The organism is Haloprofundus sp. MHR1 (assembly GCF_005155585.1).
GTDB classification, from domain to species: Archaea; Halobacteriota; Halobacteria; order Halobacteriales; family Haloferacaceae; genus Haloprofundus; species Haloprofundus halophilus.
This window is the reverse complement of sequence record NZ_CP039833.1, coordinates 1,057,045-1,112,984: the sequence shown is the minus strand read 5'-3', so window position 1 is coordinate 1,112,984 and position 55,940 is coordinate 1,057,045. Positions and strand designations below refer to the sequence as shown.

General features: G+C 66.2%; 55 protein-coding genes, 1 tRNA gene and 1 pseudogene (2 of these 57 only partly in view). 32 read left to right on the top strand and 25 right to left on the bottom strand.

The genetic code is table 11. The features are described from left to right. Positions 1 to 73, bottom strand: the start of a protein-coding gene (locus FCF25_RS05625; protein WP_137047600.1) for a trans-aconitate 2-methyltransferase. The gene continues 1,037 nt to the left of window position 1, outside the view; only the first 73 of its 1,110 coding nucleotides appear in the window; its start codon is at positions 71 to 73; its stop codon lies off the left edge, out of view. A gap of 140 nt (positions 74 to 213) precedes the next feature. On the opposite strand from FCF25_RS05625, the gene FCF25_RS05620 reads away from it, so the two are divergent. Then, positions 214 to 1,074, top strand: coding sequence for a winged helix-turn-helix domain-containing protein (locus tag FCF25_RS05620; protein WP_137047598.1), 861 nt, complete (start codon positions 214 to 216; stop codon positions 1,072 to 1,074). 112 nt (positions 1,075 to 1,186) lie between these two features. Here FCF25_RS05620 and FCF25_RS05615 read toward each other — a convergent pair whose 3' ends face one another. From FCF25_RS05615 to FCF25_RS05605, 3 genes are all read right to left on the bottom strand, one after another. Further along, positions 1,187 to 3,322, bottom strand: a complete 2,136-nt coding sequence (locus FCF25_RS05615; protein ID WP_137047596.1) for a DHH family phosphoesterase — start codon at positions 3,320 to 3,322, stop codon at positions 1,187 to 1,189. A gap of 214 nt (positions 3,323 to 3,536) precedes the next feature. Next, a complete protein-coding gene (locus FCF25_RS05610; RefSeq protein ID WP_137047595.1) occupies positions 3,537 to 4,169 on the bottom strand; it encodes a YIP1 family protein in 633 nt (210 codons plus the stop codon). A 7-nt stretch (positions 4,170 to 4,176) separates the two neighbouring features. After that, positions 4,177 to 4,764: a thymidine kinase gene (locus FCF25_RS05605; RefSeq protein ID WP_117595175.1), complete on the bottom strand. Its 588-nt coding sequence runs from the start codon at positions 4,762 to 4,764 to the stop codon at positions 4,177 to 4,179. 106 nt (positions 4,765 to 4,870) lie between these two features. On the opposite strand from FCF25_RS05605, the gene FCF25_RS05600 reads away from it, so the two are divergent. Next, a complete protein-coding gene (locus FCF25_RS05600) occupies positions 4,871 to 6,037 on the top strand; it encodes a glycoside hydrolase family 5 protein (protein WP_137047593.1) in 1,167 nt (388 codons plus the stop codon). A 233-nt stretch (positions 6,038 to 6,270) separates the two neighbouring features. On the opposite strand, the pseudogene FCF25_RS16015 reads toward FCF25_RS05600, so the two are convergent. Continuing rightward, positions 6,271 to 6,639 (bottom strand): annotated as a pseudogene (locus FCF25_RS16015) (NADPH-dependent FMN reductase); the annotation flags it as partial. Between the two features lie 160 nt (positions 6,640 to 6,799). Then, the gene (locus FCF25_RS05590) at positions 6,800 to 7,768 is read right to left on the bottom strand and encodes an A/G-specific adenine glycosylase (protein WP_137047591.1); all 969 of its coding nucleotides are present in this window, start codon (positions 7,766 to 7,768) and stop codon (positions 6,800 to 6,802) included. 143 nt (positions 7,769 to 7,911) lie between these two features. On the opposite strand from FCF25_RS05590, the gene FCF25_RS05585 reads away from it, so the two are divergent. Both FCF25_RS05585 and FCF25_RS05580 read left to right on the top strand, forming a co-directional pair. After that, on the top strand, positions 7,912 to 8,169 hold the full coding sequence (locus FCF25_RS05585; RefSeq protein WP_117595155.1) for a hypothetical protein: 258 nt from the start codon (positions 7,912 to 7,914) through the stop codon (positions 8,167 to 8,169). Positions 8,170 to 8,229: 60 nt separating this feature from the next. After that, on the top strand, positions 8,230 to 8,550 hold the full coding sequence (locus tag FCF25_RS05580; protein ID WP_117595154.1) for a hypothetical protein: 321 nt from the start codon (positions 8,230 to 8,232) through the stop codon (positions 8,548 to 8,550). Between the two features lie 423 nt (positions 8,551 to 8,973). On the opposite strand, the gene FCF25_RS05575 is transcribed toward FCF25_RS05580, so the two are convergent. Then, on the bottom strand, positions 8,974 to 11,049 hold the full coding sequence (locus tag FCF25_RS05575; RefSeq protein ID WP_137049362.1) for a copper-translocating P-type ATPase: 2,076 nt from the start codon (positions 11,047 to 11,049) through the stop codon (positions 8,974 to 8,976). 687 nt (positions 11,050 to 11,736) lie between these two features. On the opposite strand from FCF25_RS05575, the gene FCF25_RS05570 reads away from it, so the two are divergent. Beyond that, complete coding sequence (locus FCF25_RS05570) at positions 11,737 to 12,123, top strand: DUF302 domain-containing protein (protein ID WP_117595153.1); 387 nt, start codon at positions 11,737 to 11,739, stop codon at positions 12,121 to 12,123. Next, the gene (locus tag FCF25_RS05565; protein WP_254425891.1) at positions 12,120 to 13,634 is read left to right on the top strand and encodes a multicopper oxidase family protein; all 1,515 of its coding nucleotides are present in this window, start codon (positions 12,120 to 12,122) and stop codon (positions 13,632 to 13,634) included. The genes FCF25_RS05570 and FCF25_RS05565 overlap by 4 nt, the downstream gene beginning before the upstream one ends. A 139-nt stretch (positions 13,635 to 13,773) precedes the next feature. On the opposite strand, the gene FCF25_RS05560 is transcribed toward FCF25_RS05565, so the two are convergent. From FCF25_RS05560 to FCF25_RS05550, 3 genes are all read right to left on the bottom strand, one after another. Further along, on the bottom strand, positions 13,774 to 14,766 hold the full coding sequence (locus tag FCF25_RS05560) for a hypothetical protein (RefSeq protein ID WP_137047589.1): 993 nt from the start codon (positions 14,764 to 14,766) through the stop codon (positions 13,774 to 13,776). A 93-nt stretch (positions 14,767 to 14,859) separates the two neighbouring features. Next, positions 14,860 to 16,203: an aspartate aminotransferase family protein gene (locus tag FCF25_RS05555; RefSeq protein ID WP_117595151.1), complete on the bottom strand. Its 1,344-nt coding sequence runs from the start codon at positions 16,201 to 16,203 to the stop codon at positions 14,860 to 14,862. Between the two features lie 83 nt (positions 16,204 to 16,286). After that, a complete protein-coding gene (locus FCF25_RS05550; protein ID WP_117595150.1) occupies positions 16,287 to 17,585 on the bottom strand; it encodes an MgtC/SapB family protein in 1,299 nt (432 codons plus the stop codon). 78 nt (positions 17,586 to 17,663) lie between these two features. On the opposite strand from FCF25_RS05550, the gene FCF25_RS05545 reads away from it, so the two are divergent. Continuing rightward, the gene (locus tag FCF25_RS05545; protein ID WP_137047587.1) at positions 17,664 to 19,091 is read left to right on the top strand and encodes an AI-2E family transporter; all 1,428 of its coding nucleotides are present in this window, start codon (positions 17,664 to 17,666) and stop codon (positions 19,089 to 19,091) included. 14 nt (positions 19,092 to 19,105) lie between these two features. Here FCF25_RS05545 and FCF25_RS05540 read toward each other — a convergent pair whose 3' ends face one another. After that, positions 19,106 to 19,417: a PadR family transcriptional regulator gene (locus tag FCF25_RS05540; protein WP_117595148.1), complete on the bottom strand. Its 312-nt coding sequence runs from the start codon at positions 19,415 to 19,417 to the stop codon at positions 19,106 to 19,108. Positions 19,418 to 19,700: 283 nt separating this feature from the next. Here FCF25_RS05540 and FCF25_RS05535 point away from each other — a divergent pair, with 283 nt between their 5' ends. Beyond that, a complete protein-coding gene (locus tag FCF25_RS05535; protein WP_117595147.1) occupies positions 19,701 to 19,991 on the top strand; it encodes an amphi-Trp domain-containing protein in 291 nt (96 codons plus the stop codon). A gap of 231 nt (positions 19,992 to 20,222) precedes the next feature. Here FCF25_RS05535 and FCF25_RS15520 read toward each other — a convergent pair whose 3' ends face one another. Together FCF25_RS15520 and FCF25_RS05530 are read right to left on the bottom strand one after the other, a co-directional pair. After that, positions 20,223 to 20,369 carry a hypothetical protein gene (locus tag FCF25_RS15520; protein ID WP_168191209.1) on the bottom strand — a complete coding sequence of 49 codons (147 nt, stop codon included), beginning with the start codon at positions 20,367 to 20,369 and terminating at the stop codon, positions 20,223 to 20,225. A 181-nt stretch (positions 20,370 to 20,550) separates the two neighbouring features. Further along, positions 20,551 to 20,832, bottom strand: coding sequence for a PadR family transcriptional regulator (locus tag FCF25_RS05530; protein WP_117595340.1), 282 nt, complete (start codon positions 20,830 to 20,832; stop codon positions 20,551 to 20,553). Between the two features lie 185 nt (positions 20,833 to 21,017). Between FCF25_RS05530 and FCF25_RS05525 the strand changes: the two genes are divergently transcribed. Continuing rightward, on the top strand, positions 21,018 to 21,728 hold the full coding sequence (locus FCF25_RS05525) for a hypothetical protein (protein WP_137047585.1): 711 nt from the start codon (positions 21,018 to 21,020) through the stop codon (positions 21,726 to 21,728). A gap of 68 nt (positions 21,729 to 21,796) precedes the next feature. Here FCF25_RS05525 and FCF25_RS05520 read toward each other — a convergent pair whose 3' ends face one another. Continuing rightward, positions 21,797 to 22,735 carry a bifunctional methylenetetrahydrofolate dehydrogenase/methenyltetrahydrofolate cyclohydrolase gene (locus tag FCF25_RS05520; protein ID WP_137047583.1) on the bottom strand — a complete coding sequence of 313 codons (939 nt, stop codon included), beginning with the start codon at positions 22,733 to 22,735 and terminating at the stop codon, positions 21,797 to 21,799. Between the two features lie 239 nt (positions 22,736 to 22,974). Here FCF25_RS05520 and FCF25_RS05515 point away from each other — a divergent pair, with 239 nt between their 5' ends. After that, complete coding sequence (locus FCF25_RS05515; RefSeq protein ID WP_117595144.1) at positions 22,975 to 23,400, top strand: universal stress protein; 426 nt, start codon at positions 22,975 to 22,977, stop codon at positions 23,398 to 23,400. 23 nt (positions 23,401 to 23,423) lie between these two features. On the opposite strand, the gene glyA is transcribed toward FCF25_RS05515, so the two are convergent. Then, positions 23,424 to 24,671: a serine hydroxymethyltransferase gene (glyA, locus tag FCF25_RS05510; protein WP_137047581.1), complete on the bottom strand. Its 1,248-nt coding sequence runs from the start codon at positions 24,669 to 24,671 to the stop codon at positions 23,424 to 23,426. Between the two features lie 354 nt (positions 24,672 to 25,025). Between glyA and FCF25_RS05505 the strand changes: the two genes are divergently transcribed. Continuing rightward, on the top strand, positions 25,026 to 27,089 hold the full coding sequence (locus FCF25_RS05505; protein ID WP_137047579.1) for a hypothetical protein: 2,064 nt from the start codon (positions 25,026 to 25,028) through the stop codon (positions 27,087 to 27,089). A 15-nt stretch (positions 27,090 to 27,104) separates the two neighbouring features. Here the strand turns inward: FCF25_RS05505 and FCF25_RS05500 are convergent, their stop codons facing one another. Continuing rightward, positions 27,105 to 27,287: a hypothetical protein gene (locus tag FCF25_RS05500; RefSeq protein ID WP_137047577.1), complete on the bottom strand. Its 183-nt coding sequence runs from the start codon at positions 27,285 to 27,287 to the stop codon at positions 27,105 to 27,107. Positions 27,288 to 27,446: 159 nt separating this feature from the next. Between FCF25_RS05500 and tbsP the strand changes: the two genes are divergently transcribed. Further along, the gene (gene tbsP, locus FCF25_RS05495; RefSeq protein WP_117595140.1) at positions 27,447 to 28,265 is read left to right on the top strand and encodes a transcriptional regulator TbsP; all 819 of its coding nucleotides are present in this window, start codon (positions 27,447 to 27,449) and stop codon (positions 28,263 to 28,265) included. 234 nt (positions 28,266 to 28,499) lie between these two features. Beyond that, the gene (locus FCF25_RS05490) at positions 28,500 to 30,236 is read left to right on the top strand and encodes a YcaO-like family protein (RefSeq protein WP_137047575.1); all 1,737 of its coding nucleotides are present in this window, start codon (positions 28,500 to 28,502) and stop codon (positions 30,234 to 30,236) included. Positions 30,237 to 30,252: 16 nt separating this feature from the next. Here FCF25_RS05490 and FCF25_RS05485 read toward each other — a convergent pair whose 3' ends face one another. Then, on the bottom strand, positions 30,253 to 31,305 hold the full coding sequence (locus FCF25_RS05485; RefSeq protein WP_137047573.1) for a mechanosensitive ion channel family protein: 1,053 nt from the start codon (positions 31,303 to 31,305) through the stop codon (positions 30,253 to 30,255). Between the two features lie 153 nt (positions 31,306 to 31,458). Between FCF25_RS05485 and FCF25_RS05480 the strand changes: the two genes are divergently transcribed. Further along, a complete protein-coding gene (locus tag FCF25_RS05480; protein ID WP_117595138.1) occupies positions 31,459 to 32,208 on the top strand; it encodes a proteasome assembly chaperone family protein in 750 nt (249 codons plus the stop codon). Positions 32,209 to 32,351: 143 nt separating this feature from the next. Continuing rightward, complete coding sequence (gene trmB, locus FCF25_RS05475; protein WP_117595137.1) at positions 32,352 to 33,443, top strand: HTH-type sugar sensing transcriptional regulator TrmB; 1,092 nt, start codon at positions 32,352 to 32,354, stop codon at positions 33,441 to 33,443. A gap of 10 nt (positions 33,444 to 33,453) precedes the next feature. Here trmB and FCF25_RS05470 read toward each other — a convergent pair whose 3' ends face one another. Beyond that, the gene (locus FCF25_RS05470; protein WP_137047571.1) at positions 33,454 to 34,449 is read right to left on the bottom strand and encodes a hypothetical protein; all 996 of its coding nucleotides are present in this window, start codon (positions 34,447 to 34,449) and stop codon (positions 33,454 to 33,456) included. A 109-nt stretch (positions 34,450 to 34,558) separates the two neighbouring features. Between FCF25_RS05470 and FCF25_RS05465 the strand changes: the two genes are divergently transcribed. From FCF25_RS05465 to FCF25_RS05430, 8 genes are all read left to right on the top strand, one after another. Further along, on the top strand, positions 34,559 to 35,545 hold the full coding sequence (locus FCF25_RS05465; RefSeq protein ID WP_117595135.1) for an aldo/keto reductase: 987 nt from the start codon (positions 34,559 to 34,561) through the stop codon (positions 35,543 to 35,545). Between the two features lie 243 nt (positions 35,546 to 35,788). Next, positions 35,789 to 37,258, top strand: coding sequence for an extracellular solute-binding protein (locus FCF25_RS05460; RefSeq protein ID WP_254425902.1), 1,470 nt, complete (start codon positions 35,789 to 35,791; stop codon positions 37,256 to 37,258). Positions 37,259 to 37,369: 111 nt separating this feature from the next. Then, positions 37,370 to 38,314 (top strand): carbohydrate ABC transporter permease, encoded by a 945-nt coding sequence (locus FCF25_RS05455; protein WP_198665724.1) that lies wholly within the window; start codon positions 37,370 to 37,372, stop codon positions 38,312 to 38,314. 1 nt (position 38,315) lies between these two features. After that, positions 38,316 to 39,299, top strand: a complete 984-nt coding sequence (locus tag FCF25_RS05450; RefSeq protein WP_117595132.1) for a carbohydrate ABC transporter permease — start codon at positions 38,316 to 38,318, stop codon at positions 39,297 to 39,299. 4 nt (positions 39,300 to 39,303) lie between these two features. After that, positions 39,304 to 40,488 carry an ABC transporter ATP-binding protein gene (locus FCF25_RS05445; protein ID WP_117595131.1) on the top strand — a complete coding sequence of 395 codons (1,185 nt, stop codon included), beginning with the start codon at positions 39,304 to 39,306 and terminating at the stop codon, positions 40,486 to 40,488. A gap of 19 nt (positions 40,489 to 40,507) precedes the next feature. After that, on the top strand, positions 40,508 to 40,711 hold the full coding sequence (locus FCF25_RS05440; RefSeq protein ID WP_137047567.1) for a hypothetical protein: 204 nt from the start codon (positions 40,508 to 40,510) through the stop codon (positions 40,709 to 40,711). A gap of 53 nt (positions 40,712 to 40,764) precedes the next feature. After that, positions 40,765 to 41,859: a Gfo/Idh/MocA family protein gene (locus FCF25_RS05435; protein ID WP_117595129.1), complete on the top strand. Its 1,095-nt coding sequence runs from the start codon at positions 40,765 to 40,767 to the stop codon at positions 41,857 to 41,859. A 107-nt stretch (positions 41,860 to 41,966) separates the two neighbouring features. Then, positions 41,967 to 42,935 (top strand): sugar phosphate isomerase/epimerase, encoded by a 969-nt coding sequence (locus tag FCF25_RS05430; RefSeq protein ID WP_137047565.1) that lies wholly within the window; start codon positions 41,967 to 41,969, stop codon positions 42,933 to 42,935. Between the two features lie 21 nt (positions 42,936 to 42,956). Here the strand turns inward: FCF25_RS05430 and FCF25_RS05425 are convergent, their stop codons facing one another. Continuing rightward, positions 42,957 to 43,430: an NUDIX hydrolase gene (locus FCF25_RS05425; RefSeq protein WP_137047563.1), complete on the bottom strand. Its 474-nt coding sequence runs from the start codon at positions 43,428 to 43,430 to the stop codon at positions 42,957 to 42,959. Between the two features lie 76 nt (positions 43,431 to 43,506). Here FCF25_RS05425 and FCF25_RS05420 point away from each other — a divergent pair, with 76 nt between their 5' ends. Further along, entirely contained in the window at positions 43,507 to 44,619 is a 1,113-nt protein-coding gene (locus tag FCF25_RS05420) for a Gfo/Idh/MocA family protein (RefSeq protein ID WP_137047561.1), read from the top strand. Between the two features lie 14 nt (positions 44,620 to 44,633). On the opposite strand, the gene FCF25_RS05415 is transcribed toward FCF25_RS05420, so the two are convergent. Further along, entirely contained in the window at positions 44,634 to 45,482 is an 849-nt protein-coding gene (locus tag FCF25_RS05415) for a translation initiation factor eIF-2B (protein WP_117595125.1), read from the bottom strand. A gap of 108 nt (positions 45,483 to 45,590) precedes the next feature. Between FCF25_RS05415 and FCF25_RS05410 the strand changes: the two genes are divergently transcribed. Next, entirely contained in the window at positions 45,591 to 46,103 is a 513-nt protein-coding gene (locus FCF25_RS05410; protein WP_137047560.1) for a hypothetical protein, read from the top strand. 40 nt (positions 46,104 to 46,143) lie between these two features. Further along, positions 46,144 to 46,395, top strand: coding sequence for a hypothetical protein (locus FCF25_RS05405; protein WP_137047559.1), 252 nt, complete (start codon positions 46,144 to 46,146; stop codon positions 46,393 to 46,395). Between the two features lie 198 nt (positions 46,396 to 46,593). Here FCF25_RS05405 and FCF25_RS05400 read toward each other — a convergent pair whose 3' ends face one another. From FCF25_RS05400 to FCF25_RS05385, 4 genes are all read right to left on the bottom strand, one after another. Further along, positions 46,594 to 48,054, bottom strand: coding sequence for an RtcB family protein (locus tag FCF25_RS05400; protein WP_137047558.1), 1,461 nt, complete (start codon positions 48,052 to 48,054; stop codon positions 46,594 to 46,596). A gap of 141 nt (positions 48,055 to 48,195) precedes the next feature. Next, complete coding sequence (locus FCF25_RS05395; protein ID WP_137047557.1) at positions 48,196 to 49,278, bottom strand: DoxX family protein; 1,083 nt, start codon at positions 49,276 to 49,278, stop codon at positions 48,196 to 48,198. 141 nt (positions 49,279 to 49,419) lie between these two features. After that, positions 49,420 to 49,830, bottom strand: coding sequence for an archease (locus tag FCF25_RS05390; RefSeq protein ID WP_137047556.1), 411 nt, complete (start codon positions 49,828 to 49,830; stop codon positions 49,420 to 49,422). Between the two features lie 25 nt (positions 49,831 to 49,855). Beyond that, positions 49,856 to 50,737: a DUF502 domain-containing protein gene (locus tag FCF25_RS05385; RefSeq protein WP_117595120.1), complete on the bottom strand. Its 882-nt coding sequence runs from the start codon at positions 50,735 to 50,737 to the stop codon at positions 49,856 to 49,858. Between the two features lie 113 nt (positions 50,738 to 50,850). Between FCF25_RS05385 and FCF25_RS05380 the strand changes: the two genes are divergently transcribed. The 4 genes from FCF25_RS05380 (at position 50,851) to purF (ending at position 53,636) form a co-directional block, all read left to right on the top strand. Next, entirely contained in the window at positions 50,851 to 51,327 is a 477-nt protein-coding gene (locus FCF25_RS05380; protein WP_117595119.1) for an N-acetyltransferase, read from the top strand. Positions 51,328 to 51,450: 123 nt separating this feature from the next. Beyond that, complete coding sequence (locus FCF25_RS05375) at positions 51,451 to 51,687, top strand: LSM domain-containing protein (RefSeq protein WP_117595118.1); 237 nt, start codon at positions 51,451 to 51,453, stop codon at positions 51,685 to 51,687. Continuing rightward, a complete protein-coding gene (locus FCF25_RS05370) occupies positions 51,684 to 51,857 on the top strand; it encodes a 50S ribosomal protein L37e (protein WP_117595117.1) in 174 nt (57 codons plus the stop codon). The genes FCF25_RS05375 and FCF25_RS05370 overlap by 4 nt, the downstream gene beginning before the upstream one ends. Before the next feature lie 270 nt (positions 51,858 to 52,127). Beyond that, positions 52,128 to 53,636 carry an amidophosphoribosyltransferase gene (gene purF / locus FCF25_RS05365; RefSeq protein WP_117595116.1) on the top strand — a complete coding sequence of 503 codons (1,509 nt, stop codon included), beginning with the start codon at positions 52,128 to 52,130 and terminating at the stop codon, positions 53,634 to 53,636. 72 nt (positions 53,637 to 53,708) lie between these two features. On the opposite strand, the gene FCF25_RS05360 is transcribed toward purF, so the two are convergent. After that, on the bottom strand, positions 53,709 to 54,269 hold the full coding sequence (locus FCF25_RS05360; protein ID WP_137047555.1) for a DUF420 domain-containing protein: 561 nt from the start codon (positions 54,267 to 54,269) through the stop codon (positions 53,709 to 53,711). 190 nt (positions 54,270 to 54,459) lie between these two features. On the opposite strand from FCF25_RS05360, the gene FCF25_RS05355 reads away from it, so the two are divergent. Both FCF25_RS05355 and FCF25_RS05350 read left to right on the top strand, forming a co-directional pair. Next, positions 54,460 to 54,544 (top strand) — tRNA-Leu (locus FCF25_RS05355). A 483-nt stretch (positions 54,545 to 55,027) separates the two neighbouring features. Continuing rightward, positions 55,028 to 55,940, top strand: partial view of a hypothetical protein gene (locus FCF25_RS05350; RefSeq protein WP_137047554.1) — the 5' portion only. It continues 35 nt past the right edge of the window; only the first 913 of its 948 coding nucleotides appear in the window; its start codon is at positions 55,028 to 55,030; its stop codon lies off the right edge, out of view.

Below are 55,940 nucleotides of genomic sequence, written 5' to 3'. Positions count from 1 at the left end.
CGAACAGTTCCTCGGCGAGCGCTTCGGTCCGGTCGGTCGGGGTCGGTGTCGTCGTGTCGGCTGTCTCTGCCATAGAGAATCGGAGGCGACCGACCCTGCTATAGTTAATTTCTGAGAGTAATACTCCGAGAAGCGACGTGTCTCGACCCCTGAGACAAGGGTTATGGCGTGACACGGCCTCCGATTCTGTGAGGGCACCTCACGGGGGAGACAATGAACGGAACATCGCTATTCGAGGAGCTACTCCAGCAGTCGTACGCGCTCCGGCGGGACTCGCTGGAGCGAGAGACCGGACGCCGACGACTGGAGACGGACGAGCTGCTGGACGTGCTCCGACACCGGGAACTTCTGGAACTGCTCATCGAGGGGCCGTCGGACAGGCGGGACATCCAGACGCAGTTGGGCGTCTCGCGCGCGACCAGCCACCGATTCACGCGTTGGCTCGAACAACAGGGGTTGGCCGAGCGTCGCGACGGTCTTTGGGGTCTCACCGGGCACGGGGAGACGGTCGCCGAGGAGGTGCTTCGCTTCGAGCGGAACCTCCGCGCGGCGGCCCGACTCGAACCGCTCTTGGAGTGTATCTGCCCCGACCACAAGGAGTTCATCATCGAACCGTTCGCCGACGCCGTCGTGACGACGCCGACGCCCGAGGACCCCTACAAACCCGTCGAACGGTTCCTCTCACTCCTGGAGAACAGCGACACCTTCCGCGGGTTCAACACGACGCACATGGTCCCGCCGGGCGTCGGGCGATTCTACGCCTCGCTGTTCGACGACACCGAGACCGAGCTAATCTACCTCCCCGTCGTCGTCGAGACGCTCCGCTCGACGCACCCCGAGCAGGTCGCCGACGCCATCGGACACGGACACCTCGCGTTGCGGACCCGCGAGGCGCTCCCGTACGGCCTCGCCATCTTCGACGGCCGCGTCGGTATCGGCGGTTACGACGACGAGACCGGGACGATGCGCGTCTTCGTCGACACCGACGACGGTATCGCCCGCGAGTGGGCGCGCCGCGTCTTCGAGGCGTACCGCCGCGACTCGGTACCGCTGGAATCGACGGTCGAGACGTGACGGCGCGACCGCTGTCGAACGCGGCTGGTGCGGCGAGAAAGGAGCGGTGAGAAGAGAGACGGAGACGAGAGGGGGAGAGACAGAGACGAGAGAAGGTGCGTTTCGAACCCGTCTACGCCAGTTGCTCGGCGACGGCTTCGACGACGGCTTCCTTCACCTGTTCGCGGCGACCCGAGAGGAACTCGATGCGGCCCTCGCGGATGCCGACGGCCGTGATTCCGGCCTCGGGGGCGCGTTCGCGCGCGGCCTCGGCGACCGCTCGGAGGTCCACGTCGGCGGTGCTGCGGAGGTAGAGTTCGTCCATGGCGACGCCGACGGTGACGAATTTCTCGCCCTCGCGCTCGCGGCGGTGGAGTTCGTCGAGAAGCAGCGCCGTCGGCGGGAAGTCGAAGCGGTGGGTGTACGCGTCCGTGTCGAGGACGGCGAACTGCACGCCCTCGGCCTCGCGGGATTCGAGGTTCGCCTTCGCCGTCTCGACTTCCGCGTCGAGTTTCAGGCGGAACTGCTCGGAGACGTGGCTGGCGAGGTTACCCGCGTTCTCGCCCTCGCCATTGGGCGTGACGCCGTTGTCGAACAGCAGGTCCGTGATGAGTTCGCGCTTGTCCTCGTAGGACTGGTAGTACGCCTCCAGCGCGACGGCCTCGCGGAGTTCGCGGACGTACGTCTCGTCGTAGCCCGCGTCCGTCGCGGCGTCGAGGTACGCCTGCGGGGCGTCCTCCCAGTAGCTCACCGCGGGGAGGTGGCGCAGGTCGTCGCGCACGTCGTCGTTGACGGCGGCGGCGAGGTTGGCGACGAGCGCGCCCGTCGAGAGGTCCGACGCGTCGGCGTCGGCGAGCACCGGCGAGACGAGCACGTCGGTGGACTCCTCTATCTCGGCGTCGACGGCGGCGGCGTCGGCGACGACGCGCTTGGCGCCGTAGATGCTCAGCAGGTCGAGTCCGTCGCTGGATTCGACCGTCGAACCCGTGCCGACGAGGAGGACGAGCGGCAGTTTCTCGCCGTGTCGGTCGCGGTCCTGCAGCATCCGCGTCACGTCGTTGGTCGCGGCGTCCATGCCGTAGACGGCCTCTTCGAGCGGGCGTCGGTCGAAGTAGTGGTACTCGGCGTCGGATTTGGCGTGCTCCTCGCGGATGAGCGGGAGCACGGCGCGCTCGACGGCCGCGCCGGCGACGTAGCCGTCGGCGGTGGCGGTGTGGCGGACGATGACGGGGCGGGACTCGAAGACGGCGCGGCGAATCTCCTCGGCGGCGTCCTGCAACTGGGTGCCGACCGCGGCGATGGCGTCGTGGTCGGCGAGCGGCGTCACGTCGTCGGGGCGCGCGCGGCCGCGGAGCGCGTCGTCGAGGCGGGACTGGACCGTCTCGGCGTCGTCGCCTTCGAGGGAGACGAGTGCCTCGGTTTCGACCTGAATCTCGTTGTGGCGGAGTTCGACCTCGCCGTCGAGGCGAACGACCGACCCGACGTCGACCTCGGGGTAGGCGCGGACGCCCGCCTCGACGAACGCGGCGGCGTCGACGACGCCCGTCTCGTCGCGGACCTCGAAGACGGTCGGCCCGCCGGTCTGCTGGGCGCTGACGACCTCGCCCTCGATGCGGACGGTCTGGCCGACGCGGTCACTCAGCGTGCCGATTTCGACCCGTTCGTAGTCGGCGGTGGGTTCGGACTCGGCCCCACGTGCGCCGTCGGTTCGGTCGTCGCCCTCGCGTGCGTCGCCGGTTCGGTCGTCGGCCCCGCTGCTCTCGCTGCTCTTGCTGCTCTCGTCGCTTTCGTCACTTTCGTCGCTTTCGCTGCTCTCGTCGCGGGAAGCGCTGCCGTGTCGGACCGTCGGCGGCTCGACTTCGTCCTCCGTGTCGCCGCTCTCGTCGCTCTCCGCTGCGTCGTGGTCACCGTCTGCGTCCTGGACGAGCGCACCGCGGAAGTCGCGCTCGGACTGGCGAATCGACCAACCGAGGTCGATGTTGCCGTTGTCGCGGACGTTCTTGACCTGCACGAAGACGGTGTCTCCGGGCTCCCAGTCGAGACTCTCCAATCGACGGTCCAGCTCGCTGCGGTGGAGCAGACCGGTGACGCCCGACGCGAGGTCGACGAACACGCCGAAGTCGGCGTAGCCGTCGACGACGCCGCTGTAGAAGCGGCCGGGGGTTAGTTGTGAAGCTTCGTTACCACGGAACTCGAACACGACGTCCTCCTGGTGGCTGTCGCAAATTCGGCCCTCGACGGGCGTGCCGCAAATGATACACGTACCCATTTGCTCGGAGAAAATGGCCCCGCCCTAAAACGGTTGTCGAAAGTCCTCTGCGAGCGAGCGGCGAGACGAACCGCGACGACGCGCCGCGTTCGAGCGAACGCTCGCCCACGCGGGTCGGCGCTGACCCCGACGGAGTCTGTCGATTCCCGGACTAATTCTCAGATTCCGCGTCGCCCTCGCGGTGCGCCGACGGTCGCCGTACCGGCCGAGACGCTCAGATGAGCGTCAGCGAGTGGAGCAGTTCCTCGGCGAGCGCCACGAGCGGACCGAGCCCACGGAAGGCGAAGCCGAAGACGAACGCCGACGGAATCGCCGAGACGAGCGCCGCCCGAAACAGCGACGTCCGGTGTATCTCGCTGATACCGATGGTCAGGAGTCCGGCCCCGTAGAGCGCGCAGACGACCCGGAGTTCCGGTATCGGGACGCCGGCGAACACGCACGGCGCGGTCGCGTACGCGATGGTCTGGACCGTCTCGCTGACGCCCGCGCGGTCCCGAACCGCGAGGACGAGAAGCACCGTCTGCAGCGCCGCCGTCAGGTGAAGCGTCGCGGGCGCGACGAACAGCGCGACGACCAACAGTACGAGGAGGCTCGTCACCGCTCGGCTGTCGGCGACGAGGGGGACGAGTTCCGTACCCAGCACCGTCTCGCTGGAGAACGCGAGCATCCCGCCGACGAAGCAGAGCGCGACCAGCACGCCGAACACCAGTCCCGGTGCCTGGTCGCCGGGGGCGACGCCGTTGCGGAAGAAGCGCCGCGGGCGAATCAGCACCTCGACCCACGCGCGGGCGAGGCCGCGCGGGCCGCGGTCGCGACCGTTCCGGGGATTCTCCACCCACGTAGTCACGGTCGACCTAGTCGCTCCGGAGGGTATGACAGTTCCGACAACGCGCCTCGTACGACTCCTCGGCGCCGACCATGATGGTGGGGTCGTCGACGTGGGCGGGTTCGCCGTCGATGAGCCGCTGGTTCCGCGTCGCCGGTTCGCCGCAGACCGTACAGATCGCCTGTAGCTTGTCGACGTACTCGGCCAGCGCCATCAACTGCGGAACCGGGTCGAACGGTTCGCCGCGGAACGTCTGGTCGGTGCCCGAGACGATGACGCGGCGGCCGTCGGCGGCGAGCGCCTCGCACACCTCGACCAGCGTCTCCGAGAAGAAGTTCGCCTCGTCGACGGCGACGACCTGCTCGCCGTTGAGGTCGTCGAGCATCTGCCAGACGCCCTCGCCCTCGTTGTCGACGACGGCCGCCTCCCACTGCCGACCGTTGTGCGACCCGATGGTCGTCTCGCCGTAGCGGTCGTCGATGGCCGGTTTGAACACCGCCACCTCCTGTCCCGCGATCTCGGCGCGACGGAGGCGTCGCAGCAGTTCCTCGGTCTTTCCGGAGAACATGGAGCCGGTGATGAGTTCGACCCATCCGCTCCGGGTGATGGCGTGCATGAGGTGTCCTCGGTGCGAGCGAGACCAAAACGATTGTCTTCTTCGTCGGACTGTCGTCGCGCCGCACCGAACCGATAACCGACTCCGAGTGGCACCCGTCAACACCATGACGACCGCCAGCGACCGAGCTCTCTCGGACGTTCGGGGCGCGGTGTACGTCCCCGCGCGGGCGTTCAACGCCTACCAGTTCTGGGAGGCGTACGACCCCGACGAGACCGAGCGCGACTTTCGCCTCGCCAAGCGACTGAACCGCGACGCACTCCGCCTCTTTCTCAGCTACGAGTACTGGTTCGACGCCCCCGAGGCGATGGAGCGACGCGTCGACAACCTGCTGTCGACCGCCGAGGAGGAGGGACTTCGAATCGTCCCGATTCTCTTCGAGAGCGCGGGCGAGGAGCCGACGCGCGAACGCCGTCGCGACCGCGACCCGCACACCGCCTGCGCCGTCCGGTCGCCGTCGCATGACGTCATCAACGACGAGAGTCGGTGGAGCGGTCGAGACGACGGCCGCGGAAGCGGGGACGGCGACGACCGAGACGGCGGCGTCCTCTCGGAGGCGAAGCGGGCGCTCGGCCTCGGCGACGACGCGACACACGCCGAGGAAGGACGCGACGGCGACGACCGATTCGGTCGGCGAGCGGGCGGTCCGCGCGAGTACGTCGAGTGGTTCGTCGACCGCTACGGCGACGACGACGCGCTGCTCGCGCTCGAAATCATGAACGAACCCGGCGACTGGGACCGACGCCTGAAGTTCGCGCGTCGGATGCTCCGCGTCGCCGACGACAACCGAGCGGACGTGCCGCTGACGATGGGCTGTAAGGGACTTAGATACAACGCGCTGTACGACGACCCCGAACTCGACGTGTTCCAGTTCCACCTCAACCTACCGCCGACGGCGAAAAAGATGGAGGAGCGGATGCAGAACGCCCGCGAGTTCGCCGACGACCACGGCAGACCGGTGTGGCTCACCGAGTGGCAGCGTACGCGCAAAGAGCCGCCGAACAAGTTCCTCCCGAACTACGCGTCGCTCGCCGGGACCATCCGCGATGGCCCCGTCGACGGCGACTTCTTCTGGTCGCTCATGCTGAAACCGGCGTACCTCCCCGACCAGCGCGAGAAGGGCCGAATCAACGGCGTCTTTCACCGAGACGGCAGCGTCTACTCGGGGGTCGACGCGCGAGCGCTCGCGGGCGACGATTCGGCGGAGTTCGAGGAGCGACGCCGACAACCGTCGTGGTTGCCGGCGGACCTCACCCGCGCCGAGACGGACTGAGTTCTCTGCCCGAGTCACTCCGCGGAGCGTTCGCCCGCGCCGACGTTCTGGTCGCTCTCGAACGTCGGCGGGTCGGGTTCGATGGTCGCGTACTCGACGACGCGCCGTCCGAGCGTGGCGACGCGCGAGTCGAGTCGCTCGTCGACGAACTCCCCGTCCTCGAACGCGCCACTGGCGCGCGGGACGGCGACCTGGTGCGGGAGCACCCAGGCGTTGAACGCCCGGCAGACCGAGCGGAGGTGGTCGAGCGCCGTCACCGGGAACGCGCCGCCGGCGACGGCGAGCAGTCCGACCGTCTTCCCCTCGAACTCGTCGAACCGGCAGTAGTCGAGCGCGTTCTTCAGCACGCCCGAGTACGACCCGTGGTACACCGGCGTCCCGAGCAAGACCGCGTCCGCTTCGCGGAGCGTTCGACGCAACCGCTCGGCGTCGCCCGCGGTCCGCTCGTCGGCGTCCAGCATCGGGAGGTCGAACTCCCGAAGGTCGACCAGTTCACCGGTTCCGCCGGCCTCTTCGGCGGCTTCGAGCGCGCGCTGCAGCGACAGTCGGGTGTAGCTTCGCTCTCGGAGACTCCCGCAGACGGCGACGACGTGTGTCGGCATGACGAGTTCTCGGATGCCGCCCGACAAAACTGTACGGCCGAGTAGTCGTCACCCCACACTCATCCCTCCGAGCGTCGTCGCCGTCGAGGAGGCCGTCGCCGAACTCACGCGTCGACAGACCGACGGCTACGCGTACCTCGAAGTCACCCGAACCGAGGGCTCAGCGTCGGAGACGAACAAGCGTCTCGTCGCTCCCGCTCTCACCCTCGTCCTCGCCACCGACCGCGATGACTTCGACGAGGCCGTCGCTCGCCAGGTCGCCGACCAACCCGCGCAGCCACTCGCGACCCGTCTCGCCGCCGTAGTCGACGCGGACTCGCGGGCCGAGCGCGTCGAGCGCGAGTTCGTCGTACTCGCCGAGAATCCGAATCACCCGCCCGCGAAACTGCCGTCGACTCCCCTCGAAACTCGGTTGCGTCGGGACGTCCGGCGCGGTGAAGTCACCGGTTTCGTAGGCGTGACACCACTTCCGCCACGGACACCCCGACTCGTCGCAGGTCGGCGTCTTCGTACAGGCGACGCCGCCGAGTTCCATGATGGCGTTGTTCCAGACGCGCGACTCGCCCTCGGGCATCAGTTCGGCTGCCGCCGCCTCGAACGCCGCGTCGTCGTCGGGAACGTCGAACGCGCGGTGGAGCACGCGCTTGACGTTCGTGTCGACGACGGCGTCGCCCTCGTTGAACGCGAAACTCGCCACCGCGTTAGCGGTGTAGGGTCCGACGCCCATGAGTTCCTGCAGCTCTTCGGGCGTCCGCGGGAACTCGCCGCCGTACTCCGTTTCGACCTGGTTGGCCGCCTCGTGGAGGTACTTCGCGCGGTTGTTGTAGCCGAGGCTGTGACTCGACCAGAAGGCGACGACGTCGGCGCGGTCGGCCGCCGCGAGCTCCGCTGCGGTCGGCCAGCGGTCGAGAAACGCCTCCCACGCCGGGACGACGCGGTCGAGTTGCGTCTGCTGGCTCATCACCTCCGAGACGAGAATCGCGTACGGGTCCTCGGTCCGCCGCCACGGGTAGTCACGGTGGTCGTCCTCGTACCACGCGACGAGTGCATCGCGGACGGGGCCGAGGTCCGTCGGCGCGGCCGGGAGCCGACGGTCGGCTTCGTCGGCGTCGGCCGGTTCGTCGGTCATCGTCGACTGTTGCGCTCTCGCCGGTTAAGCGGTGACGGTTCCTCCTCGCACCCTTCGACTGAACGTTCAGCGCACACGTAGATTCGTTGACGACAGTACGAATCAGGGTGAAAGTATATAGTGCCGGAGTCGAATCGCCGGCTATGGAATCACGTACCGCTCTCCGACTCGGCGTCGCGGTCATCGTCCTCCCGGCGTCGACGCTCGTGCTTCTGGCCGCCGGCCCGCTCGGGTGGCTCGTGTTGCTCGTCGGCGCTTCGCTCGTCATCTCGGGTGCGCTCGGCGAGCGCGACCGACTCCCGTCGCGGCGGCGGCACAGTTACACCGACTGCCCCGACTGCGGGACCCACAACGTCACCGGCCGCACCGTCTGCCGGGACTGCGGCGCGGGCATCGCCTGAACCGGTCCACCGCCGACCCGAAGCCGAAAACGGTAATCGGCCGCCGCGCTACCTGTGGGTGTGAGCCTCGACGACCTCCGCGACGACGTAGACGAACGGTACGGCGAGTACGGCGACTCGATTTCGCTCGACCTCGACCGCGAGACGAAACACGAGTTGGCGATGCTGTCGGCGGTGTTCGACGGCGACGAGGGCGAACTCGTCCGACGGGCGATACACACGCTGTTCCAGTCGACCGTCGGCAGCGGCGACCTCGACTTCCACCTCCGGCAGGCGTACGACACCACCTACGACGAGTATCTCGCCGGGATGACGTACGACGAGATGACGGGCGCGAACCAGTACCCCGAGCGCGACGACGTGCGTCGGTATCAGATGTAGAAAGCCTTCGACAACCCGCCGGAGTGCGGGTCGCCTCGCCCTTTGCACGTTTACCGGAGGAGCAGAGCGCCTCCGATTTCTCGCTCGCTTTTCTCGCAAGAGCACCAGGCCCGCAGGCGCGAGTCGCGCACGGCGGCGCGACACGCGCTGAGCCTCGGCCTCCCCAACCGACTCCTTCGCTCGCGCTACGGCTCGCTCAGTCGCCCCTCGCGCATCTGTCGCGCCCACAGAGGGGCGCTCCGGCGCGCGCCGGTCGGCTGCGTCGCTCTCACGACTGTCGAGTAGATAACTAACAGACGGAGTATCGTTCACATCTCCGATTCACAGGGCGGCGCTCCGTTCACCCGCCTCGACCGCGCCTGCGGCGAATGCTCAGGTCACGAGGCGGGTTGGCCGCGCTCTCGTTCAAAAACGTTCGCTCGCTCAGTCCGCCGGTCGGGGACTCGGCGACGGCGAGCCGCCGGGAAGCGCCGGCAGATTCAGGTCCACCCGCCGGAGGAGCTGCGCGTTGATGGCGACGATGACTGTGCTCAGCGACATGAGGAGCGCGCCGACCGCGGGCGACAGAAGGATGCCGACCGGTGCGAGAATCCCCGCCGCCAGCGGGATGGCGAACACGTTGTAGCCCGCCGCCCAGACGAGGTTCTGCTGCATCTTTCGGTAGCTCGCCCTGCTGAGTTTGACGAGGCGGACGACGTCGAGCGGGTTGTTCTGGACGAGGATGACGTCCGCCGACTGCACCGCGACGTCCGTCCCGCTCCCGATGGCGATACCGACGTCGGCGCGCGCGAGCGCGGGTGCGTCGTTCACGCCGTCGCCGACCATCGCGACGAGTTTGCCCTCGCTCTGGAGTTCGCCGATTTTCTCGTCTTTGTCCTCGGGCAGCACCTCGGCGAAGACGGTGTCGATGCCGAGTTCGTCGGCGACGGCCCGGGCGACGTCCTCGGAGTCGCCGGTCAGCATCGCCACTTCGACGCCGAGTTCGTGCAGCGCGTCGACGACCTGGTAACTCTCCTCGCGAACGACGTCGGCGAGCGCGAAGGCAGCGACGGGAGTAGCCTCGCTGCTCGCGTGTCGCTCCGCTCTCGTTCGTTCGTTCGAGGGTTCACTTCGGTCACCCTCGCGGACCAGATAGACGACGGTCTGGGCGTTTCTCCCCGCTCTATCGGCGAACTCGTCGAGGTTCGATGGGACGTCTCCGTCGAGTTGCGAGAGGAGGTTCGGCCCGCCGACGTAGACCGTCTCTCCGTCGACCGTCGCGCGGACGCCGCGCCCCTTGAGCGCCTCGAACCCCGTCGCAGTTCGCGCGTCGACGCCGCGCTCGTCGGCCGCGTCGCGGATGGCCTGCGCGATCATGTGCTCGGAGTCGCCTTCGACGGCCGCGGCGAGCGCGAACGCCTCGTCTTCGGTGAGGTCACCGGTGGTCGCGACGTCCACGACTCCCTGTTCGCCCTTGGTGAGCGTCCCGGTCTTGTCGAAGACGACCGTGTCGAGTTCGCGCGCCTGCTCCATGGCGATGCGGTCGCGGACGAGCATCCCGTTTCGCGCCGCCAGCGACGTGTTGATGGCGACGACGAGCGGAATCGCCAGACCGAGCGCGTGCGGACAGGCGATGACGAGCACTGTGACCGCGCGTTCGATGACGGGACTACCGAACGAGGTGGCGAGCGTCCACGCCACGGCGGTGACGGCCGCCGAGGCGACCGCGACGTAGAACAACCACCCCGCTGCCCGGTCGGCGAGTACCTGCGTCTTGGATTTACTCCCCTGCGCCTCTTCGACGAGTCGCATGATTCCGGCGAGCGCCGTCTCTTCTCCGGTGGCCGTGATTCGGACTCGGAGACTCCCGTCGCCGTTGACGGTGCCGCCGATGACCTCGTCGCCCGGCTCTTTCGAGACCGGCCGCGACTCGCCCGTGATCATCGCCTCGTTCACGTCGGAGTCGCCCTCCTCGACGACGCCGTCGGCGGGGACGTTCGCGCCGGGGCGGACGAGCACGAGGTCACCCTCGGAGAGGTCGCTCACGGGGACCTCCTCGGTGTCGCCGCTCTCGGCGATTCGCTCGGCGGTGTCGGGGATCAGTTTGGCGAGTTCGTCGAGCGCGCTCGACGCACGGCGAACGCTGCGCATCTCTATCCAGTGACCGAGCAGCATGATATCGATGAGCGTCACGAGTTCCCAGAAGAACGCCGTAGTCGTCGGAAAGACGACGCTCGCGAGGCTGTAGACGAACGCGACGCTGATGGCCATCGAGATGAGCGTCATCATCCCCGGCGAGCGGTCGCGCAGTTCGGGCACAGCCATCCGGAGGAACGGGACGCCGCCGTACCCGAAGACGACCACCGCGAAGACCGGGTTTATCCACTCGCTGCCGGGAACTGCCGGCGCCGAGAACCCGAGCCACTGTTGGAGCATCTCGCTGTAGAGCAGCACCGGAATCGACAGCAACGTCGAGACGAAGAACCGGCGACGAAACAGCTGTTCGTGGCCGGCGTGCATCCCGCCGTGGTCGCCGTGGTCGCCATCGCCATCGTGGTCGCCGTGGCCATCGTGGTCGCCGTGGCCGCCGTTGCCATCGTGGCCGTTGTGGTCACCGTGGCCCTTGTGCCCTCCGCGGTCGCCGTGGTCGGATCTCTCTCCCCGGCGTTCGACCGATTTCTCGGCTTCGCCAGCCTCGGCGTCGGCCTCCTCTTCGAGGAGCGACTGTTCTACGCGTCGGTCCCTCCGCTCGTCGGCCGTCTCCTGCGCACTGTCTGTGCCTCCCTCGTCGGTGTGGGTACCATGGTCAGTGCGGTCGGGTGCCTCTCCGTTCTTCGAGTTGTGGTGGTCGCCCATGGCGTCATCCTCGTTCGCCGAGATACGACCGCGACACTGATTGACATTTTGTGTCGGCTCCCGACTGTCGCAGGCGTTGTCCGTTTCGGATACCGGATGCCCGTAACCGCGTTGCCAGCGACTACTCGGGGGGCACTCGACTCGAATTCGGCGAAACGCGGTTTCGACGCCCCGCCTTCGCCGACAGATATTGATTGATTCGTACCTTTCACTTGTCTACCGACGACCGTTTCCGAAACGTCGGCCGGGCAGAAAATCGTCGGAAAGAGCCTGTAGGTTCACGTATCGATGATATTCGCTTTCGGGAGCTTCCCCGAACAGTAATCAGCGGCGGTGTCGTTATTGTACGGTATGGGATACACTCTGCAGAAGCGAGTCGACGGCGAGTTCGACGAGACCGTCGAAGAGACGATAGCCGCCCTCGGGGACGAAGGGTTCGGCGTCCTCTGCGATATCGACGTGCGAGCGACGTTCGCTGAGAAACTCGACGAGGAGTTCCGTCGGTATCGAATCCTCGGCGCGTGCAGCCCGAAACTCGCCCGCGAAGGGCTCGAAGACGAAATCGAGTTGGGCGCGCTCCTGCCGTGTAACGTGGTCGTCTACGAAACCGACGACGAGGACGTCGTCGTGAGCGCCATCGACCCAACCCGGTTGCTCGAAATCGCCGACAACTCCGATCTCGACCCGATTTCCGAAGAGGTGTCCGACCGATTCGAGCGGGTTCTCGACGCACTGTGAACGAACGAGAGCACTCGTCGACCGCTCGGCGGCGGTTTCTCCAGCTACTGGGCGGCGTCGGTGCGGCCGGTCTCGCCGGTTGTTCCGAGGCGGGCGTCTCGTCGAGTGCCGACGACTCGCCGTCGGCGACGCCGCGTTCGCCCCCTTCGGAACCCGCCGACGTGACGGCTGCGTTGCGAGCCGCACCCGGTACCGTGAAACCGGGAGCAGACGCGTCAGCCGAGAACTGGCTCTACAACGGCGAGTTTCCCGGACCCGAACTTCGGGCGACCGAGGGGGAGGTAATCGAAGTCGAACTGACCAACGGGCTCCCGGAGTCGACGACCATTCACTGGCACGGCGTCCCCGTGGCGAACGCGATGGACGGCGTCCCGAACGTCACCCAGCAGCCGGTCGACTCCGGCGACTCGTTCACGTACAAGTTCCGCGCGGAACCCGCCGGGACGTACTTCTTTCACAGTCACGTCGGTCTCCAACTCGACCGCGGACTCCTCGCTCCGCTCGTCGTCGAGGAACGAGACCCACACGTGGACTACGACCGCGAGTACACCGTCGTGGTCGACGATTACCTCGACGAAGCACCGCAGCCGCTGTCCGATATCGACTCCGGCGCTGGGCCTGGCGGTGGCGGCAACCAGGACGGAACCGACGGCGGCGGTCCCGGCGGGATGGGCGGCGGTGGCCCCGGTGGGATGGGTGGCGGCGGCCCCGGCGGGATGGGAGGTCCGATGGCGGACAGACGGCCGCCGTATGCCGGTCTTCTCGTCGACGGGCGATTGCCCGACGACCCCCGGAGCTTCGCCGTCAGAGAGGGCGAACGCGTCCGATTTCGGTTCATCAACGCCAGTAGTGCGACGGCCTTCCGGGTGCGCGTCGCCGGTCATCCGCTCACCGTCACGCACGCCGACGGGCGCCCGGTCGAACCGGTCTCCGTCGATTCGTTCGTCTTCGGTTCCGGCGAACGCTACGACGCGATCGTCGAAGCCGACGAACCGGGGCGGTGGGAGATGCGCGCCGACGCCATCGACGGCGACGAAACCCCGGCGCGAGCGGTGCTGGCGTACGAGGGAAGCGACTCGTCCGGCCGACCGGCGACCCCGTCGTCGGAAGGGCGTCGGTTGACGTACGACGACCTGCAGGCGGTCTCGCCGCTGGAAGGTGTCAGCGGCAGCCCGGACCGAACTTTCGACCTCACGCTCTCGGCCGGACGTGGGTCGGACCGGTGGCTCATCGACGGGCAGGCGTACCCCGACGCGGATCCGCTCCCCGTCCGAGCGGGCGAGCACGTCCGAGTCCGCATGGTGAACCGCAGTCCGGTCATCCACCCCATGCACCTCCACGGACACTTCTTCCAGGTCGGTGACGCGGTCAAGGACACCGTCATCGTTCCGGGTCACATGGGGGAGGTCACGTTCGACTTCGTCGCCGACAACCCCGGAGACTGGCTGTTCCACTGCCACAACCTCTACCACCTCGAGGCAGGGATGGCTCGTACCGTGACGTACGAGTAGGCGGCGTCGACCGCGGCGTCCCCGCGGCGAGGCGACGGCGTCGACCGCGGCGTCCCCGCGGCGAGGCGACGACGTCGCCCGCGAGCGTCCCCGTGACGAGGCGACGACGTCGCCCGCGTCTCACGTCCAGCGGAGTCGACTACAGTCGATAGCTCGACTCGGTGTCGTATGGAGGGACAGTCGCGGTTTGCTGGGCGACCCACGCCAGTCGGAGGACGAACGCGAAAAGAACCGCCAGCGGGGCGAATCCGAGGACGAACGTGACAGTGACCGCGCCGACGAACAACGTCGACGGCACGGCGGCGACCGTGTTTGCGTTGTAGAGAACGAGAGCGAGACCGCTCCCGACGATGGCGGGGACGCCGATGTACAGGAGAATCCGCGACAGATAGGCCAGTTCCTTCTGGACGTACACCGTCCTGAAGTACTTGCGCGCCACGTCGATCTGCAGCAAGGTCGCCTCGATGCGGTCGAGGTGACGCAGAAGTTCGTCGGTGACCGGGTCGGCGTCACCGCTCTGCAAGCCGGCTATCGTCTGGAGCTGGTCCGCGTGAGTCGTCGACACCGTCGCGGACATCACGGAGAAGATACTCCCGTCTTCGGCGTCCAGCGTCCGGCTCACCGCTTGTGCGTCGCGTTCGAGCGAGTCGCTGAGTGACCGGAGTCGTCGCCGGGTCTGTGCGTCGTCGACTCGGTCGGTCAGTGCCGCGAGTTCGCCCGCTTGCGCTTCGAGGCTCCGATGGAGTAGGTGGAGGAAGCCCGACGGCGACTTCGGACTCGTCGACGCGCCCACCAGCTCCTCGACGTCGTGTCGATAGCTCAGCGTCTCGTTGATGCGCTTTCGCAGTGTCCCCGGTTCTCCGAGCTCGCGCGAGAGAACCAGTTGGTTGATCGATAGCACGACCGTGAGTAGCGTTAGGTCCCCCGTGAGAAGCGAGCTGTAGAGGAAGTACATCGGACTCCCCGGCCGGACCGACGACGGGCCGAACGGGAGGAGAACCGCGAGAAACCCGCCGAGCGTCAGTAACAGGACACCGCCGGCGATAGAGAGGCGATTCCCCTCTAGCAGTAACCAGTCCGCTATACGACGATATCCGCTTTCTCCGGTCGCGGGCCGAGCTCCGTCTGCCATCGGGTAACCGTTCGCCCCGCGTTCGGAAAGATGCTCTCCGGACTGCGCGGCGCGCTGCGTCGGTGGTCGGTCTCTCGTCCGACCGCTACCCGCTCAGGCCGTCGCTTCGATGGCCTCACAGAGCAGGTCGCAGCCGAGCGAAATCTCGCGCTCGGTCACGTCGAGCGGCGGCAGGATTCGAAGCACCTTGTACCCGCACGAGAGCGTGAGCAGGCCGCGCTTCAGTGCCGCCTCCTGCACCGCGTCGCGGTGTTCTTTCGTCTCGAACTCGACGGCGAGCATCAGTCCCTTCCCGCGGAGGTCTTCGACGCCCGGCAGGTCGGCGTCGGCCAGCGTCTCGAGGAACTGCTCGCCGCGCACGACGGCGTTGTCCATCAGGTCGTACTCCTCGATGGCGTCGAGCGTGAGCGCGCCCTGCAGCGAGGCGATGATGTCACCCGCACCCCACGTCGAGGAGATTCGACTCTTCTCGGCGGGGAATATCTCCTCCTTCGAGATGGTCGCGCCGACGCGCAGCGACTTCGCGGCGGTGATGACGTCCGGTTCGATGGGGAAGTGGTCCGACCCCCACATCTTCCCGGTCCGGCCCACGCCGGACTGAATCTCGTCGGCGACGAGCGTGATGTCGTACTCGTCGACGAGGTCGGCGAGCTCCCGCATGAACGCGTCGCTCGGGATGCGGTAGCCGCCCTCGCCCTGAATCGGTTCGAGGATGATGTAGGAGAGCTCCTCGGGGTTGATGTGGCCGCGCTTGGGGTGGAGTTTCTCGCGGAGTCGGGAAGTGCCGTCGACGAAGAAGCCGCAGGAACAGCTATCCTCCGAACAGGTTCGGTCGTCGCAGTAGGGCATGTCGTGGACGCCCGATATCTCGGGGAACTTCCGCCGGTAGACCTCTTTCGAGCGGTTCAGGGAGAGCGCGCCCAGCGTCCGCCCGTGGAACGCGCCGTCGAAGGTGATGCCGTACTTGCCGCCGTCGGCGTGGTCGTAGCTGATTTTGATGGCGTTCTCGACGGCTTCGGCGCCGGAGTTCGAGAGGAAGACGGTGTCCATCCCGTAGTGGTCGGTGGCGTCGACGAGGCGCTCCATCAGCCCCGCCGGACCCGGCAGCGGGTCGTCGTCGAACTCGTGGCCGCTGGAGGCGTAGAAGTCCTGTCCGGCGATTTTGAGCGGGTCGACGAGGTCGAACTCCGACATCGGCTCCATGATCTTCGGGTTGTTGTACCCGAGCGGCGCGGCGGCGACGTGGCTCGTGAAGTCCAAGAGGACGTTGCCGTCGACGTCGGTGCAGAACGGACCCTCCGCCGGGGCGGAGGTGTCCCAGACGAAGTCGTAGACGTACGTGCTCGGGGCGGCGTGTTCGCGGTGTCGCTCGGCCCACTGCCGGGCGCGTCGCCCGGGCATCGCTTCGACGCTGGGGGTTACCGTCTCGCGGTCCATGACCCGCGGTACGGAGAGACATATGTTAAGAGATTCGTTACGATTGAGGAAAGATTTGCACCCGGGCTCCTCCGCCGGGCGACTCAGCCGAACAGCGCGACGGCCGCCGTGGTGACGCCGGAGAGAACGAGGACGACGACGCTCCAGAACGCCACCCGCCGAGCGAACGGTTTCGGTCCCGCCGCCGACAGCGCCGCTTTGACGACGATGCTGGATGCGGTCGCCAACAGCACCGCGATGACGGCGTCGGGCCCGCCGATGGTTCCGCTCCGGTAGAGGAGAACGGCCGACGTGGTCGCACCCGCGGAGGAGACGAGTCCCGAGGCGAACGCGCTGATGAACAGCCCCGTCGACCCGAACTCGGCCTGTGCGAGCGTCCCCGACGCGAGGATGAGCAGGAAGACGAACCCGAACGAGAGTGCGTTCTGCAGCGAGAACGGACTCTCGAGGTCCATCTCCACGTTCGCCTTCCAATCGGCGACGAGCGCGGCGATGGCGACGCTCCCGACGACGATGACGCCGAGCGGAACGACGGCGGTGGTCAGCGTCGGCCCCGAGGAGTTCAGCGTGAACAGCAGAACGATAGCGAGGTTTCGAACGGCCATCGCGGCGTTGGCGAGCAACACCCCGGCGACGCCGTAGGTCGCCGCTTCCGGTCGCTGGTTGACGTGGTCCAGCATCGTCCCGACGACGGCCGTCGAGGAGGCGAGACCGCCGAAGAACCCGGTGACCGCGATGCCGCGACTGCCGTAGCTTCTGACCACGGCGTAGTTGACGATGCCGATGCCGGCTACGGTGACGACCATCAACCACGCGACGCGAGGCTCCAGCGGGATGCCGTAGACGTCTATCTCGCCCGGCGGCAACAGCGGATAGACGACGAACGCGAGGATGGCGAACTCCGTCGACGACCGAAGCTCTTCGCGCGAGAGCGCGCCCGCGAATCCGTGTAGTTCGCGTTTGAGCACGAGCAACAGCGAGGAGACGACGGCGACGGTGACCCCCGCGAGCACGTAACCCGACGCGACGAGCGCACCGACGCCGTAGGCGACGAGCAGCGAGACGGACGTGGTGAGCGACAGCCCCTCGTCCTCTCCGTCGCGAAGACTCTCCGCCGCGAGGAGTATCCCCTGGACGATGACTAACACGCCGCCGACGGCCAGCAACGCCTCGCCGAGGTTCTCCTCGCGAGCGAGAATAGTGAACACCGCGGCGACGAGACTCGTCAGCGAGAACGTTCGGATGCCGGCGGACTTGTCCGACCACTCGCGCTCTAACCCCAGAAACAGCCCCAGCGCGGCGGCTAAGACGAGCCGGGCGACCGTCTCGTCGAGCGAAGGCGGCAACGGACCCCCCGACTGCAGAACCGATAGAGAGAGCATATCCCGTCTGCTACGTGACCACCCGTGTTAACTCTCCGGGCGCGACACCCTTTTGTCACCTCCACACAGCCTCTTGGTATGTCGACTGAGAAGGACGTCGATGCTCCGAGGACGCTTCTGGGTTTCGACCGCTCCCGACTCGGCTGGTGGTTCCTCGCGGCCCTCCTGGCTGTCGCCCTCTGCTACGTCGTGTACTCGTTCGTCGGCACCGTCGTGTTCGGCCTGTTCATCTACTACGCGACGCGACCCATCTTCCGGCGACTCGACGAGCGGATTCATCCGCCGAGTCTCGCGGCCGCCGTCGCCATGTTCGCGCTGGTGCTGCCGGCGCTGGCGCTCGTGGGCTACGCGCTGCTCATAGTGGTCCGGCAACTCGGCTCGGTGACGGGCAACGGAATCAGTCCCGAACGACTCGGCATCGATCCGACCGTCCTCGAACAGCTCACGGAGTTGACGGACGTTCGAGCGCTACTGTCGGGCGATCTGCTCCAGTATCTCACGGCCTCGAACCTCCAGTCGGCGCTCGACTCGCTGGGTTCGGCGGCGGGGACGCTCGCGTTTCTCGGCATCGGGCTCATCCACCTGTTCGTGATGAGCGCGCTGGCGTTCTACCTGCTGCGCGACGACCGGAAGCTCGCCTCGTGGTTCGAGTGGCGCATCGCCGGCGAGAACAGCGTCGCCGTCGCCTACCTCCGCGCCGTCGACAACGACCTCAACAGCATCTTCTTCGGAAACATCCTCAACGCCGCCGTCACCGGCACTATCGCCGTTATCGCGTACTCGGCGTTGAACGCGTTCGCGCCGCCGGGCGTCGCCATCCCCGCGGCGGCGCTCGTCGGGCTGCTGGCGGGCGTCGCCAGCCTCGTCCCCGTCGTCGGGATGAAACTGGTGTACTTCCCGGTCGCCATCTACATGGCGCTCGTCGCGCTGGTGCCGCCGTCGAACCCCGCCGGTCTCTGGTTCGTCGCCGCCTTCGCCGCCGTCTCGTTCGTCGTCGTCGACACCATCCCGGACCTCGTGCTCCGACCGTACGTCTCGGGCCGCTCCCTGCACGTCGGCGCGGTGATGCTCGCGTACACCCTCGGCCCGCTGCTGTTCGGTTGGTACGGTATCTTCCTCATGCCGGTGCTGCTGGTACTCGTCGTCCACTTCGCGCGCATCATCCTCCCGGAACTCGTCTCAGGCGACCCGATTCGGCCGTACGCCGTCGACCCGAGTTGGCTGCCCGGCGACCCGGTCGAGGACGCCGCGACCCAGCCGACAAACGGCGGTGAAGCGGTCTCGGACCCGGTCGAGCGACGCCAGTCCCAGTCTCAGCCCCGGCCCCGGTCGACCGGGGCCGACGCGGCGGACGAAAACGGGGGCGTCGGAACTGACGGAACCGACGGAAACGAAGGCGACGCTGGCGATTCTGCGGCCGGCGCGGCCCCGAACTCGGAGAGCGACGACGCGGCGTCGGAGAGCGACGACACTTCCGAGGCGTCTGACGACGAGAAACAGTCGTGATGTAGTCGGCGAACTCAGTTCTCGACTTCGACCCCGGCGTCGGCTTCGCTCTCGGACTCGACGTACCGGGACTCCCAGTTCGAACGAGCGTTTATCTCGCGCCGTCCGCGTCGAGTGAGCGTGTAGTAGTTCGTGCGCCGGTCGCGCTGGCCTTTGTCCACCAGTCCTTTCTCGACGAGGGTGTCGAGATTCGGATACAGCCGACCGTGGTGAATCTCCTTCTCGTAGTAGTCCTCTAACTCCTCTTTGATGGCCAGGCCGTGTGGTTCCTCTAATCCCGCGATCACGTACAGCAAGTCTCGTTGGAATCCTGTCAGGTCGTACATCGGTAACGTCTACGCCGGTATTTCTGTCGGATTGAAATAAGCATATCGACTACCTCTTCCTGATACCGTCTCGTAACGGTTCTGCGCTCGGTCTCCTCCATCCCTGTACAGATAACTGAAGTGAATTATTGCCGGCAGACGGTCGGTTGTCCGGTGAATATGTCCAGGATTCGACCATGAGTTTCGGCGTCGGTCCGTCTCCGACGCCGGGGCTTCCGTCTCCGACCCGGAGCGTCTCAGAGGGTGCGCTGGGCTTATGCCCCAGGTCGACGTACGGTATCGTATGCCGGAAGAAGTACTTTTCAAGACGGAACATCGTCAGCGCCGTGCGGACGTCGCCAACTACCTTCGGACCGTCGCGGACAAACTCGACTCGGGCGACCCGATCACGCTCTCGGCCGGCGACCAGTCGGTGACACTCGACGTCCCCGCGCAGCCGACGTTCGAGGTGAAAGCCGAACGGGAGACGTCGGCGACGAGCGACTCGGCCGAACTCAGCGTCGAGTTCGAGTTGGAGTGGGACGAGGGTAGCAGCGGCGAAGGCGGTGTCGACGGCGAACTCAGCATCGAGTGACGCTGTCTGCGGACGTCGAATTTTCCGGTAGCGGACGCTCGTGAGAGACGAACGCGCCGCTCGGAGTGTCGTGTATCAAAAGGAAAGCAAGCCACGCGAAATACCGCGTGGGTGCTTGCCGCCCTGAATTGGTCCCCGCTGACGCTTCGGCCCTCCAAGCGAAGCGTCACGACCATCTACCGCGCGTTTTTACTTAAACTTACCGACGGCGCGTGAGACCTTCGTTTTCGCTTAGATGTGTTCCTCTTCGAGCACCCAACCGAGTGCGCGCTTGTAGTACGTGAACATCTGTTTGACCCGCTCGTGACGCATCTCCTCGTCTTCGAGTTGCGTTTTGAGGAACTCGTACTGTTCTCGAACCTCGGCTTCGTTACGCATCGGTCGAACGTAGACCGACGACCACCAAAGAACCCGCCGCCGCGTAGCGTGATGTCGGCGCCGGGTGACAGCAGACGCCGCCTTGTCGCCGGTACCGGCCGCGTGATAGTGCCTCAGTTAGTCTCGTCCGCACCGCCTTCGGCCTCGACGGCGGGTCGGTTCCACGAACGACGGCTCGTGGTCAGGCACTCACGGTGAAGTACTGGTCTTCCCACTCGCGGCGTTGTTTGAGCAGTTCTTCACCCGATTCGGTGATGTCGTAGTAGTTCGTCCGACGGTCGATCGCGCCCTTCTCGACGTACTCTTTCTCGACGAGTACGTCCAGGTTCGGGTAGAGGCGACCGTGGTTGACCTCCGAGTCGAGGTACGACTCCAACTCGCCCTTTATCTGTTGCCCGGACGGCTTGTCCAATCCCGCCATCACGTACAGCAGGTCCCGTTGGAAACCACTGAGGTCGTTCATCATCGCGAATAAACTTCAACACCGTACAGTATAGTTCCTCGGAGGCTTACAAAAGCGTGAAAGTCAGTCTCCGAGGCATATTTTTGTCACGTCGGTCGCCGCAGCGGTGTCTCCGACTCCATCTCGACTCGCGGTGCGAAGACAGCAGCCAGTGTTGTTTTCCCTCGCGCGGGCGAAACGACTCCATGGAGATTCGGGGACGACGCGAGTGTGCGGAGTGCGGAACTCGCTGGTCGTACTACGAGACGGGCAGCGTCAGTTGTCCCGACTGCGGCAGCATCAGAAGCGTCGGCGTCGACGAGCGGAAACGACACACCGATTCGGCGGAGCCGTTGGAGTTGACCGACCTGAAGACGACGCTCGTCGACGGCGAGGTGGGAGACGTCGTCGACGAACTGAAGACCCGGCTTCGAGAGTACATCAGGAAGCGCGGCTTCGTCCGCGAGGGTCAACTCCACCCGCTGGACGGCGAGATTCTCGTCGCGGCTGAGCTGCTGCACGCCGCCGACGTGTACGCCCGCTCGCGGGAGACGACCGATGCGGAGTATCTCTACGTCTTGACGCTCGTCGACGGCGTCGAGGCCGGTGACCGACCCGAACCGGCGGACGTGCCCCGGTCGATGGCGGCCGCTCGCGGCCTCGCGTACGCGACGATTATCTCGAAGTACCGCCGCGAGGCGGTGACGTGGCTCGAAGAGAACCCCGACGCGGAGGCGCAGTCGACGCTCGGCACGGTACGCGACCACGAGAAGCGAGTTCACGCGCTCGACGGCGACGTTCCGATGGCCGACTCGGAGGCGCTGGTTCGCGCGACGCAGGAACTCGGCGCGTACCTCGCCACCGACGACGTAGACGCGTTGGCGACGGCGCAGAACAGGCTCTCTCGGTTGGGGTAAGCCGACTCCGTCTACACCGACCCGACGCACCCCGTCCGTCGCTCCCGGGGATTTCGACCGACAGCCGTTCAGGGGAGCTCGACGTCGACGCCGGACTGCTCGCCGGCGGCTTTGACGGTGTTGTACAGCAGCATCGCACGGGTCATCGGACCGACGCCGCCGGGGACGGGCGTGATGGCGCTGGCTTTCTCCTTGGCGCTCTCGAACTCGACGTCGCCGACGAGCTCGTACCCCTTCTCCGTATCGGCCTCGTCAGACTCCGTCTGACTGCCCTCCGAATGCCGTTCGGAGACATCCACGCGGTTGACGCCCACGTCGACGACGGTGACGCCCTCCGAGAGCATCTCGCCGGTGACGAGCTCCGGGACGCCGACGGCGGCGACGACGATGTCCGCCTGCTCGGTCTTCGCCGCGAGGTCCTTCGTCCGGGAGTGACAGACGGTGACCGTCGCGTTGCCGCCCTCGGCTTTCTGAATCAGGAGGTTCGCCAGCGGTTTGCCGACGATGTCGGAACGGCCGACGACGACGACGTCTTTGCCCTCGGGGTCGACCCCGGTCGCTTCGAGGAGTTTCTGGACGCCGTGGGGCGTGCAGGGTTTGAAGCGCGCGTCGCCGGCGACGAGGCGACCGACGTTCTCGGGGTGGAAGCCGTCGGCGTCCTTCTCGGGCGCGATAGAGCGGAGGACGCGTCGGGTGTCGACGTGGTCCGGAACGGGCATCTGCACGAGGATACCGTGGACGTCCGGGTCGGCGTTCAGGTCGTCGATGGTGGCGTACAGCTCCTCGGCCGGGGCTTCGGGGTCGAGTTCGACGTGGATGCCGTTTATGCCGACCTCTTCGCAATCCCGCTGTTTCATCGAGACGTACGTCTCGCTGGCGGGGTCGTCACTCATCAGCACGGTCGCGAGCCCGGGCGTCACGCCCGCGTCCGTCAGTGTCGAGATGGCGTCTTGGAGGTCCGCGCGAATCTCGGCGGCGATGGCGTTGCCGTCGATTATCTCGGTCATGAGTGAACTGGTGGCCGCCTTCGCCTTCAATGCTCGGATTCGTGCATACTATAGTTCTATATCTGTGAAATTTATGCACGAACTTGGTTGCGTCCGTGGGCGCGTCGCCGGTTCGGTCCCGGGTCTCGACGCTCGTGTCGAAAGAGACGCGAGACGGCTACTCACGCCGGCAGTCCTACGTCGTGTGATTCGTCCGCTCACGCCGTGTTTTATCTCGGTCGTCGCCGTAGTCGGAGACGATGTACGACACGATTCTCCTTCCGACTGACGGAAGCGACGGCTCCGAACAGGCGGCGAAACACGCGTTCGACCTCGCGCGGCAGTACGATGCGACGGTCCACGTCCTCTACGTCGCAGACACGCAGCGAGACAGTCTCACCACGGTCGGCACCGAGGTAGTCGACGCGCTCGAAGCCGAAGGGCAGGACGCGGTGTCGGCGATCACCGAGAGCGACGTCGCCCACGGCGTCGACGTCGAGGAAGTCGTCGTCCAGGGCCACCCCGACGACGAGATTCTCGACTACATCGAGGACAACGCCGTCGACCTCGTGGTGATGGCGACCCACGGACGCAGCGGTCTCGGGCGTTACCTCCTCGGCAGCACGACCGAGAAAATCGTCCGCAGGTCGCCCGTTCCGGTGTTCACGGTCCGCGTCGAAGAGTAGCGACTGCCGTTTCTACGTCGGTTTTACTCGTACAGCGGGTGCGCCTCGCAGAGGTCCCTGACGCTCGCGCTCACGTCTTCGAGCACGGCGTCGTCGTCGTGGTTGTCGACGACGCGGTAGATGAGGTCGCCGACCTCGGCGGTCGCCTCCTCGTCGAAACCGCGGGTCGTGAGTCCGGGCGTGCCCGCGCGGATGCCGCTGGGGTTGAACGCCGAGCGCGTCTCGCCGGGGACTGTGTTGGCGTTGAGGACGACGCCGACCGATTCGAGCGCCTCCTCGGCCTCGCCGCCGGTGAGGTCGGGGTGCGACTCGCGCAGGTCGACGAGCACGAGGTGGGTGTCGGTGCCGCCGGAGACGACGCCGAGCCCGTTCTCCGCGAACGTCTCCGCCAGCGTCTTCGCGTTGGCGACGACGCGCTCCGCGTACTCCTCGAACTCGGGCTGCATCGCCTCGTGGAAGCCGACGGCTTTGCCCGCGATGTTGTGCATGAGCGGGCCGCCCTGCGCGCCGGGGAAGACGGCCGAGTCGACGGCTTTCGCGTGCTCCTCGCTCGTCATGATGATGCCGCCGCGACCCGCGCGGATGGTCTTGTGCGTCGACCCGGTGACGAAGTCGGCGACGCCGACCGGCGAGGGGTGGACGCCCGCCGCGACGAGGCCGGTGATGTGGGCGATGTCGGCGAGGTGGTACGCGCCCACGTCGTCTGCGACGTCCTGGATGCGCTCCCACTCCACCGCACGCGGGTACGCGGAGTACCCGGAGACGATGATGTCCGGTTCGAACTCGCGGGCCTGTTCTTCGAGCGCGTCGTAGTCGATGTAACCCGTCTCGGCGTCGACGTGGTACTGCTCGACGTCGTACAGTTTCCCCGTGAAGTTCGCCGGGTGGCCGTGGCTCAGGTGGCCGCCGTGGTTCAGTTCCAAGGAGAGAATCTTGTCGCCCGGTTCGAGCATGGCGAGGTAGACGCCCATGTTCGCCTGCGTCCCCGAGTGCGGCTGGACGTTGACGTGCTCTGCGCCCCACAGCTCTTTCGCCCGGTCGATGGCGAGGCGTTCGACCTCGTCGGCGTACTCGCAGCCGGCGTAGTAGCGAGAGCCCGGGTAGCCCTCGGCGTACTTGTTGGTCAGCGCGCTGCCCTGTGCCTCCAACACGGCGCGACTGACGTGGTTCTCGCTCGCAATCATCGCCAGCGTCTCCTGCTGGCGAGTCACTTCGCCGGAGAGGGCGTCTGCGACCGCCGGGTCGACCTCGCGTACGTGCTCGTAGTCCATGTCTGTCGTGGCGGCTGAAATCGCATTAAGTGTGTCCCTCTCCCCGCATCTTTCCGCTCTCCGCTCGGCGGCGCCCCCCGCCTTCCGCTCGGCGGCGCCCCCCGCCTTCCGCTCGGCGGCGCCCCCCGCCTTCCGCTCGGCGGCGACCCCCGCCTTCCTCACGACGTGCCCCCGAAGCTTCGCCCCCGGCCGCCCGGAACGGCGGACCCTCCGGCGGTCGCCCGTCCACCGCGGACGATGCGGGCTCCGAACGCTCCCGAAACAGCCGATATCTGGACGTAGACGGCCGAAAAACCGGTTTTCTCCCCCTCCGACAGAGATATACGTCGCCGGTCGTCTATTTGTGTATCCGACATGATTTCGGTGGAGTCGACCGAACAAGGAATTCGAGCCGTTGACTCCTCGAAGACGTCTATCGACGTCGCCGCCGAGCGCTGGACGGAGACGGACGAGGGACCGACGGTCCCTCGGGAACCGGACGTCACCGTCTCCGGAACGACGACGCAGTTGCGCTTTCCGCCGGTGTTCGTCGTCGCCGAGACGACGGGGGGAGACAGCTACGAACTCGCCAGCGAAGTCGGGCCGATACCGCTCCCGTCGGACGAGTACGTCGTCCGCGTCGAGGGAAACGTACTGGCGTACGTCGCGTTCTCGGGGCCCGCACGGCTCGAGAAACCGAACTACGAGGCGTCGATACTCTCGTTTCCGGAGCCGACGTCGGTCACTCTCGGCTTCCGAAGCCGAACCCAGGAACCGGCCGAGACGGTCGTCGTTCCGCGGACGCCCGAGGGCATCGCGACGGCGCTGTCGCAGTTCCCGTCGGGACACCGGACGACGACCGCCGACCGGTCGTATCCGACGATGCGCGACCACCCGCCGCGAATCGCCTTCGGCGACGCGGTCTCGATTCCGGACGTCGTCTCCAGACGACGCGAGGAGACGGCCATCGAACTGCGCCTCCCGGCCAGTCTCGACTATCTCTTTCCGGCGTCGTCGCTGGCGCACTACCTCGGGGCGAACGTCTCAGTCGACTCGGACGACTCGGACGACTCGGTGACGCCGCGAATCGAAGCCGCCGGCCGCGTCCACGAACTACCGACGCTCCCGTCGTTTCAGTACGAGACGGCGTCGCTGCTTCGGCGGACGTTCCTCCTGGACTGTCTGGTCAGAAACGCGGGTCCGCACGGCACCGACCTCGCCGAGTACCGGCTGCTCTCGGAGCTCGGTCTGGACGCCGACCGGTTGTACGCCGCTCCCGTGGCGGAGCGACTGAACGCCTACCTCGACGCGCCGTTCGAGCGCGTCTCCGAGGAGTTGCCCGAGTGGCACCTCTCGATGTACGTCGAACCGACGATGTCGCACGCGGAGACGCTCCCGTATCTCCTGCAGAACGTCCCGAACATCTTCCTGCCGGAGTCGACGCCGCTCGACGGCGGCGAGCGCCTCTCGCGGTCGCTCGACGACTTCTATCGCGGTACTAAACCGTCGCCCAGAGAGTCCGTCGCCATCGACCTCACGAAACCGAAACTCGGCCCCGGCCGCACGCACGGGTGGCTCGCCGGCGGCGTCCCCATCGACGTGTTCAAGGGCATCCCCGAGGCGTACGAGAACCGGTTCGACTTCCTGGGCCGCGCCGGCGACTCCATCTCCGTCGTCGCCATCCTCAACGACAGCGGGATGAAAGACGAGCACGCCGACGCCGCCCGGATCTACCGCGAGCGCGCCGCCGACCTCGACATCGATATCGAAGTCCGCGAGCATCTGACGACGGAGGAGCTCGCGACCGTGTTCGAGACGCCGCACGACTTCGTCCACTACATCGGCCACTGCGACCGAGCGGGGCTGCGCTGTCCGGACGGTAACCTCTCGGTGTCGTCGCTGTCGGCATCGAACGTGCAGACGTTCTTCCTGAACGCTTGCGGGTCGTTCTACGAGGGAGTCGGCCTCGTCGAACGCGGTAGCGTCGCCGGCGCGGTGACGTTCAACCGCGTCGTCGACAGCCAAGCGGCGAAAGTCGGGACGATGTTCGTCCGACTGCTCGTCCACGGGTTCTGTTTCGAGCGCGCCATGCAGATGGCGCGTCGGCGCATCATGACCGGCAAAGACTACGCCGTCGTCGGCGACGGAACGCACGTGCTCGCGCAGTCGGACAACTACGTCTCCTCGGACGCCGTGCTCACTCGCCTCGACGACGGGCGGTTCGAACTCCAGTACAGCGTCCACTCGCCGTGGATCAACGGCGGCTACTTCCAGACGCACATCACCCCCGACGACGAGTCGCGGTTGCTCGGGTCGGTCGGCACGTACGTCCTCGAACAGACCGAACTGTGCGAGTTTTTGGAGCACGCCGACACGCCCATCGTCTACGACGGCGACATCCACTGGTCCGACGAACTGCTGACGCTGCTCCGCTCCTGAGCGCCGAACCCCCGATTACGGACCGGTAGACGTACTGTGAGCGTTGTACGGCTCCACGAACGTCTCCGCGCCGACCGTCCCCTGCGTCCCGATTCCCAGGAGGAGTGCGATACAGACCACGAACACGCGCGGGTGTCGAGCGACCCACGTCGTCGCAGACGTTACGATGTGACTCCGTTCGGAATAGTTCTCTGACATATACGGCGAATTATGTAGCATGACGGTAGTTAACAATTGCGGAAAGTGTAGAATAACAAACAACCGGGGCCGTCGAAAGCGTTCTCGGGCGTTCTACGAATCCAACCGCGAATTAGCGTTAATATTAAATAATCACGCACCGTTTATGACCACAGCAACATGGCCTCGAATTTACTCGAAGAACAGATAGAGGATATTCTCAGCGCCGCGCTGGAAGACGCAGACGACGAACTGTTCGTCGTCGACCCGTCGGCCGAAGCGGTCGAGGAGCTCATCGCCGTCGCTACTTCGGTAGACACGGACCTGCCGACCATCCGGATGGTCGCCGACGAAGGAATCCTGAAAGACGTGATGGGCGACTTCATCGTCGCCAGCAACGCCGCCGACCTCATCGACGCGGGCGCGCTCTCGATGCGCACCATCGACGAGGAGATCGACAACGCGTTGCTCGTCACCAGCGACGCCGTGATGGCGCTGGTCACCGCGAACGACCGCGTCGCCGCGCTGACGACCGAAGACGCCGAGTTCGTCGACGCCGCCTTCGAGACGTACGAGACGCTCTGGGAGGAGTCGCCCGACTTCAAACTCCGCACGCCCCCGATCTCGCGCGTCCGCGACACGCTCGGAACCGAGATCGGCGACCAGGCGGAGTCGGACTTCGACGCCGTCCTCGCCTCGCTCGAAACCGCGCGCGGTGACGGCGACGGTCTCGACGAAGTCACCATCAGCCTCCTCGTCGCGGCGAAGAACGACGTCCTGCTGTACGACATCTCGAAGTGGGGCGAAGACGTCGGCATCGCCTCGAAGGCGACGTTCTCGCGCACGAAGACGAAGCTCGAAGACATGGGCCTCATCGACACGGAGAAGGTCCCCATCGACGTCGGTCGCCCGCGCCTCCGCCTCAAACTCGGCGACGACCGACTCCGCGGCGCCAGCGGCGACGAACTCGCCAGCGTCGCGATGAGCATGCTCAACTAAACCCACGTTTTTCCACCTCGGGGCCGCGCTTCGCGCAACCCACTCGGTGCAAAAACCTGGACTAAAAAGGCCGCGCGCTCGGCCGATGGCCTCGCGCGCGGTACTGTGGCACTACACCCGACAGCGGCCGCACCGTCTCCGCGACCGTATCCCCGCCACGTCGGCGTGCGGAACCCCGTCGAGTTCGACACGCCGAACGACGCCTTTTCTTTCCTCTCGTCCCTCTGGCGAGCCATGCACGTCGGTCTCGTCGGCTCGGGTCCCGCCGCGGAGTCGCTTCGCGCCGCGTTCGCGGACATCGACGCACAGGTCTCGGAAACGACACCCGGCTCCCTCGCCGACTTCGACGTCGGTGCCGTCGTCGCGCCCGCCGGAAGCGACGCGTTCGCGCGGGCGAACGACCTCGCCGACCGCTGGGTCGCCGTCGAGATCGGCGGCGTCGGGGGCCACCCCCTCTCCGCGCTCGACGCCTCTGTCTCCGTGTTCGACGCCGAATCGGGGTGTTTCCGCTGCCTCCGCGCGCGCGTCTCCTCGAACCTCGACGACGACGTGACGGCCGACCGCCCCCGCGGCGACAGGGCGGCGGTCCGCCTCGCCGGTGCCGTCGCGGGTCGGCGCGCCGTCTCGCTGCTCTCGGGCGACGGCGTCGCGGGAACCGTGGTCGAACTGCCCGGCCCCGAGCGGGAGTTCCACCCGGTTCCGGGCTGTGACTGCGCCGCTCCCCGCGACCGGACGCTCTCGTTCGCTCACCGCGACGCCGACCTCGACGACTCGCTCGCGCGGGCCGAGCGGGCGCTCGACGACCGGGTCGGCCTCGTCCGCAGCGTCGGCGAGCGCGCGTCGTTCCCGGTGCCGTACTACTTCGCACAGACCGCGGACACGACCGTCTTCTCGGACGCCCGGGCGGCCGAGTTCGCCGCCGGCGCCGACGCCGACTGGAACCCGGCGTTCATGAAAGCGCTCGGCGAGGCGTTAGAGCGCTACTGTGCGGGCGTCTACCGAAGCGGGGAGTTCGTCACCGCCCCGGAGACGAACCGCGCGAACCCGGTTTCGCCGCGGCGGTTCGTCCGCCCCGACGGGCGGGAGACGGCGGGTCGAGACGAGGCGATTCAGTGGGTCGAGGGGACCGACCTCGACTCCCGGGAGACCGTCTCGCTCCCGGCGGAGTTCGTCCAGTTCCCGCCGCCGACCGAACGGCACAAGCCCGCCATCACGACCGGTCTCGGCCTCGGCAACTCGACGGTCGAAGCCTGCCTCTCGGGACTGTACGAGGTGCTCGAACGCGACGCGACGATGCTCGCGTGGTACTCGACGTTCGACCCGCTGGAACTCGTCGTCGACGACGACGGGTTCGAGGCGCTCGTCGGCCGCGCACGCGCGGAGTCGCTGTCGGTGACGCCGCTCTTGGTGACGCAGGACGTCGACGTCCCGGTCGTCGCCGTCGCGGTCCATCGCGGCGGTGCGAGTGCCGAGAGGGGGGAAGACGGAGCGGCCGCGTGGCCGCGCTTCGCCCTCGGCTCCGGGGCGAATCTGGACGCCACGGCGGCCGCTCGCTCGGCGCTTGCGGAGGCGCTGCAGAACTGGACCGAACTCCGTTCGATGGGTCCCGAACGGGCGGCCGGCGAGAGCGGCGCTATCGGCGAGTACGCCGACTTCCCGCGGGCGGCGCGTCGGTTCGTCGACGCCGCCGGCCGGGTGCGCGCCGACGACGTGGGGACCGCCGAGCTGTCGGGTACCGAAGAGCTCGAAGCGGTCGTCTCGCGGGCGTCCGCCGCGGGTCTCGACACCTACGCTGCGCGGGTCACGACGCCCGACGTGGCGGCGCTCGGGTTCGAGGCGGTCAGAGTCGTCGCCCCGGAGGCGCAGCCGCTCTTTACGGGCGAAACGTTCTTCGGCGAGCGAGCGCGGCGAGTGCCGGCGGACCTCGGATTCGAGGCGCAGTTGGACGCGCCGTTCCATCCGTATCCGTAGCGCGCGAGTTCGAGACTCAGGTGTTCCGCCCGGAGGGGTCCTCGGCGTTCGAGATGCGCTCGCCGTCGCCGGGGAGCGACCGCCAGTTCCCGGTGCCGACGTTCACGTTCGCCGTGCCGCTGGTCTCGTCGAAGACGAGGTGCTGGTGCGGGTAGGCGAACTCCAGCGTCGCGTCGGACTCCTCGAACTGCGTCTTGATTCGCGTCTGGACCTTCGAGCGAACGGTGAGAAGCTTGTACGGCTGTTTCGCCCAGTAACGCAGCGTCAGGACGATACCGTGGTCGCCGTACTCGTCGAGGTAGCACGTCGGTTTCGCCGGGTAACGGGCGCTGCCGATGCGGATGGCGGGACCCCCCTCGATGACGTCCTCGCAGTTCCGCGCCGCCCGTTCGATGAGTCGTCGCGCCGTCTCGACGTCCGACTCGTAGGTGACCACGACGTTGAGCGTGAGTCGCGTCCGTTTGTCCTCCGCGGAGTGGTTGACGACGTCGCGTTCGCGGATCGAGGAGTTCGGCAGCACGAGGAAGGTGTTGTCGAGGGTGAACATCTTCGTGTACCGAATCGTTATCTCCTCGACGAAGCCGCGCTCGCCGCTGTCGAGTTCGATCATGTCGCCGATCTCGTACGGCTGGTCGGCGAGGATGAACAGCCCGTTGATGACGCTGCCGATGATGGGCGCGAGGACGATACCGACCACCGCAGTGAACACGGTCCCGAAGACGAAGATGTCGGGGAAGGTGACGTTGTACGCGCCGAGCGCGACGAACATCGAGAGGATGACGACGAGGACCCTGATGCCCGAGAGCACCAGCTGCGCGACGCTCTGGCGAGCGAACCGCTTTGCGACGGGACGACCGAGCAGTCGGACGACGAGTTTCGAGAGATAGACGCCGGCCAGGAGGATGAGCAGCGCGAGGGCGAACCGCCAGCCCGGAATCTGCTGGAGCCACTCGGGGACGAGACTGGCGAGGAGCTTACCGACGCCCTCTGCGGTGCTCTCGGAGCCGTCGGGGGTGGTCGTCTGCTGGAGTACGACGGGCGGAACCGCCGGTACTCGACCCGCTATCATTGAGACACGTGACTCAGGCAACGCGAAAAAGCGTTGTCCTCCGGAGGCGACGCCGCGGCCGTACGAAGCGGGCGGTGGAGGGCGAACGACGGGCGGCGGAGGGCGAACGACGGACGGCGAATCGCTAAATCCCCGTCCGTCGGTATCTGTGATATGGCCGCTTCGCAACCGACTCCACGACCGACGTTAGACTTCCACGTCACGCACGAAACCGAACCCAGCGAAACGCTCCTGGCGGGCTTTTCGACGTTCGGCCTCGCCGGGCTCACCGCCGTCGACTACCTCGTCGACCACCTCGAACTGGAACAGACGGGCCACATCACCGCCGCCGGTCTCCCCGCCATCACGCCGTTCGAGAACGGTCGACCCCGGCACCACACGCGACTGTTCTCCCGGTCGGACATCGACCTCACCGTGCTCGTCAGCGAACTGTTCGTCCCGGCGGCGGCGGGAAAGATGTTCTCGGACGCGATTCTCGACTGGACGGAGACCGCGAACGTCGAGGAAGTCGCGATTCTCTCGGGCGTGCCGGTTCCGCACGGCCCCGAGCAGCACCGAACCTTCTACATCGCTACCGACGACTACCGGGAGTCCCGGCTCGCCGGAACCGAGGTTCCGCCGATGGGTAACGGCTTCCTCGACGGGACGAACGCGGCGTTCGTCGAACGCGGCCTCTCCTCGCCGCTCGGCGTCTGCGTCTACGTCACGCCGGTCCACGCGCAGGTCCCCGACGTAGAAGCCGCCTTGCGGCTGCTCGACACCGTCGACGAGGTGTACGACCTCGGCGTCGACACCGGTCCGCTCGAAGCGTTCGCAGAGCGCGTCCGACAGTACTACGGCGAACTGGCCGAGCGCATCGAGACCCGCGAGAGCGACACGGCCGAAGACCGAATGTACATGTAGCGCCACCGCTGCGGGGGACGTAGACCAGAACGTTGATAGCCGGTTGCGCCGAACGTTCAAGCAGCCCACACAACGTGTTTTCGGAACCGTGTGCTACTCATATTATAGTAAATCACTTACGTACGGAGTGTGGCCCGTTCATCATGGTCGACGACCTCCGACTCACGATGGAGCGTGTCGGCGAGCGCTTCAACCTCGGCGAGTACGAGATTGACGCGTACCTCGCCGTCTTGGAACACGGGCAACTGACCGCGAGCGAAATCGCCGACCGGACCGACATCCCGCAACCGCGGGTGTACGACACGGTTCGGAGCCTCGCCGACCGGGGACTCGTCGAACTCCGGGAGTCGCGGCCGATGAAGATCGTCGCGGTCGACCCCGAGAACGCCTTCGGCAACTTCCGGGACTCGTTCACCGAGATGGTCGAGGAACTCGGCGCGCGCTACACCGCCCCCGCACGCGAGACGGAGGCCGTCTCGCTCGTCAAATCGCGGTCGACGATTCTCCGCTACATCGAGGAGATCATCGACTCCGCCGAGTTCGAACTCGTGCTCTCGCTGACGCCGGACCTGCTCCAGCGCTTTCACGAGGATCTGGTCGCGGCGACCGACGACGGCGTGAGCATCGACCTGCTCGTCACGCCCGCCTCGCAAGCGCCCGACCCCGCGGAGTTCGACTACGCGGACGTCTGTACCATCGCACGAACCCGCCGAGGTATCACGACGCCCGTCTTGGCCGTCGCCGACGGCGAGTACTCCATCTACGCGACGCAGGACGCCCTCCGCGACGACCGCGACCGCTACGGCGTCATCTTCAACCGCTCGGCGCTCGGCTTTCTGGTCTCCGGCTTCTTCGGGACTGTCCTCTGGACGACGGCGGAGACGCTCACCGCCGACGGGAAGAACCGCCCCTTCCCCCGGCGCTACGCCTCGATTCGCCGCGCGGTGAAGGATATCCGCGACCTCGACGGCGAGTTCTACGCGACCGTCGAGGGCCGCGACATCGAGACCGGTGACCCGGTCGTCGTCGAGGGCCGAGTCGTCGACCTCGCCTTCGAGGACACCGAGGAAGTCGCCTCGCTCGTCGTCGAAACCGAAGACGGACCCGTCCACGTCGGCGGGCTGGTCGCGGCGCTCGAAGACGTCGAAGGTCAGGACATCCGCATCGGTCGCGAGGAGCCGCCGGGACGCGCCGAGCGACTCCGCGACGGCGCACAGCGCGCAGACGACGACTGATTCTCTCGGTTCAGAACTCGTACAGCAGTTCGTCGCACTCCGCGCAGGCGAGCACCGCGATATCGGGCGAATCGTAGACGCCCATCGTCCCGCCGCAGCAGTTCCGCACCGTCGTCTCCTCGACGCTCCCGCCGCAAACCGGACACTCCGGCAGGAACATTCGGAGCGGATTCGCCGCCTGTGCGGCCACGCCGTCGTCGACGCCGCGCGACCGGAGCGCTCGAACGGCGGCCGTCTCCGAGATCGCCACCGACTCCGAGAGCCACGTCTTCGCCCCGTCGGCTTCGAGAACGACCCACTCGTCGTCGAGGTCCCACGTCGCCTCCGCGGGCATGGCGCCCGCGGCCGCGGCGGCGAGGGTTTCGCGGTCGCCGTCGCGCAACTCGGCCAACTCGGCGCTCCACTCGTCGGCGAACGCGTCGGTGAGGTACAGTTCGCCGTCGTCGGTGAACACGCCCGCAGCGCCGAGTTCGTGGACGAGCGCGTCGCCGTCGACGTCGTCGTCGGCCAACGCGTCCGAGCGCCGAGTCTCGGCGTCGTCGCCGTCGTCCGCGTTGTCGGTGTCGTCGTCCGCGTTGTCGGTGTCGTCGCCGGAGTCGTCGTCGTCCGCGTCGCCAGTGTCGTCGGAATCTCCGTCTACAGCGCCGATGCGACCGGTTTCGACGTCGTCGCCGCCGGCGTCCGCGTCTGTCCCCGCCTCGGCGCTTCCGCCGTTGCCGACGTCGCTGAGACTACCGCTGCCGTCGTCGACGCCGTAGTCCGGCCCGAAGTCGAGGGGGAGACGAGCCACGAGTTTCGGCGCGAACGCCGGCGTGTACGGCACCGCGTAGCCGCGGAGGTAGACGAGGCCGGCGCCGACGAGGCCGACGAGAATCGAGAGTCCGTACGAGAACGGCGCGAGCAGCAGACAGACGACCGCGATAATCGCGGCGTTGACCCCGGTACACGGCCAACAACGACGCTCGCCGGTGTACTCGGGTCGCCGGACAGTGTCGAACAGTGGCATACCGACGAGTGGTCGCCGGGGTGACTTGAGGGTTCTGCCGCGCCGTCGCCCGATTCACATTTCGCCGCCGCCTCCAACACTTTTGCCGTTGGTCACCGAATCTCACGGTATGACGGAGATGGAGTACACGAAACTCGGAACTACGGGACTCGAAGTGTCCCGGTTCTGTCTCGGCTGTATGAACTTCGGGTCGGACGCGGAGTGGATGATGGACGACGAGGAGGCGAGCATCGAGCTCATCCACCGCGCGCTGGACCTCGGTATCAACTTCCTCGACACCGCGAACGTCTACTCGCGCGGCGAGAGCGAGGAGATAGTCGGGAAGGCCATCGAGGGGCGTAACCGCGACGAACTGGTCGTCGCCACCAAAGTGTTCGGCGAGATGGGCGACTACCCGAACGGACAGGGACTCTCCCGAAAACACATCCTCGACCAGGCGGAGGCGAGTCTGGAGCGCCTGGGAACCGACTACATCGACCTCTACCAGATTCACCGCTGGGACGACGAGACGCCCATCGAGGAGACGCTGTCGGCGCTCGACCACCTCGTCGAGACGGGCAAAGTGCGCTACATCGGCGCGAGCACGATGACCAGCTACCAGTTCACGAAGGCGCTGTACAAGAGCGATATCGAGGACTACGAGCGCTTCACCTGCATGCAGCCGGAGTACAACGCCGTGGACCGCCACGAGGAGGCGAATCTCCTACCCGTTTGCGAGGGCGAAGGTATCGGTGTCATCCCGTGGTCACCGCTGGCGGGCGGTTTCCTGACCGGGAAGTACGAGCGCGACGGCGACATCGAAGAGGGACTCCGTGCTGACACCGACGAGTACACGCAGGACCGCTTTACCGACGAGAACTGGGCGGTACTCGACGAGATTCGCGGCATCGCCGACGAGAAGGGGGTCTCGCCGGTACAGGTGTCGCTCGCGTGGTTGCTGCACAAACCGGTCGTCACCGCGCCCATCATCGGTCCGCGGAGCATCGACCACCTCGAAGAGAACGTCGAGGCGCTCGACGTGAGCCTCACCGACGCGGAAATGGAGCGAATCGAATCGCCGAAGACGCCCCACTGGCCGGTCGAACATAAAAATTGAACCACTCCATAACGCACGGTAGAGTGAGATTGACTCGATGTGGCCCCGATTAACGCTGCAGAAAACCGGTGACAGAGCCCTCGGAGGGGCTGAATACCACGAGTCAGTTAATTCACTACAACAGACGTAGTAACTGTGCCGAAAGTATAAATAAGTCCTATACCAAGAACTCAAACTGTAATGGTCGATGCTGACTCACGTGACAAGTCGAAGCGGCGAAGTGGTGTCTCCCGACGACGGTTCGTGCAGGCTGCCGGTACGTCCGGCGTCGCACTCGGCCTCGCCGGATGTATTCAGAGCCAGGACGACGGTGGCAACGGCGGTGGCAACGACAGCGGCGGGAACGGGAGCGCCGAACAACTCGACCCGGGTGCAGTGGACAACGAAGTCACCGTCCAGTGGGCGGCGGACTCCCGCGTCGCGGACAACGTCGACCGCATCACCGAGGCCCTGCGGAACGCCGGGTTGCCGGAGAACATCTCCATCGACATCCTCGGCGGGTCGCAGGTGACCGACGACCGGCAGAACCAGTATCAGACGTGGCTCAACTCCGGACAGGAGGAGCCGACGCTCCTGATGACCGACAGCGGGTGGACGATTCCGTTCATCGTCCGCGACCAACTGCAGAACCTCAGTCAATCGCTGCCGAGCGACTGGATATCGCAGGTCAACGACAACTACTTCGGTGCGAGCGTCGAGACGGCGAAACACCCCGACTCGGACGACCTGTACGCGATTCCGCTGTTCCCCGACTTCCCGACGATCCAGTACCGGAAGGACCTCGTCACCGACGCCGGCTACGACCCCGAGGGACAGAACTGGGCGACCGAGTCGATGACGTGGCAGGAGTTCAACAACATGATCGCCGACGTCGTCTCGCAGAACGACGACGTCGAGATGGGCTTCAACTTCCAGGCGGCGTCCTACGAGGGACTGTCGTGCTGTGACTTCAACGAGTTCATCACCGGCTGGGGCGGCGCGTACTTCGGCGACCACAGCAACCTGTTCGGTCCGGTCGGCGACCGGCCCATCACCGTCAACGAGGAGCCCGTTCTGCAGTCCATCCGGATGATCCGGACGTTCATCCACGGGCAGGACGACGAGCACTCGCTCGACGGCTACCAGAAGATCTCGCCCGAGGCCGTCCTCCAGTGGCAGGAGGACCCCTCGAAGGCGCCGTTCGACAACGGCAACGCGGTCGCGCTCCGCAACTGGCCGTACTCCATCGTCGAGAACGGCGCCGAGGAGAACTACGGCGAGGACCTCGGCGTGATGCCGATTCCGTACGCCGTGACGCCGGACGAAGCCGAGTACGAGGGCACCGGCGGTCCCTCGGCCGCGCTCGGCGGCTGGCACATCTCGATGAACCCGAACTCGAGCACCGAGAAGAAGAACGCCGCCGCGGCCGTCATTCAGACGATGATGACCGACGAGTTCAACCTCGCGATGTTCGAGATTCTCGGGTGGATCCCGCCGAAACCGGAACTGCTCAACTCCGACCGCGCGGCGGAGGTGCCCGTCATCGGCCGCTACCTCGAACAGCTTCGCGTCGCCGGTGAGAACGCCGTTCCGCGACCGGTCACGGCCGTCTGGTCCCAGCAGTCCGACCAGATCGCCCAGGAGGTCAACTCCACGTACGCCCAGCAGAAGGCGCCCGAGGACGCGATGTCGAGTCTGGAGTCCACCCTCGAGCAGATCGAACAGAACGCCTAAGCGCCTGCCTCTCAACGTTAATACTTGTTACCAATGGCCACAGAACAGGAATCTCAGGGGACTGTTCGCGACGGTTCACGGTCCGGTCCGTACGTCTCTACAGTCCGCTGGATGGAAAACCTGAGCGAGACGGCGTACGCGTACTTGCTGCTCGTGCCAGCGCTGATACTGCTGCTGGTAATCGCAGTGTACCCGCTCGTCACGACGTTCTGGATGTCGCTGTTCGCCGACGCGTTGTCGGGTTCGGCTAATCTCGGTCAGTTCGTCGGTATCAACAACTACGTCGAACTCCTGACGAACCAACGAAGCTACGCGCTCCCGTCGGCGTTCATGCCCACGTCGCTGACGCCGAACGGGATATTCGCGAGCGCACTCGGCGTGACGCTGATATTCACGTTCGTGAGCGTCTTCTTCGAGACGATCATCGGATTCGGACAGGCGCTCGTCCTCGACCAGGAGTTCCGCGGTCGGCGCTGGGTTCGCGTCGCCATCATCATCCCGTGGGCGGTGCCCATCGTCATCCAGGGGATGATCTTCTACCTGCTGTTCCAGCCCGGAATCGGTTTCCTCATCGGCACGAGCGACAACCCGACGCTGCTCAATCAACTCACGTGGATCGGGACGACGCCGCTGGCGAACACGGTGGACGCGACGACTATCATCATCGTCGCCGACATCTGGAAAACGTCGGCGTTCATGGCGTTGCTCATCCTCGCCGGGTTGCAGAGTATCGACCGCTCGCTGTACGACGTCGCGAAGGTCGCCGGCGCGTCGAAGTGGCAGCAGTTCAAGATGATCACGCTGCCGCTCATCATGCCGACGGTTCTGGTTGCGATGCTGTTCCGCACCATCGCGGCGATGCGCGTCTACGGCATCATCGAGACGACGTCGGCCTGTACGACGGTGCCGTCGCTGTCGTGTCTGGTCGTCACGAGCTTCAACCAACGCGCGTACGGGACCGCGGCGTCCGTCGCGTTCATCACAGCCGCCATCATCGGCATCGCGGTGTCCGTCTACATCGTGAAGTTCGCCGACGCTGAAGGAGGTGGATTCTGAGATGGGAAGCGAACCACAGACCGGCGACTCGACGACCATCGGCACCGGCGGCGACCGCGAACTGACGCGCGGGCCGTTCAGCCGCTGGGTCAGCAGTTCGATAAAGAACCCCGAGCGGACGTACCGTGCGATGTTCTACGTCCTGACCACGTTCTTCCTGCTCACGACGCTGTTCCCGTTCTACTGGCTGCTCGTGCTGTCGCTGACGCCGCCGCGGGCGCTGCAGAACGTCGGGCTCTACCCGCCGGGCGGGACGCTCAACTTCGAGTCGTTCATCGTCGTGTTCCAGCGCGTGCCGTTCCACATCTTCATGTTCAACAGCTTCGTGTTGGGCATCCTGACGACGGTCATCGTCCTGCTGCTGGCGAGCCTCGCGGGCTACGTCTTCGGTCGCCTCCGGTTCCCCGGACGCGGACCGTTGATGCTCGCCATCCTCGCCATCTCGTACTTCCCGCCGGCGGCGTTCCTGCTGCCGCTGTACAACCTCTTCACGGGGAACGTGGCCGTCGGCATCCCCGGAACGGGTCTCGCCGTCGGTTTCCCGGAGCTGTACAACACGCCGGGAGCGATGGTGTTGCCGTTCAGCGCGCTGTTCATGCCGCTATCGATCTTCATCCTCACGACCTTCTACGGGCAGATTCCCGACGGGTTGGAGGACGCCGCCCGCGTCGAAGGAACGACGCGACTCGGCGCGCTGTTCCGCGTCATCATTCCGCTGTCGGCGCCCGGTGTGGCGACGGCGGGCGTGCTCACGTTCATCAGCGTCTACAACGAGTTCTTCTTCTCGTTTTTGATGAACAACGGCGAACCCGGAAGCTGGGCCCCGCTCGTCGCGGGCATCATCGGCTTGCAGGGGCAGTACGACACGCCGTACCACCTGATGGCGGCGGCGAGTATCATCGGCGTGCTGCCGGTGGCCATCCTGGTCATCGTCGCACAGGAGAAAATCGTCAGCGGGCTCACGGCAGGAGCACTCAAGGAGTAAGACAATGGGAGACGTAAAACTCGAACACGTGACGAAACGGTACGAAGACGTAACGGCAGTCGACGACATGAACGTACACATCAGAGACGGGGAGTTCGTTTGCCTCGTCGGTCCGTCCGGCTGCGGGAAGTCGACGACCATGGAGATGGTGGCCGGGCTGACCAAACCCACGGAGGGGTCCATCTACATCGGCGACCGAGAGGTGACGAACCTCCCGCCGAAAGACCGCGGGGTGGCGATGGTGTTCCAGAACATCGCGCTGTTCCCGCACATGGACGTGTACGACAACATCAGCTTCGGCCTCCGGCTCCGCGACTACGAGAAGGAGGAGATCGACCGCCGCGTCGAACGCGCCTCCGACATCGTCCAACTGGAGGGGATGTTAGACCGCATGCCCGACGAGATGTCCGGCGGCCAGCGCCAGCGCGTCGCCATCGCCCGCGCCATCGTTCGCAACCCTGACGTGTTCCTGATGGACGAGCCGCTGGCGAACCTCGACGCGAAACTACGCGTCCACATGCGGACCGAGCTCCAGCGCCTGCACAAGGAACTGGACACCACCATAATCTACGTCACGCACGACCAGGCGGAGGCGATGACGATGTCGGACCGCATCGCCGTCCTCGACGGCGGCCAGCTCCAGCAGATAGATCCGCCGCTGACCTGCTACAACGAACCGCAGAACCTCTTCGTCGCGGGGTTCATCGGGTCGCCGGCGATGAACTTCCTCGACGGCACCGTCACCCAACAGGGCTTCGAGCACGACACCGGCGTCACCGTCGAGTTCGACCCCGCACAGATGGGCGTCGAGGTCGGCCAGGAGGTGACCCTCGGCGTCCGTCCCGAGGACGTCTACCCAATCGACCAGTCGAGCTCGGTCTCGCACCCCTCGATGAGCATCGAGACGACGACCGACGTCCTCGAACCGATGGGCGACGAGATATTCGTCTACCTGCTGTTGGACGACGACGGGTCGAGCATGGATATGGAGGCCGCTCAGCAGAACCAGCTGCTGATGAGCGTCGACCCCGACAGCGACATCGTCGAGGACCAAGAGTTCGACGTCGTCCTCGACCGGAGCAGGATTCACCTCTTCGACACCGCGTCGGGTCAGGCCATCCAGCACGGTCTGGTGAAGTTGACCAGCCCGGAGAACGTCACCGAGACCGGCGCGGAAAGCGACGACTGAACACCACACCACACCACAGATGGTCACCGAACTCGGACTGCTGTACATCGGGATGGTGACCCTGCTGTTCTTCTTCTGGGCGTACGGCATCGTGTCGTTCGTCCTGGATCTGAAGAACGTCATCATCCCCAAAGGGCGGCAGTTCCTGCGCGGCAGACGACGAATCAAGGAACAGGAAAAACAAGAGGAAGAGCGTGAAGAGCGCGAGCGTCAGTTGTACTGACAACACATGGAACGTGACGCTTAACACGTGTTGTAGTAAACGAGGAGTAGAGAATGACTTCGGACACGCCAGTACGGGTCGGGGTAGTCGGCCTCGGTAACATCGGCCACTACCACGCCGACCGGTTGACGGATTTGGGCGCGACGCTCGTCGGCGGCATGGACATCCAGGCCGACGCTCGACGACGCTTCGCCGAGAAGTACGGCGTCGAGGCGTACGACGACAAGTACGAACTGTTCGACGACGTCGACGCCGTCATCGTAACGACGCCGAACCGCTTTCACGAGGAGTACGCCGTCGCGGCGCTGGACGCCGGCATCGACGTGCTGTTGGAGAAACCGCTCGCGCACAACTTAGAGAGCGCCGAGCGCATCGCCGCCGCCGCCGAGGCGTCGGAGGCGCTCTGCATGGTCGGGTTCAACAACCGCTTCGCCAACCCGGTTCAGGTGATCAAGAGCTACCAGCGCGACGGCGAGTTCGGCGAGATGCAGCACGTCGAGGCCAACTACGTCCGCCGTCGCGGCATCCCCGGTCGCGGCTCGTGGTTCACCTCCAAGGATATCGCCGGCGGCGGCGCGCTCATCGACATCGGCGTCCACGCCATCGACCTCGCGCTCTACTTCCTCGACTTCCCCGAGATCGTCGAGGTGTCGGGCGTCACCCGCTCGCAGTTCGGCAACCAGGACGACTACGCCTTCGTCGAGATGTGGGGTGAGGACATCGGCCCGGAAGGGTTCGACGTCGACGACTCCGCGAGCGCCTTCATCCGCTCGGCGGACGGCCAGACCATCTCGCTGGAAGTCGCGTGGGCGACGAACCGACCGACGAACGACGAGTTCGTCCTCCGGGGCTCGGAGGCCGGGGCGCGCTTCGACCGCGCGAGCCACGAACTGACGCTCTACGAGACGGGTAAGGACGGCACCGACCACCTGCGCGACACCGACATCCAGACGCAGGCCAACGACACCCACAAATCCGAACAGCGCCTGTTTCTCGAAGCCGTCGCCTCCGGCAACCACCCCGAGCGGAACACCGTCGAACAGGGGCTGGCCGTCCAGCGCGTCATCGACGCCATCTACCGCTCCTCGGCGGAGGGGAAGGCGATTCGTCTCGACGCCGGGTCCGAGGCCGCGCCCGAACTCGACTGAGTCGGTTCCGCGGGAGAACGCGTCCCGACGCGTGTCCGACGGTTTCGGTCCCTCCTCTCGTTGCGCCCTCCTGAAGTTTTATCGACGCCCTGAACGTAACAACGGACATGGACATCGGAGTACTCACCGTCCCCCTGGGCGGCCAGTCGCTCGAAGAAGCGCTCGACTACCTCGACGACATCGGCGTCTCCGCGGTCGAACTCGGCGTCGGCGGTTACCCCGGCGAGGCGCACGTCGACCGGCGGGAGCTGCTCGACGACGAGAGCGCCCGCGAGGAGTTGCTCGAACTCGTCGACGGCCACGACATGTACATCAGCGCGCTGGCGACGCACAACAATCCGCTGCACCCCGACGAGGAGACGGCCGACGAAGCCGACACCGAACTCCGCGAGGCCGTCGAACTCGCCGACGAGCTCGACGTCGACGCGGTCACCTGCTTCTCGGGTCTGCCCGCCGGCGGTCCCGACGACGAGGTGCCGAACTGGATCACCGCGCCGTGGCCGACCGAGCACGCCGACGCCCACGAGTACCAGTGGGACGTCGCCACCGACTACTGGTCGGGACTCTCGAACCACGCCGCCGACCACGGCGTCCAGCTCGCCATCGAGATGCACCCGAACATGCTCGTCTACGAACCGTCGGGGATGCTGCGCCTGCGCGAGGCGACCAACCAGTACGTCGGCGCGAACTTCGACCCCTCCCACCTCTACTGGCAGGGCATCGACGTGCTCGCCGCGATCCGGTATCTCGGCGAAGCGGGGGCCATCCACCACGTCCACGCGAAGGACACCCGCGTCTACGACGACCGGTCCCGAATCAAGGGAGTCCTCGACACCACGTCGTACACCGAGGAACCCGACCGCTCGTGGCTGTTCCGCACCGTCGGTTACGGCCACGGCGAGGAGCACTGGAAGGACGTGGTGTCGACGCTCCGGATGGTCGGCTACGACGGCGCGCTCTCCATCGAGCACGAGGACTCGCTCACCTCGTCCCGCGAGGGGCTCGAAAAGGCGGTCGAACTGCTCCAGCGGTCGGTGTTCGAGACGACGCCCGGCGAGGCGTACTGGGCGGAGTGAGCGGTCGGCGGTCGACGCTTTTCAGAGAACGCTCGGCAGCGTTTCGGGGAACAGCGTCTCTCCCGCTTCGGTGAACTCCGACAGCGGTTTCCACAGGCAGTCGAGGTCCTCGCCGGTGTCGGGTTCGTGGGCCGTAAACGAGTCCATCTGGTAGGGCCACTGCTGGACGAACTCCGCGCCGTAGACGCGCTGAATCTCGTGGCACTGCTCGCCGTCGACGGTGAACACTCCCTCGAACGTCCCGAGCTCGTGAACTCTCGTCAGTTCGACCTCCAGCTCCTCGCGGAACTCGCGGCGAAGCGCGTCGACGCTGTGTTCGCCGAACTCGACGCCGCCGCCGAGCGGTCGGTAGTACGTCCCCGACTCCTCGGACGCCGCCTCGAAGACGAGGAGTTCGTCGTCGCGGCGGACGACGCCGAGGGCGACGACGCGAATCCGTTCGTCGGCGTCTCGGCTGCTGCCGTGCGGCGATTCGACGGAGGACAGGTCGCTCATGACCCGACGAAGACCCCACCCCCGCAAGAAACTGCCGGATATGAAACCCTAAGCCGCCGCCGCGTGAAGTTGGCTCATGGCTCTGACAGTCGGTATGCTCGGCTATCGGTTCATGGGACAGGCACACTCGAACGCGTTGGCGCGCCTCCCGATGTTCTTCCCGGACGCGCCCGAGGTGGTTCGCCACACGCTCGTCGGCCGCGACGAGGAGGCGCTGGCGGACGCCGCCGACCGCTTCGGCTTCGAGCACACCGCCACCGACTGGGAGGACGTCGTCGACGAGGTGGACGTGTTCTACAACCTCGGGCCGAACCACCTCCACGCCGACCCCTCCATCGCGGCGCTGGAAGCCGGGAAACACGTCCTCTGCGAGAAACCGCTCGCGCCGACGCTCGACGAAGCCGAACGGATGCGCGACGCCGCCGCCGACGCGGAGGGCGTCGCCGGCTGCGCGTTCAACTACCGGTTCATCCCCGCCATCCAATATGCCAAAAAGCTCATCGACGACGGCGAACTCGGCGAAATTCGCCACGTCGACGGCCGGTACATGCAGGACTGGCTCGCCGACCCCGACGCGCCGTGGGCGTGGCGGATGGACAAAGACCTCGCCGGCAGCGGCGCGCTCGGCGACCTCGGCGCGCACACCGTCGACCTCGCGCGCTTCCTCGTCGGCGAGCAGGCCGGCGACATCGCCGAGGTGAGCGGAAGCCTTCGAACGTTCGTCGAGGAGCGCCCGGTTCCCGGCGAGGACGAGACGCGCCCCGTCACCGTCGACGACGCCTACACCGCCGAAGCGGAGTTCGAGAACGGCGCGATGGGGACGTTCGAGGCCTCTCGCGTCGCCACCGGCCACAAGAACGACCACACGATTCGCGTCCACGGGTCGAAAGGGAGCCTGCAGTTCTCGCTCGAACGCATCAACGAACTGGAGTTGCTCAGAGAGGGTAACCGCGGCTACGAGACCATCCTCGTCACCGACGAGGACGACCCCTACGTCGAACACTGGTGGCCGCCGGGCCACGTCCTCGGCTGGGAGCACACGTTCGTCCACGAGAACTACGAGTTCCTAAGCGCGGCCGACTCGGGCAGCGAGTTCCACCCGTCGTTCGAGGACGCCTACGAGGTCCAGCGGGTGCTCGACGCTATCGAGCGGAGTGACGAAAACGGCGAGCGGGTCGCGCTCGACTGAGTGGTCGAGATTTTTCAGTAGTGCCGCGTCTGCTCGTCGGTGATAACCTCGTCGATGAGCGAGACGGGCGTCGCGTCGTAGGCGGGGTTGTCGATACTGAAACCCTCGGCCGGTTCCAGCATCACCTCGGCGGGCGAGCGGAACTCGTTCTCGAACCGGAAGCCGTCCTCGATTATCTTCGCGCCGGAGCCGACGATGGTGACCGGGACGCCGACCTCGTTTGCCGCGGCGACGATCGGGAACGTGCCGATTCGGTTGTACAGCACGTCGTCGACGATGCAGTCCATCCCGATGATGACGCGGTCGCACTCTTCTAACACGTAGCCCGAGGCGCTGTCGACGATGAGGTGGGTATCGACGCGGTCCATCGACGCGAGCGTCCGCGCGGTCTTGCGTCCGAGGTACCGCGGCCGCGCCTCCGTCGCGTACGCCGTCAGTTCGATTCCGTCCCTGACGGCGATTTCGACCGCTTCGAGGACGGTCGAGGAGTAGTCGTGGGTGAGGAACGTCTCGCCGTCCTCGAACGTCTCGGCGGCGGTCTCGGCGGCGCGGCGCTTGCCGCGTTCGACGTCCTCGACGACGCGCTCTATCGTCTCTCGCGTCCGCGCCTTCGCCTCGTCCACCGTGTCGGTCTCGTCGACGACGCTCTCTGTGACCTCTCGCATCGCGTTGTACAGCGAGGCGTGCGAGGGGTTCGCCCGACGGAGCGCTCCCGCGTTCCGTTCGAGGTCGCGCTCGTACTCTTCGAGCGTCGCGAACTCCCTGTCGAGTAGCTCCGAGAGCGCCCGCGTGGCCTTGACGGCGACGACGGAGGAACTGTGGGTCTGCATCTCCCGGATTTCCTCGACCGTCTCGTCTATCATACTCGAACCTCTGCCCCTCGGTGCAAAGAGTTTCCGGAAGGCGGAGAGCGGTTCCTCCATCCGCCGACCGCCGCGAAACCCAAGTGCCAGCGGTCCCTACGGAACGCGATGAGTTTCACCGTCACCTACTACTGCCCGCACTGCGAGACGCTCGTCGAACTCGAACGCGACGAGTATCTCGCGGACAAGGCGGTCACGCCGTACCCGCTGGAAGGCTGGGAGTACGCGACCCCCGACGACGCCTACGAGGACGCAGACGGGGTAAAACTCGACTGCGGCGAGAGCGACGCCTCCTCGGTGACGTTCAGGCCGAAGGGGTGGATACCAGGCGACGGGAGCGCCGAAAACGTCGAGAACGCCGAGAGCACCGAGAGTGCCGAGAGTGCCGAGAGAGCGGCGGGAGGCGGTAACGCCGGCGACGAAGTCGACGAACCGACGGGAGCGGACGGCGACGGCCAAATCGGCTGTGGCCGCGCGTACTACCTGAGCTACGTCAAATACGCCGACGGACAGGAACTCGACCCGCGTCGCCCCTCGGAGTTCGTCGACATCGGCGGAGACGGCCGAACTGGGCCGCGTGAGCCGTCTGGACCGCCGGGTCCGGGTGGCTTCTGGTCCTGAACCGTCTGACGGAGTGCCTAATCTATTGGGCAGTGGTGGTATGCCGTCGGAACCAGTCTGTAGGAGTACGATGGATTCCCGAAACCCGAAACGTCGGAACACCCGACGCCCTCCACGCGTCGAACGTGGAGTTGGGAACGAGCACGCCACGGAATCGAGCGGTGCGGAAGTGACGTGTGCGTTCGACGAGGTAGACGGAGAGAAATCGCTCGTCGTCGCCGACATCGGCCGCGACGACGCGTGGCTCGCGATGAGTGCATCAACCTGCGTCGAAGTCGGTTCTTGGCGGTGATCGTCATGTCTGAAACACTCTCACGAGACTACAGTAGCATCCGTTCGAACCTGCAGCGACTGAACTCGCGAGTCAGAATCCCGTCGCGCGAACACGCGCCCGAACCGGCTCGTTACGACTGAGTCGCGTCTCACGCGGCGGACGCTGCGAAACGGCGCTCCGAGCGACGGTGTGAGAGCCGACCGTCGACGGCGGTTCTCACCCTTTGATGTTGCAGACCGGGTAGGTTCGCGCAACCTTGTCGCCGATGCCGAGCGCGTCGGAGACGCGGACCACCTCGTCGACGTCCTTGTAGACGCCCGGCGCTTCCTCGGCGACGGTCGCGCCGCTCTGGGCCTTCACGTAGATGCTGTTCCGGTCGCGGAGCTCCGTCTGTACCGTCTCGCCCCAGTACTCCTTTTTCGCGCGGGTTCGACTCATCACCCGGCCCGCGCCGTGGGCCGTCGACCCGAACGACAGCGACAGCGACTCCTCGCCGCCTCGGAGCACGTAGCTCCCCGCCCCCATGCTTCCGGGGATGATGACGGGTTGTCCGACGTCGCGGTACGCCTTCGGAACCTCGGGGTGACCCGCCGGAAACGCCCGCGTCGCACCCTTGCGGTGGACGTACAGTTCGCGCTCCTGGCCGTCTACGTCGTGGTGCTCCTTCTTGGCGATGTTGTGGGCGACGTCGTACAGCAGTTCCATCTCCATCGCCTCCCAGTCGCGGCCGAAGACGCGCTCGAACACCTCACGGGTGCGGTGCATCACCAACTGCCGATTCGTCCACGCGAAGTTGATGGCGGCGCACATCGCGCCGTAGTACGCCTCGGCCAGTTCGCTTCCCGCGGGCGCGGCGGCCAGTTCCCTGTCGGGTAACTCCGCGAGCAGGTCGCCGTGGCGCTTCTCTATCTTCCGGAGGTAGTCGTTGCACACCTGGTGGCCGAGGCCGCGACTGCCGCAGTGTATGAGCACGACAATCTGGTCCTCGGCGAGTCCGTACGCGTCGGCGACGTCCTCGCGGAACACGTCGGTGACGCGCTGGACCTCCAGAAAGTGGTTGCCGGAGCCGAGACTCCCCAACTGGTTCTTGCCTCTGTTCTTCGCCTTCTCCGACACCGCGTCGGAGTCGGCGTCCGGTCGCCGCCCCTCGTCCTCGCAGTGCAGGAGGTCGTCCTCGACGGCGTACCCCGCTTCGAGCGCCCAGTCGACGCCGCGCTCCAAGACGGCGTCCACCGTATCGACGTCGGATTCGACGACGCCGCCGCCGCCGAGTCCCGAGGGAATCGCCCGGAACAGCGCGTCGACCAACCCCTCCTCGTGACCCTGCAGGTCGTCGTAGGAGAGGTTGGTCTTCATCATCCTGACGCCGCAGTTTATGTCGTACCCGACCGCTCCCGGCGATATACAGCCGTTTTCGACATCCGTCGCCCCCACGCCGCCGACGGGGAAACCGTAGCCCTGGTGGCCGTCGGGCATGCAGAGCGCGTGTTTCGTCATCCCCGGCAGGTGCGTCGCGTTCTTCAGTTGTTGGAGCGTCCTGTCGTCGCCGATCTGTTCGAGTAGCTTCTCGCTGGCGAGGACGCGAGCGGGGACGCGCATCCCGTCCTCCCGCGGAATCTCCCAGACGTACTCTCGGACCCGTTCGAGACGGATGCCGTCGAACTCGCGCGTCGTCATGTGGCAGTGTAGCACGAGAGTCGGTGAATACGTTGCCCCGAGTCGTCTCCGCTGACCGTCCGCCAGACGTACGTGTTCGACCGGCGGTCGGCCTCAGTCGCCACCGGTCTCAATCGCCTCCGGTCTCAGTCGCCACCGATCTCAGTCGCCACCGGTCTCGGTCCGCGGCGACGTCCGTTCCGAACGGGTCTCCCGCGCCATCCACGCGTCGAACGAGAACGGCCCGCCCCCGGTGACCAGCAGCGCCGAGACCAGACCGAAAAGCGAGATGTGCGCCAGCACCGGGTCGTCGGGCAGTCCGAACAGCGTCGTCGTGAAGAGGCCGAACGCGACGAGCGACGACGCGCGCGTGAACGCGCCGAAAAGCAGCGCGAGACCGACGACTGCCTCGGCGAGTCCGGCGCCGACGACCCACAGTTCGGGGAGGACGGGAACGACGGCGGTGAGGTCGTACTTCTCGACGACGGCGAGCGCCTCGACGGGGTTCATCAGTTTCTGCGCCACTCCGAGATAGACGAACGACAGGCCCATGCCGACGCGCAGAATCGTCGGGACGAACGGACGGTACGGCGCGATGCGGCGCTCGAAGGGGACGGCGACGCGCCGGTAGAAGGGGTCGACGCGCGAGTAGAGCGTCCGGTCGTCGTCGGCCATCCGCGCGATGAGCTGGTCGGCGCTCGGACGGCCGCCGCCGACGAGCACGATGGCGAGGAACGCCGGGACGTACTCGAAGGCCAAGAAGAGCTCCGGACGGAACGCCAGGCCGACGAGGTACCCGACGAGACCGACGACGGCGGCGAGACGGGTTGCCAGCCCGAAGAGGAGCAGAAAGCCGACGGCGACGCCGAACAGGCGGGTCGGCGCGGGTACCAGCGGCGTGAAGAAGTAGCCCGCGAAGCCCGCCCCCACGAGCGGGAGGCCGACGCTCAACCGGAGCAGCCACGGCAGCAGGTCGCGGTAGTCGTCCATCACCGCGCGGAACGCGCGGATGTCGTCGCCCGCGGGCCGGTATCGGAGATACCCCGCGGCGGCGACGACGACCCCGCCACCGGTCCCGAGGATCAGCGCGAGACTCAGCGGGTCGGACGCGACGGTCGCCAGCAGGCGGACGGCGTTGCCCGCGCCCCCGCCGTCGACGACGTATTTCACGTGTGCACTCGCGACACCGGGTGACAGGAGCAACGCGGCGGTTGCGAACGCCGCCTGCAGCGTATGGCGTCTCATGGTCGAACCTCCGAAGCCGACGCTTCTAAATCCTACGCACGTGTCCGCTTTCGGCGGAAAAATGGACGAACGTCCGTGACGGATGCGCGACCCGACTCCCGCATCTGCCGACTCTTCGCGAGAGTCCGACGCGAATTCGGGTCAGACGTCGAAGACGACGTACGCGCGCCAGCCGCCCGCGGTCTCTTCCAGTCTCATCTCCGAGTAGGTGACGGCTTTCACCTCGCGCGCGCCGAGACCCGACAGCGGGACGCCGCGAGCGTCGGCGTCGACGACCCACTCGTCGTCGTCGCGGCGGACCGTCGCGCGGTTCTCGACGGGGAGCACCGCTCGGACGTCGCGTTCGTAGATGAGTTCGTCCAGGTAGTCGAACAGCGCCGCCTCGCGGCTCTCGGCGCGGACGCGCAGCGAAAACCGGTCGCCCGCGTCGGGAATCGTCTCGCACATCGCCGCCGCGAGACCGTCGGCGACGGCCCCGAAGACGGCATCGAGCGTCGGCGCCGAGGCCGCGACGGCCACGTCCGCCGTGTGCTCGCGCAGTTCGTAGCTCACGTACGAACGGTCGGCGGCCGCGGTATTATTCGCTGTCGCCGCTCCGCGTAGCGAGTCCGCCGCCGTCGCCGTCGACGGCGCGTTTCCCGCTCGTCTCGGGGTCGAGTCCGTCGTTCGACTCGTCGGCGCCGTCGCCCGCCGAGTGCTCCGGCTCCGCGTTCGCCTGTATCGCCGAGAGACTCCGGAGTTGGCTCTCCGAGAGTCCGACCTCCGTCCCGGAGGCCGAGCCGATGGCGACGCCGCTGGTCACGATGGCGCGAACGCCCTCCTCGACGGTCATCTCGACGTCGTGGACTTTCGAGGCCGGGACGTGGACGAGGTGACCGCCCATCACCGGGTTCGGTGCGAGCGGGAGAAACATCGTCAGCATCTCGTCGTGGTCGGTGCTGTCGGTGAGTTGTCGCGGCGTCTCCGTGGTGACGAAGCCGAGCGTGTAGACGCCGTCGGCGGGGAACTCGACCAGTTTCACGTCGCGGAAGTTCTGAACGTCGCTCTCCAGCACCACGTCGCTCATCTGTCGGAAACTGTCGTACACCGCGCCGACGCCGGGGACCGCGCCGAGGACGGCGTCGAAGTAGTCGACGGCGCGTTCGCCGTACTTCGAGCCTTCGACGACGAAGCCGACGAAGAGGACGAAGCCGAACAGCACGACGGGCGTGAGCAGTTCGATGGCCAACTCCCGGTCGACGTACTGTGCGGTCGGGACGTTCGACGTCCACGGGAGTTGTATGAGAAAGTCCGAGAGGAGGTCGAGATACTTCGAGACGATATCGAGCGCGACCATGAAGACGACGACGGTGATAACGAGCGGAATCACGACCGCGACACCGGAGACGACGGCGTCTCTCACCCGTGTCTCTATCGACCGCTTGACGCGCCGTTCGACGCCCGGCCGTGACTCATCCATACTACTCCACACGCCAGTACGTCACTAAAGAACTTCTTCAGTGGACTGTCAGACACCGGAGAAGGTCGTCCGGGACGGTGGACTTATAACTACCTCGATTCTACGGTGTGGTAGTGAGCGTCAACGTCGAACTGCGCGTCGACAAGCCCGGGCAAGCCCAGTACGGGGAGGACGCTTGGGCGCTGAAAGAGCGCATCCACGAGCGGGAGGACGTGCTGAAACAGCGACGCGGCTTCTTCATGGACGCGTACCGGCGCTCGAAGACGCATCTGTTCTACGAGGACGAACGGCTCGTCGGCTTCGTCTCGACGCGGCGCGACGGCTACATCCTCTTTCTGGCCGTCGCTCCCGAGGTTCGCGGCGAGGGGTACGGTCAACGGTTGGTCGCCACCGTCGCCGACGAGCACCGGACGGTGACCTGCCACGCGCGGACGACGAACACGGCGGCGCTCGACTTCTACGAACACATCGGTTTCGAGGTGAGCCGCCGCATCGACAACTACTACGAGGACGGCGGCAACGCCTACTACCTTCGACTCGGCGAGAACGGCGGGATTCGCGAGAAACTCTCGGAGTTCGTCCGCCGGTGAGCGCGGTCCGGGACCGACGACAGACCAAGACGACCCCGCGAGCCACGGCGAACCGTGACACGGGACCGCGATTTCGACGTTGCATCCGGTATTTTTAATAGTCAAACCAGTGGCGTACAGGGTATGAGCGGACGACCCCTCGACGTACTCGAGGCATCTCTGAACGAGCCGGTCACCGTGCAGCTGAAGGACGGTACCTCCTACTTCGGCACGTTGGCGGGCTACGACCAGCACATGAACGTCGTACTCGAGGAGAGCCTCGAAGACGACGACGACGGGCTCCTCGGTGGCCTCGACGTCGAGGAAGTCGAAGACACAACGATTATACGCGGCGATAACGTGGTCACGATAACAGCATGACGGGAGCAGGAACCCCGAGTCAGGGCAAGAAGAACAAGACGACGCACGTCAAATGTCGTCGCTGTGGCGAGAAGTCCTACCACGTGAAGAAGAAGGTCTGCTCGTCCTGCGGCTTCGGCAAGTCGGCGAAACGTCGCGAGTACGCGTGGCAGTCGAAAGCGGGCGAGTAACCCCGCTTCCTGCGACGTTCTTTCTCTCTCAGCTACTTCCCGAAGCGACGGCTATCGTCCCCGTTTCGGCGTTTGGCTCCGCGTTCTCCTCCGACTGCCACCAGCGACGTCTCTAACCGAAAGACGGCGACCGGTGCCCGAGTGGACACGCGTCGCCGTGGCGGTCGGTCGGCGATTGTTTGACCACGATTGTGCATATATATGGTCGGCAGCAGCCGAAATACAGCACAACCACGGGTGTTTTTACCCGTGGGCCTCACACTCACTCCTATGCATCAGGGGCGGGATATCCGTCGAGTCGGAGACGGTCTCAACGAGAAGTGCGGTGTCGTCGGCGTGTCGCTCGACGAACGCGAGGCCGCGCGGCCGTTGTACTACTCGCTGTACGCGCTCCAACACCGCGGTCAGGAGTCGGCGGGTATCGTCACCCACGACGGGTTCCAACAGCACAGCCACGTGGAGATGGGTCTCGTCGGCGACGTGTTCGACGAGGAGTCGCTGTCGACGCTCCGCGGCACCGCCGGTATCGGCCACGTCCGGTATCCGACGGCGGGCGGCGTCAACAGCTGCTGTGCGCAACCGTTCGCCGTCTCGTTCAAATCCGGTTCGTTGGGCCTCGCCCACAACGGCAACCTCGTCAACGCCGACGAACTCCGCTCGGAACTGGAGAACCTCGGCCACGCGTTCACCTCCGAGGGCGACACCGAAGTCATCGCCCACGACCTCGCGCGAAACCTCCTCGAATCCGACCTCGTCCGCGCCGTCAAACGCACGATGGAGCGAATCCACGGCTCCTACGCGCTCACCATCAGCCACGACGACACCGTCTTGGGCGTTCGAGACCCCGAGGGCAATCGCCCGCTCTGTATCGGTAAAGTCGACGGCGGCTACGTCATCGCCTCCGAGTCGGCCGCCATCGACACCCTCGACGGCGAACTCGTCCGCGACGTGCGACCGGGCGAACTCGTCGTCCTCGAAAACGACGGCAGCGGCTTCGACTCTTACCAACTCGTCGAGAAGGAGAACTCCGCGCACTGCTTCTTCGAGCACGTCTACTTCTCTCGACCCGACTCGGTCATCGACGGGACGCTCGTCTACGAGGTCCGGCGGAATCTCGGCCGCGCGCTCTGGGAGGAGAGCGGCGTCGAGACCGACGTGGTGATGCCCGTCCCCGACTCCGGGCGCGCCTTCGCCACCGGCTACGCCGAGGCGGCGGGCGAGACGACCGCCGCCGGCGAACCGCGGGCGGAGGACGACGACGGCGTTGAGTTCGCCGAGGGGTTGATGAAAAACCGGTACGTCGGTCGGACGTTCATCATGCCGACGCAGGACGAACGCGAACGCGCGGTTCGGCTGAAGCTGAACCCGATTCGCAGCACCGTCGAGGGTAAGACCGTGACGCTCATCGACGACAGCATCGTCCGCGGCACGACGTCGACGCAGTTGGTCGAACTCCTGCGCGACGCCGGGGCCGAGGAGGTCCACATGCGCATCGGTGCGCCGCCCATCGTCGCGCCCTGTTACATGGGCATCGACATGCACACCCGCGGAGAACTCATCGCCGCGGACCGCTCCGTCGCGGAGGTCCGCGACGAGATCGGCGCGGACAGTCTCGGGTATCTCTCTATCGACTCTATCGCCGACTGTCTCCGGAAATCGCGCGCGGACCTCTGTCTCGGCTGCGTCACCGGCGAGTATCCGTACGACATCGACGGCGAGACGGCCGACCGCGACGTGACCCGCCCGGCTATCGACGCGGAAGCGCCCGCCGACGACTGAGGCTCGCCGCTCCCTCACTCAGCCTGTGAAAACACCGACGGTGAGCAACGAGTGCGGGCGCGTCTCGGGCCGTCAGTACACGACGTAGAGGAGCACGTAGACGACGTTGCCGAGGACGAACGAGACGAGCCACAGCGCCGCCGCAACGCGCCCGATCCGCTTGTGTCGAGTGCCGTAAATCTGCGAGGTGGGACGGGTCAGAGCCAACAGTAGCACGTAGTACAGAAGCGGGATGCAGACGATAGCGAGTATCACGTGAACCGCGAGCGTCGGCAGGTAGACCCACTGATTTACCGCGGCGGGACCGGGGAACTCCTGCGTACCCTGCGAGATGACTTTGTACAGGTAGAGGACGAGAAACGTCGCGAACAACACGACGGTGGTGAGCATCAGCGTCCGATGGCTCTCGACGTCGCCGCGGCGGATCGCGCGGACGCCGAGGATAATCGTCCCGATAGCGACGGTGCTGATGACCGTGTTGACGTGGGGAATTGCGTCGTACAGCGGTTGCGGAGCCGTCGGAAGCAACACGTCGGGTATCGCACCGAGCGCCGCGCCGAAGACCAGGCCGAGCGACACGAGCGTCAGGATGGCGGTCGTCGCCGGAACGTGGTCTCTGACACGAAGTTCCATGCTCGAACTGTGTGTTCGGGCATCAAAACGGTTGCTCTGTCGACGCCCTCTGGTCGGCGCACCGACGCTCCGCGAACGCGACGACGCATCGGGGAAACCACCACACTGCGAACGGGCGGCACGCCGCCGCCGAAAGGAAGGGCTTTTAACGAACCGTGCGAAACGGAGGAGTGCAGTAAGACACGCGCGAGCGTGGGTAGCCAAGCCAGGCCAACGGCGCAGCGTTGAGGGCGCTGTCCTGTAGAGGTCCGCCGGTTCAAATCCGGTCCCACGCATCGCAAGGGCGGAACGACGTTCCGCCGAAACGAGGCGGCGTAGCCGCCGAGTACGATGCAGGTGCTAACCCCTCAAAGGGACAAGCACCCACGCACAATCCTTTCCAGAACTACACCGAAAAGCCGGGGCTCTCGGCTACCGAGAGGGGGACGAGCGCGGACGGCACTTCACATGCCAAGAGAGACAGCATTCGCGCCGGTAGGCTCCATCTACCGGGCCATTTTACCGCATGATGCGACACACTGTCACGCCCTCCCAAAGGTTTGAACTCCAACGTATCAGTGCCGTTATCTCGTGACTACCGACGCGTCGGAACCGAGCGGTCGTCGCCTACCGTCGTTCACTGTCGCCCACTTGCCACCCCGCGCAAAACAGTTGGCGACTAACAATGTGCTCTGAGATAATAGTTCAGTTCGTATGACTGCATTGGCAGGTACCGAACGCGATGGCTAGGCTACACGCCGGGCAGTGGGGTTCCGACCGTGAGACTCGTCGATTTCTCGATGCGACAGTACGAGCGGTTACTCGACGCGGCACTGGTCGGAGGATACGAGTTCCTGACCGTCCGCGAGTATCTACTCGCCGACGAAGGCGAGTTGCCCGAGCGGTTCGTCATCATGCGCCACGACGTCGACCGACGGGCGGAGCTGTCGTACGCGATGGCGAACGCCGAGGCGGTCCGCGGTATCTCGGCGAGCCACTACTTCCGGACGTACACCTTCGACGGCCCGGAAGCGAGGCGACTCGTCGAGATGGGCCACGAAGTCGGCTACCACTACGAAGACCTCTCGAAGACGCGAGGCGACGTCGAAGCCGCGCACGACCGCTTTGCGAGGAACTTGGAGACGTTTCGCGCGTTCGTCCCGGTCGACACCGTCTGCGCGCACGGCAGTCCGCTCTCGCCGCAACACAACGCCTCGATGTGGGAGGAGGGACCGTCGCTGGAGTCGTACGGTCTCGTCGGCGAAGGGGCGTACTCCATCGACACCGGGCGCAACAGCACCGACGAGCTACGGTACGTCTCCGACACCGGCCGAGACTGGGACGTCGAAGTCGACGGCTGGGGGACGCTTCACTCGACCGCCGAGGTCGCCGAGATGCTCGAAGCCGGCGGCTACCCGCACCTCTACGTGTTGGCGCACCCCGGCCGCTGGTCGCGCACCCGACGAGGGATGGCGCACCGAATCGCGTGGGACCTCGCCGCCGAGAGCGCGAAAGTCGCCGTCAAGTTCCCGAAGACGGCGATGCGGACAGTCACTCGACAGAGCGGCGCTCCCGGGTTGATCCCGACGGCGTCCGATTCGGCGTCGACGCCCGAGGAGACGCCGGCCGAGGAACCCGCTGCCGAGGCGTCCGCTGCCGGGGGCGCGGTCGACGAGAACGCCGACTCCGAGC

Coding starts and splice junctions, on each gene's coding strand:
- FCF25_RS05445 (WP_117595131.1), top strand. CDS start 39,304: ATGGGAGACGTAAAACTCGAACACGTGACGAAACGGTACGAAGACGTA.
- FCF25_RS05370 (WP_117595117.1), top strand. CDS start 51,684: ATGACGGGAGCAGGAACCCCGAGTCAGGGCAAGAAGAACAAGACGACG.
- FCF25_RS05605 (WP_117595175.1), bottom strand. CDS start 4,764: ATGCACGCCATCACCCGGAGCGGATGGGTCGAACTCATCACCGGCTCC.
- FCF25_RS05470 (WP_137047571.1), bottom strand. CDS start 34,449: ATGCCACTGTTCGACACTGTCCGGCGACCCGAGTACACCGGCGAGCGT.
- FCF25_RS05400 (WP_137047558.1), bottom strand. CDS start 48,054: ATGACGACGCGCGAGTTCGACGGCATCCGTCTCGAACGGGTCCGAGAG.
- FCF25_RS05515 (WP_117595144.1), top strand. CDS start 22,975: ATGTACGACACGATTCTCCTTCCGACTGACGGAAGCGACGGCTCCGAA.
- FCF25_RS05550 (WP_117595150.1), bottom strand. CDS start 17,585: ATGCTCTCTCTATCGGTTCTGCAGTCGGGGGGTCCGTTGCCGCCTTCG.
- FCF25_RS05430 (WP_137047565.1), top strand. CDS start 41,967: ATGGACATCGGAGTACTCACCGTCCCCCTGGGCGGCCAGTCGCTCGAA.
- FCF25_RS05485 (WP_137047573.1), bottom strand. CDS start 31,305: ATGATAGCGGGTCGAGTACCGGCGGTTCCGCCCGTCGTACTCCAGCAG.
- FCF25_RS05395 (WP_137047557.1), bottom strand. CDS start 49,278: ATGAGACGCCATACGCTGCAGGCGGCGTTCGCAACCGCCGCGTTGCTC.
- FCF25_RS05545 (WP_137047587.1), top strand. CDS start 17,664: ATGTCGACTGAGAAGGACGTCGATGCTCCGAGGACGCTTCTGGGTTTC.
- FCF25_RS05520 (WP_137047583.1), bottom strand. CDS start 22,735: ATGACCGAGATAATCGACGGCAACGCCATCGCCGCCGAGATTCGCGCG.
- FCF25_RS05405 (WP_137047559.1), top strand. CDS start 46,144: ATGCCGTCGGAACCAGTCTGTAGGAGTACGATGGATTCCCGAAACCCG.
- FCF25_RS05585 (WP_117595155.1), top strand. CDS start 7,912: ATGGAATCACGTACCGCTCTCCGACTCGGCGTCGCGGTCATCGTCCTC.
- FCF25_RS05620 (WP_137047598.1), top strand. CDS start 214: ATGAACGGAACATCGCTATTCGAGGAGCTACTCCAGCAGTCGTACGCG.
- FCF25_RS05425 (WP_137047563.1), bottom strand. CDS start 43,430: ATGAGCGACCTGTCCTCCGTCGAATCGCCGCACGGCAGCAGCCGAGAC.
- FCF25_RS05540 (WP_117595148.1), bottom strand. CDS start 19,417: ATGTACGACCTGACAGGATTCCAACGAGACTTGCTGTACGTGATCGCG.
- FCF25_RS05505 (WP_137047579.1), top strand. CDS start 25,026: ATGATTTCGGTGGAGTCGACCGAACAAGGAATTCGAGCCGTTGACTCC.
- FCF25_RS05415 (WP_117595125.1), bottom strand. CDS start 45,482: ATGATAGACGAGACGGTCGAGGAAATCCGGGAGATGCAGACCCACAGT.
- FCF25_RS05525 (WP_137047585.1), top strand. CDS start 21,018: ATGGAGATTCGGGGACGACGCGAGTGTGCGGAGTGCGGAACTCGCTGG.
- FCF25_RS05435 (WP_117595129.1), top strand. CDS start 40,765: ATGACTTCGGACACGCCAGTACGGGTCGGGGTAGTCGGCCTCGGTAAC.
- FCF25_RS05615 (WP_137047596.1), bottom strand. CDS start 3,322: ATGGGTACGTGTATCATTTGCGGCACGCCCGTCGAGGGCCGAATTTGC.
- FCF25_RS05440 (WP_137047567.1), top strand. CDS start 40,508: ATGGTCACCGAACTCGGACTGCTGTACATCGGGATGGTGACCCTGCTG.
- FCF25_RS05575 (WP_137049362.1), bottom strand. CDS start 11,049: ATGCACGCCGGCCACGAACAGCTGTTTCGTCGCCGGTTCTTCGTCTCG.
- FCF25_RS05500 (WP_137047577.1), bottom strand. CDS start 27,287: ATGTCAGAGAACTATTCCGAACGGAGTCACATCGTAACGTCTGCGACG.
- FCF25_RS05420 (WP_137047561.1), top strand. CDS start 43,507: ATGGCTCTGACAGTCGGTATGCTCGGCTATCGGTTCATGGGACAGGCA.
- FCF25_RS05360 (WP_137047555.1), bottom strand. CDS start 54,269: ATGGAACTTCGTGTCAGAGACCACGTTCCGGCGACGACCGCCATCCTG.
- FCF25_RS05450 (WP_117595132.1), top strand. CDS start 38,316: ATGGGAAGCGAACCACAGACCGGCGACTCGACGACCATCGGCACCGGC.
- FCF25_RS05535 (WP_117595147.1), top strand. CDS start 19,701: ATGCCGGAAGAAGTACTTTTCAAGACGGAACATCGTCAGCGCCGTGCG.
- FCF25_RS05480 (WP_117595138.1), top strand. CDS start 31,459: ATGGCCGCTTCGCAACCGACTCCACGACCGACGTTAGACTTCCACGTC.
- tbsP (WP_117595140.1), top strand. CDS start 27,447: ATGGCCTCGAATTTACTCGAAGAACAGATAGAGGATATTCTCAGCGCC.
- FCF25_RS05560 (WP_137047589.1), bottom strand. CDS start 14,766: ATGGCAGACGGAGCTCGGCCCGCGACCGGAGAAAGCGGATATCGTCGT.
- FCF25_RS05385 (WP_117595120.1), bottom strand. CDS start 50,737: ATGGATGAGTCACGGCCGGGCGTCGAACGGCGCGTCAAGCGGTCGATA.
- FCF25_RS05490 (WP_137047575.1), top strand. CDS start 28,500: ATGCACGTCGGTCTCGTCGGCTCGGGTCCCGCCGCGGAGTCGCTTCGC.
- FCF25_RS05530 (WP_117595340.1), bottom strand. CDS start 20,832: ATGAACGACCTCAGTGGTTTCCAACGGGACCTGCTGTACGTGATGGCG.
- glyA (WP_137047581.1), bottom strand. CDS start 24,671: ATGGACTACGAGCACGTACGCGAGGTCGACCCGGCGGTCGCAGACGCC.
- FCF25_RS05375 (WP_117595118.1), top strand. CDS start 51,451: ATGAGCGGACGACCCCTCGACGTACTCGAGGCATCTCTGAACGAGCCG.
- FCF25_RS05570 (WP_117595153.1), top strand. CDS start 11,737: ATGGGATACACTCTGCAGAAGCGAGTCGACGGCGAGTTCGACGAGACC.
- FCF25_RS05600 (WP_137047593.1), top strand. CDS start 4,871: ATGACGACCGCCAGCGACCGAGCTCTCTCGGACGTTCGGGGCGCGGTG.
- trmB (WP_117595137.1), top strand. CDS start 32,352: ATGGTCGACGACCTCCGACTCACGATGGAGCGTGTCGGCGAGCGCTTC.
- FCF25_RS15520 (WP_168191209.1), bottom strand. CDS start 20,369: ATGCGTAACGAAGCCGAGGTTCGAGAACAGTACGAGTTCCTCAAAACG.
- FCF25_RS05455 (WP_198665724.1), top strand. CDS start 37,370: ATGGAAAACCTGAGCGAGACGGCGTACGCGTACTTGCTGCTCGTGCCA.
- FCF25_RS05465 (WP_117595135.1), top strand. CDS start 34,559: ATGACGGAGATGGAGTACACGAAACTCGGAACTACGGGACTCGAAGTG.
- FCF25_RS05410 (WP_137047560.1), top strand. CDS start 45,591: ATGAGTTTCACCGTCACCTACTACTGCCCGCACTGCGAGACGCTCGTC.
- purF (WP_117595116.1), top strand. CDS start 52,128: ATGCATCAGGGGCGGGATATCCGTCGAGTCGGAGACGGTCTCAACGAG.
- FCF25_RS05590 (WP_137047591.1), bottom strand. CDS start 7,768: ATGACCGACGAACCGGCCGACGCCGACGAAGCCGACCGTCGGCTCCCG.
- FCF25_RS05555 (WP_117595151.1), bottom strand. CDS start 16,203: ATGGACCGCGAGACGGTAACCCCCAGCGTCGAAGCGATGCCCGGGCGA.